Source organism: Streptomyces sp. AMJ-169, from assembly GCF_055597585.1.
Window position 1 is genome coordinate 56,298 of the sequence record NZ_JBVLTJ010000012.1, and the last position, 55,610, is coordinate 111,907.

Annotated in this window: 55 protein-coding genes, 2 tRNA genes and 1 pseudogene (2 of these 58 cut by a window edge); 18 read left to right on the forward strand and 40 right to left on the reverse strand. The window is 70.7% G+C overall.

The window, feature by feature from the left end:
• The 5 genes from ACYUD3_RS27395 to ACYUD3_RS27415 all read right to left on the reverse strand — a co-directional run.
• On the reverse strand, positions 1-995 hold the 5' portion of the coding sequence (locus ACYUD3_RS27395; protein WP_470975120.1) for a hypothetical protein. The gene continues 298 nt to the left of window position 1, outside the view; 995 of the gene's 1,293 nt are visible here — the first part of the coding sequence; its start codon is at positions 993-995; its stop codon lies beyond the left edge, outside the window.
• Complete coding sequence (locus ACYUD3_RS27400; protein ID WP_470975123.1) at positions 992-2,158, reverse strand: hypothetical protein; 1,167 nt, start codon at positions 2,156-2,158, stop codon at positions 992-994. The genes ACYUD3_RS27395 and ACYUD3_RS27400 overlap by 4 nt, the downstream gene beginning before the upstream one ends.
• On the reverse strand, positions 2,148-2,807 hold the full coding sequence (locus ACYUD3_RS27405) for an LPXTG cell wall anchor domain-containing protein (RefSeq protein WP_470975126.1): 660 nt from the start codon (positions 2,805-2,807) through the stop codon (positions 2,148-2,150). The genes ACYUD3_RS27400 and ACYUD3_RS27405 overlap by 11 nt, the downstream gene beginning before the upstream one ends.
• A 100-nt stretch (positions 2,808-2,907) precedes the next feature.
• A complete protein-coding gene (locus tag ACYUD3_RS27410; protein WP_470975129.1) occupies positions 2,908-3,396 on the reverse strand; it encodes an ATP-binding protein in 489 nt (162 codons plus the stop codon).
• Positions 3,397-3,603: 207 nt separating this feature from the next.
• Positions 3,604-3,981 (reverse strand): STAS domain-containing protein, encoded by a 378-nt coding sequence (locus ACYUD3_RS27415; protein ID WP_470975132.1) that lies wholly within the window; start codon positions 3,979-3,981, stop codon positions 3,604-3,606.
• Between the two features lie 303 nt (positions 3,982-4,284).
• Here ACYUD3_RS27415 and ACYUD3_RS27420 point away from each other — a divergent pair, with 303 nt between their 5' ends.
• A complete protein-coding gene (locus tag ACYUD3_RS27420; protein WP_470975135.1) occupies positions 4,285-5,148 on the forward strand; it encodes an RNA polymerase sigma factor SigF in 864 nt (287 codons plus the stop codon).
• Here the strand turns inward: ACYUD3_RS27420 and hutI are convergent.
• From hutI to hutU, 4 genes are read right to left on the reverse strand one after another with little or no spacing between them, the layout of a single operon-like run.
• A complete protein-coding gene (gene hutI / locus ACYUD3_RS27425; protein ID WP_470975138.1) occupies positions 5,132-6,382 on the reverse strand; it encodes an imidazolonepropionase in 1,251 nt (416 codons plus the stop codon). The two genes, ACYUD3_RS27420 and hutI, sit on opposite strands and share 17 nt — an antisense overlap.
• 29 nt (positions 6,383-6,411) lie before the next feature.
• A complete protein-coding gene (locus ACYUD3_RS27430) occupies positions 6,412-7,749 on the reverse strand; it encodes a formimidoylglutamate deiminase (protein ID WP_470975141.1) in 1,338 nt (445 codons plus the stop codon).
• Positions 7,746-8,948: an allantoate amidohydrolase gene (locus tag ACYUD3_RS27435; RefSeq protein WP_470975727.1), complete on the reverse strand. Its 1,203-nt coding sequence runs from the start codon at positions 8,946-8,948 to the stop codon at positions 7,746-7,748. The genes ACYUD3_RS27430 and ACYUD3_RS27435 overlap by 4 nt, the downstream gene beginning before the upstream one ends.
• A 50-nt stretch (positions 8,949-8,998) precedes the next feature.
• Positions 8,999-10,663 (reverse strand): urocanate hydratase, encoded by a 1,665-nt coding sequence (gene hutU, locus ACYUD3_RS27440; protein WP_470975144.1) that lies wholly within the window; start codon positions 10,661-10,663, stop codon positions 8,999-9,001.
• Between the two features lie 203 nt (positions 10,664-10,866).
• Between hutU and ACYUD3_RS27445 the strand changes: the two are divergent.
• The 5 genes and pseudogenes from ACYUD3_RS27445 to ACYUD3_RS27465 form a co-directional block, all read left to right on the forward strand.
• A pseudogene (locus tag ACYUD3_RS27445) lies at positions 10,867-12,159 on the forward strand (type III PLP-dependent enzyme domain-containing protein); the annotation flags it as partial.
• A 671-nt stretch (positions 12,160-12,830) separates the two neighbouring features.
• Positions 12,831-13,268 carry a hypothetical protein gene (locus ACYUD3_RS27450; RefSeq protein WP_470975147.1) on the forward strand — a complete coding sequence of 146 codons (438 nt, stop codon included), beginning with the start codon at positions 12,831-12,833 and terminating at the stop codon, positions 13,266-13,268.
• 913 nt (positions 13,269-14,181) lie between these two features.
• Positions 14,182-15,954, forward strand: coding sequence for a hypothetical protein (locus tag ACYUD3_RS27455; RefSeq protein ID WP_470975150.1), 1,773 nt, complete (start codon positions 14,182-14,184; stop codon positions 15,952-15,954).
• Positions 15,955-15,994: 40 nt separating this feature from the next.
• Complete coding sequence (locus ACYUD3_RS27460; RefSeq protein ID WP_470975153.1) at positions 15,995-16,501, forward strand: roadblock/LC7 domain-containing protein; 507 nt, start codon at positions 15,995-15,997, stop codon at positions 16,499-16,501.
• Between the two features lie 14 nt (positions 16,502-16,515).
• Positions 16,516-16,890 carry a roadblock/LC7 domain-containing protein gene (locus tag ACYUD3_RS27465; RefSeq protein WP_470975156.1) on the forward strand — a complete coding sequence of 125 codons (375 nt, stop codon included), beginning with the start codon at positions 16,516-16,518 and terminating at the stop codon, positions 16,888-16,890.
• Positions 16,891-17,413: 523 nt separating this feature from the next.
• Here ACYUD3_RS27465 and ACYUD3_RS27470 read toward each other — a convergent pair.
• A complete protein-coding gene (locus ACYUD3_RS27470) occupies positions 17,414-17,998 on the reverse strand; it encodes a hypothetical protein (RefSeq protein WP_470975158.1) in 585 nt (194 codons plus the stop codon).
• 983 nt (positions 17,999-18,981) lie between these two features.
• A complete protein-coding gene (locus tag ACYUD3_RS27475) occupies positions 18,982-19,824 on the reverse strand; it encodes a MurR/RpiR family transcriptional regulator (RefSeq protein WP_470975160.1) in 843 nt (280 codons plus the stop codon).
• A gap of 233 nt (positions 19,825-20,057) precedes the next feature.
• On the opposite strand from ACYUD3_RS27475, the gene ACYUD3_RS27480 reads away from it, so the two are divergent.
• The 3 genes from ACYUD3_RS27480 (at position 20,058) to ACYUD3_RS27490 (ending at position 22,254) form a co-directional block, all read left to right on the forward strand.
• Positions 20,058-20,735: a carbonic anhydrase gene (locus ACYUD3_RS27480; protein ID WP_470975163.1), complete on the forward strand. Its 678-nt coding sequence runs from the start codon at positions 20,058-20,060 to the stop codon at positions 20,733-20,735.
• A 66-nt stretch (positions 20,736-20,801) separates the two neighbouring features.
• Positions 20,802-21,788: an STAS domain-containing protein gene (locus ACYUD3_RS27485; RefSeq protein WP_470975166.1), complete on the forward strand. Its 987-nt coding sequence runs from the start codon at positions 20,802-20,804 to the stop codon at positions 21,786-21,788.
• Positions 21,789-21,822: 34 nt separating this feature from the next.
• On the forward strand, positions 21,823-22,254 hold the full coding sequence (locus ACYUD3_RS27490; RefSeq protein ID WP_470975168.1) for a hypothetical protein: 432 nt from the start codon (positions 21,823-21,825) through the stop codon (positions 22,252-22,254).
• Between the two features lie 409 nt (positions 22,255-22,663).
• Here ACYUD3_RS27490 and ACYUD3_RS27495 read toward each other — a convergent pair whose 3' ends face one another.
• Positions 22,664-24,052 (reverse strand): cystathionine beta-synthase, encoded by a 1,389-nt coding sequence (locus ACYUD3_RS27495; protein ID WP_470975171.1) that lies wholly within the window; start codon positions 24,050-24,052, stop codon positions 22,664-22,666.
• Positions 24,053-24,201: 149 nt separating this feature from the next.
• Between ACYUD3_RS27495 and ACYUD3_RS27500 the strand changes: the two genes are divergently transcribed.
• The 3 genes from ACYUD3_RS27500 to ACYUD3_RS27510 all read left to right on the forward strand — a co-directional run bounded on the left by ACYUD3_RS27500 (position 24,202) and on the right by ACYUD3_RS27510 (position 27,641).
• On the forward strand, positions 24,202-25,245 hold the full coding sequence (locus ACYUD3_RS27500; protein ID WP_470975174.1) for an SGNH/GDSL hydrolase family protein: 1,044 nt from the start codon (positions 24,202-24,204) through the stop codon (positions 25,243-25,245).
• Positions 25,246-25,346: 101 nt separating this feature from the next.
• Positions 25,347-26,564 (forward strand): acetyl-CoA C-acetyltransferase, encoded by a 1,218-nt coding sequence (locus tag ACYUD3_RS27505; protein ID WP_470975177.1) that lies wholly within the window; start codon positions 25,347-25,349, stop codon positions 26,562-26,564.
• Between the two features lie 294 nt (positions 26,565-26,858).
• On the forward strand, positions 26,859-27,641 hold the full coding sequence (locus ACYUD3_RS27510) for a hypothetical protein (protein ID WP_470975179.1): 783 nt from the start codon (positions 26,859-26,861) through the stop codon (positions 27,639-27,641).
• Between the two features lie 231 nt (positions 27,642-27,872).
• Here the strand turns inward: ACYUD3_RS27510 and ACYUD3_RS27515 are convergent, their stop codons facing one another.
• The 15 genes from ACYUD3_RS27515 to ACYUD3_RS27585 form a co-directional block, all read right to left on the reverse strand.
• Positions 27,873-28,184 (reverse strand): hypothetical protein, encoded by a 312-nt coding sequence (locus ACYUD3_RS27515; protein WP_470975182.1) that lies wholly within the window; start codon positions 28,182-28,184, stop codon positions 27,873-27,875.
• 175 nt (positions 28,185-28,359) lie between these two features.
• Entirely contained in the window at positions 28,360-29,610 is a 1,251-nt protein-coding gene (locus ACYUD3_RS27520; RefSeq protein WP_470975185.1) for a site-specific integrase, read from the reverse strand.
• Positions 29,610-29,798 (reverse strand): helix-turn-helix domain-containing protein, encoded by a 189-nt coding sequence (locus ACYUD3_RS27525; RefSeq protein ID WP_470975188.1) that lies wholly within the window; start codon positions 29,796-29,798, stop codon positions 29,610-29,612. The genes ACYUD3_RS27520 and ACYUD3_RS27525 overlap by 1 nt, the downstream gene beginning before the upstream one ends.
• Entirely contained in the window at positions 29,795-31,222 is a 1,428-nt protein-coding gene (repSA, locus tag ACYUD3_RS27530) for a replication initiator protein RepSA (protein WP_470975191.1), read from the reverse strand. The genes ACYUD3_RS27525 and repSA overlap by 4 nt, the downstream gene beginning before the upstream one ends.
• Complete coding sequence (locus tag ACYUD3_RS27535) at positions 31,219-31,416, reverse strand: hypothetical protein (protein WP_470975194.1); 198 nt, start codon at positions 31,414-31,416, stop codon at positions 31,219-31,221. Before ACYUD3_RS27535 ends, repSA begins: the two co-directional genes overlap by 4 nt.
• 211 nt (positions 31,417-31,627) lie before the next feature.
• Positions 31,628-31,804 (reverse strand): hypothetical protein, encoded by a 177-nt coding sequence (locus tag ACYUD3_RS27540; RefSeq protein ID WP_470975196.1) that lies wholly within the window; start codon positions 31,802-31,804, stop codon positions 31,628-31,630.
• Between the two features lie 91 nt (positions 31,805-31,895).
• The gene (locus ACYUD3_RS27545; RefSeq protein ID WP_470975200.1) at positions 31,896-32,210 is read right to left on the reverse strand and encodes a SpdD protein; all 315 of its coding nucleotides are present in this window, start codon (positions 32,208-32,210) and stop codon (positions 31,896-31,898) included.
• Positions 32,211-32,225: 15 nt separating this feature from the next.
• Positions 32,226-32,381 carry a hypothetical protein gene (locus tag ACYUD3_RS27550; RefSeq protein WP_470975202.1) on the reverse strand — a complete coding sequence of 52 codons (156 nt, stop codon included), beginning with the start codon at positions 32,379-32,381 and terminating at the stop codon, positions 32,226-32,228.
• Between the two features lie 13 nt (positions 32,382-32,394).
• Positions 32,395-32,580: a mobile element transfer protein gene (locus ACYUD3_RS27555; RefSeq protein ID WP_470975205.1), complete on the reverse strand. Its 186-nt coding sequence runs from the start codon at positions 32,578-32,580 to the stop codon at positions 32,395-32,397.
• Positions 32,581-32,590: 10 nt separating this feature from the next.
• Positions 32,591-32,761: a hypothetical protein gene (locus ACYUD3_RS27560; RefSeq protein ID WP_470975208.1), complete on the reverse strand. Its 171-nt coding sequence runs from the start codon at positions 32,759-32,761 to the stop codon at positions 32,591-32,593.
• A 17-nt stretch (positions 32,762-32,778) separates the two neighbouring features.
• On the reverse strand, positions 32,779-33,432 hold the full coding sequence (locus ACYUD3_RS27565; RefSeq protein ID WP_470975210.1) for a DUF2637 domain-containing protein: 654 nt from the start codon (positions 33,430-33,432) through the stop codon (positions 32,779-32,781).
• A gap of 73 nt (positions 33,433-33,505) precedes the next feature.
• Positions 33,506-33,697, reverse strand: a complete 192-nt coding sequence (locus ACYUD3_RS27570; RefSeq protein WP_470975213.1) for a hypothetical protein — start codon at positions 33,695-33,697, stop codon at positions 33,506-33,508.
• Positions 33,698-33,702: 5 nt separating this feature from the next.
• Positions 33,703-33,915 (reverse strand): hypothetical protein, encoded by a 213-nt coding sequence (locus ACYUD3_RS27575; protein ID WP_470975216.1) that lies wholly within the window; start codon positions 33,913-33,915, stop codon positions 33,703-33,705.
• A gap of 83 nt (positions 33,916-33,998) precedes the next feature.
• Entirely contained in the window at positions 33,999-35,345 is a 1,347-nt protein-coding gene (locus ACYUD3_RS27580) for an FtsK/SpoIIIE domain-containing protein (RefSeq protein ID WP_470975219.1), read from the reverse strand.
• 2 nt (positions 35,346-35,347) lie between these two features.
• Positions 35,348-35,680 (reverse strand): SCO3933 family regulatory protein, encoded by a 333-nt coding sequence (locus ACYUD3_RS27585; RefSeq protein WP_470975222.1) that lies wholly within the window; start codon positions 35,678-35,680, stop codon positions 35,348-35,350.
• A gap of 190 nt (positions 35,681-35,870) precedes the next feature.
• Here ACYUD3_RS27585 and ACYUD3_RS27590 point away from each other — a divergent pair, with 190 nt between their 5' ends.
• The gene (locus tag ACYUD3_RS27590; RefSeq protein ID WP_470975225.1) at positions 35,871-36,626 is read left to right on the forward strand and encodes a GntR family transcriptional regulator; all 756 of its coding nucleotides are present in this window, start codon (positions 35,871-35,873) and stop codon (positions 36,624-36,626) included.
• Between the two features lie 1,073 nt (positions 36,627-37,699).
• Positions 37,700-37,927: a DUF4287 domain-containing protein gene (locus tag ACYUD3_RS27595; RefSeq protein WP_470975228.1), complete on the forward strand. Its 228-nt coding sequence runs from the start codon at positions 37,700-37,702 to the stop codon at positions 37,925-37,927.
• Between the two features lie 86 nt (positions 37,928-38,013).
• On the opposite strand, the gene ACYUD3_RS27600 is transcribed toward ACYUD3_RS27595, so the two are convergent.
• The 3 genes from ACYUD3_RS27600 to ACYUD3_RS27610 form a co-directional block, all read right to left on the reverse strand.
• Complete coding sequence (locus ACYUD3_RS27600) at positions 38,014-38,904, reverse strand: Bax inhibitor-1/YccA family protein (RefSeq protein ID WP_470975231.1); 891 nt, start codon at positions 38,902-38,904, stop codon at positions 38,014-38,016.
• A 201-nt stretch (positions 38,905-39,105) separates the two neighbouring features.
• Entirely contained in the window at positions 39,106-40,272 is a 1,167-nt protein-coding gene (locus tag ACYUD3_RS27605) for a 4-hydroxybenzoate 3-monooxygenase (protein WP_470975234.1), read from the reverse strand.
• 192 nt (positions 40,273-40,464) lie between these two features.
• Positions 40,465-40,551, reverse strand: a tRNA-Leu gene (locus tag ACYUD3_RS27610).
• A 421-nt stretch (positions 40,552-40,972) separates the two neighbouring features.
• On the opposite strand from ACYUD3_RS27610, the gene ACYUD3_RS27615 reads away from it, so the two are divergent.
• Together ACYUD3_RS27615 and ACYUD3_RS27620 are read left to right on the forward strand one after the other, a co-directional pair.
• Positions 40,973-41,743 (forward strand): ABC transporter ATP-binding protein, encoded by a 771-nt coding sequence (locus tag ACYUD3_RS27615; protein ID WP_470975237.1) that lies wholly within the window; start codon positions 40,973-40,975, stop codon positions 41,741-41,743.
• A complete protein-coding gene (locus ACYUD3_RS27620; protein WP_470975239.1) occupies positions 41,743-44,271 on the forward strand; it encodes an ABC transporter permease in 2,529 nt (842 codons plus the stop codon). The genes ACYUD3_RS27615 and ACYUD3_RS27620 overlap by 1 nt, the downstream gene beginning before the upstream one ends.
• Before the next feature lie 83 nt (positions 44,272-44,354).
• Here the strand turns inward: ACYUD3_RS27620 and ACYUD3_RS27625 are convergent, their stop codons facing one another.
• Positions 44,355-45,650, reverse strand: a complete 1,296-nt coding sequence (locus ACYUD3_RS27625; RefSeq protein ID WP_470975242.1) for a class I SAM-dependent methyltransferase — start codon at positions 45,648-45,650, stop codon at positions 44,355-44,357.
• A 250-nt stretch (positions 45,651-45,900) separates the two neighbouring features.
• Positions 45,901-47,283, reverse strand: coding sequence for an NAD(P)/FAD-dependent oxidoreductase (locus ACYUD3_RS27630; protein ID WP_470975246.1), 1,383 nt, complete (start codon positions 47,281-47,283; stop codon positions 45,901-45,903).
• A gap of 496 nt (positions 47,284-47,779) precedes the next feature.
• Between ACYUD3_RS27630 and ACYUD3_RS27635 the strand changes: the two genes are divergently transcribed.
• Positions 47,780-47,908, forward strand: coding sequence for a hypothetical protein (locus ACYUD3_RS27635; protein WP_470975249.1), 129 nt, complete (start codon positions 47,780-47,782; stop codon positions 47,906-47,908).
• 86 nt (positions 47,909-47,994) lie between these two features.
• On the opposite strand, the gene ACYUD3_RS27640 is transcribed toward ACYUD3_RS27635, so the two are convergent.
• The 3 genes from ACYUD3_RS27640 to ACYUD3_RS27650 form a co-directional block, all read right to left on the reverse strand.
• Complete coding sequence (locus ACYUD3_RS27640) at positions 47,995-48,342, reverse strand: hypothetical protein (protein ID WP_470975252.1); 348 nt, start codon at positions 48,340-48,342, stop codon at positions 47,995-47,997.
• A gap of 28 nt (positions 48,343-48,370) precedes the next feature.
• A complete protein-coding gene (locus ACYUD3_RS27645; protein WP_470975255.1) occupies positions 48,371-49,282 on the reverse strand; it encodes a radical SAM/SPASM domain-containing protein in 912 nt (303 codons plus the stop codon).
• A gap of 623 nt (positions 49,283-49,905) precedes the next feature.
• Positions 49,906-49,989: transfer RNA gene (locus ACYUD3_RS27650), tRNA-Glu, on the reverse strand.
• Between the two features lie 331 nt (positions 49,990-50,320).
• Between ACYUD3_RS27650 and ACYUD3_RS27655 the strand changes: the two genes are divergently transcribed.
• Positions 50,321-51,520, forward strand: a complete 1,200-nt coding sequence (locus tag ACYUD3_RS27655; RefSeq protein ID WP_470975257.1) for a helix-turn-helix domain-containing protein — start codon at positions 50,321-50,323, stop codon at positions 51,518-51,520.
• 73 nt (positions 51,521-51,593) lie between these two features.
• Here the strand turns inward: ACYUD3_RS27655 and ACYUD3_RS27660 are convergent, their stop codons facing one another.
• From ACYUD3_RS27660 to ACYUD3_RS27680, 5 genes are all read right to left on the reverse strand, one after another.
• Entirely contained in the window at positions 51,594-52,535 is a 942-nt protein-coding gene (locus ACYUD3_RS27660; protein ID WP_470975260.1) for a Ppx/GppA phosphatase family protein, read from the reverse strand.
• Between the two features lie 134 nt (positions 52,536-52,669).
• Entirely contained in the window at positions 52,670-53,188 is a 519-nt protein-coding gene (locus ACYUD3_RS27665; RefSeq protein WP_470975263.1) for a DUF501 domain-containing protein, read from the reverse strand.
• A gap of 55 nt (positions 53,189-53,243) precedes the next feature.
• Positions 53,244-53,720, reverse strand: a complete 477-nt coding sequence (locus ACYUD3_RS27670) for an FtsB family cell division protein (protein ID WP_470975266.1) — start codon at positions 53,718-53,720, stop codon at positions 53,244-53,246.
• An 86-nt stretch (positions 53,721-53,806) separates the two neighbouring features.
• A complete protein-coding gene (gene eno / locus ACYUD3_RS27675; protein WP_470975269.1) occupies positions 53,807-55,093 on the reverse strand; it encodes a phosphopyruvate hydratase in 1,287 nt (428 codons plus the stop codon).
• 295 nt (positions 55,094-55,388) lie between these two features.
• Positions 55,389-55,610: the final stretch of a transglycosylase family protein gene (locus tag ACYUD3_RS27680; protein ID WP_470975272.1), read on the reverse strand. The gene runs 525 nt beyond the window's last position; the window shows 222 of its 747 coding nt (coding positions 526-747); the start codon falls outside the window, past its right edge; the stop codon is at positions 55,389-55,391.

A 55,610-nucleotide genomic window follows, 5' to 3' on the forward strand; every position in this document is an offset into this window, starting at 1 on the left:
GAGTCGCCTGTCGCGCCCGGTGTGTACGTGCCCTTCAGGTCCGGGATCTCTATCGGGTCGCCCGTTTTGATCGCGGAGGTGTTCAGGGGGCCGGTCACCGGGACCGTTCCCGTGTCCGCGCCGCCCAGCTTCACCTGCATCGACGGTTTGACCGAGCCCGCGGGGATGTCGGCGGGGCTGTTCATCACCGATTTCTTGAACTGCACGGTCAACGCATAACTGCCGTTCGATTTCGTCGCGTTGATCTGGACCGGGGAGGTCGCCTTTTTCTCACCCAGCGGGGACTGGCAGGTGTAGGGGACGTCCACGACCTTGCCGGTGAAGTCCGTCTGCTGGGGGGAACTGCTGCTGGCGCTGGGCGAGTTGCTCGCCGAGGGGGAGGCGCTGGGGGAGGTGCTTTCCGACGGGGATGGCGATGCCGACGGTGACGTCGTCGGCGTACCCGATGAACTCCCGCCCCCCGCCGTCACGTTCACCGTCGCCCCCGGCCGCACCGCCACCGTCGGCGCGCACTTCGTGTCCGTCCCGAACGCGTTCACCACATACGCGTCCGGCGTCAGCTTCACCGCGCCCGGTGCCGTGAGCTTCAGCGTGCCTTTCATGTCGGAGAGGACCATCGCCGCGCCCTTGGGGATCGCCGGGTTCTCCCGCGTCCCCAGCATCGCGACCGCCCCGCTCTGCGCCCCGGACACCTTCAAAGTCCCTGACGGCAGTACGGAGTTGGCGGGCAGGTCGATGATGTCGGGGTTCTTGGAGGCGGCCCGGGTGAACTTCCAGACGAGGTCGATCGTGTCGCCGACCTTGGCCGTCGCGGGCGCGGTGACGCCGACTTCGGTGGTGCCGTCGACGGGGTCGATGCCGGCGGGCGGGACGCAGTGGGTGGCGTACGAGACCTCGGCTGCCGCCGCCGGGGCAACTCCCAGTCCCAGCACGGCTGTTGCCCCGGCCGCCAGCACGGCCAAGGCCGCTCTCAGGGGGGTCGCTCTCACGCTCACGGGGTGCCCTTTCTGCCGACGGTCGGGTGGTCTTCGGGGGGTGCGGAGAGCGGTGCGGGGAGTGATGGGGGGTGCGGTGCGGGATCCGGCGGGGAGAGGCGCCCTTGGGTGTCGGGGGTGAACCACGGGAGGGCGAGCGGCTTGGTGGGAGCCGGGTCGGGTGCGCTGCCGCTGCCGGCGGACGCCCGGCCTCCCGGACCCGAAGACGGACCCGAAGACGGGCCCGGAAACGGACCCTGCGCCGGCCCCGGCCACGCGAGCCGGAAGCCGTCCCCGGACCGGCCGCCCCTCCTCGGCCGCACCCGCTCCACCACCCCCATCCCCACCCGGAACACCACCCCCGGAATCACCACGGCCGCCAGCCCCCAGAACAGCCCCACCCCCCAAGGCCGCCCCACCCCCCAGCCCTGCCGCGCCAGTTCGGCCGTGCCGTACCGCAACGTCACCGTGTACCGCCCGTGCGCCCCCGCGCTCAGCTCCACCGGCAGCTCCAGCCGCGCCTTCTGCCCGGGCGCGAGGGTCCCGGTCCACTGATGGTCGTCCCACTGCGGCGCGAACACCCCGTGGGACGTGCCGAGTTGGAAGACGGGGTCCTTCACGGCGGACGTCCCGGAGTTGCCGACCGTGACGACGAACGTCCGGCTCGCGGGCGCCCCGAACCAGGTCAACAGCCCGCTGGAACCCGTGAGTCGGGCGGGCGTGAGCGCCTTCAGCACGCCGCTCCCCGTCGCCGCCGGCAGCGGCTTCACCGCGAACCCGGCGATCTCCAGCCCCGCGTCCGCCTGCCGCGCCGCCCCGGTCGCCGTCGCCACGTGCACCACGCAGGGACACGGCACCGGCGGCCCGGCGACCGGCAGCCCACCGCTGAAGCGTCCCTCCGCGTCGGTCGTGACCGCCCGGCCGTCCGCGTTGGCACAGGAGTCGGTCCCGCCGAGCACCCCCCGCGCGGGACTCGCCTGCCCGCAGACCAGCAGCATCACGAGGGTCCGCGCGGGCCAGCCGCTCCCCGTCACGGTGAGCGAACTCCCTTGTGCGGCGGCCGAGTCGGAGAGCGAGACAGCGGGGCCGGCCGCCGTCGCCGGTGCCACCCAGAACACCGTCCAGAGCGCCGTCCAGAGCGCCAGGAGGACGGCGGTCAGGGCGGCGGTTCTCCTACCTGGCACGGCGGGTCAGCCAGAGGGTGCCCGCGGCGCCGGTGAGGAGGACCGTGCCGCCGAGGGTGGCGAGCGCGATCATCGAGTCCTCGGGGCCGGTCTTGGGCAGCTGCGCCGGAGTGCCGCCGGAGCCGCCAGTGCCGCCGGAGCCCCCGCCGCCCGCCGCCGTCACGTCCAACGTCAGTGACGGGCCAGGGGTGTTGGTCGGCGTGCACGTGGTCGTCGTCCCCAGCGCCAGGATCGTCAGCGTCCCGGCCGTGAACGTGACCTTCCCCGTCTTCTTCGGGGTGTACGTGCCGCTCAAGTCGCTGATTTTTATGGGGGTGTCGGCAGGGATGGCCGCCGCGTTCGGGGGGCCGCTGACACTGAGGGTGCCGGTGTCCGCGCCGCCCAGGACGATCGTCGCCTTGGGACTCATGGCGCCCTTGCCCAGTTCGACCGGGCTGGAGGAGACGCCCTGCTGCCAGGACATGGTGATGGTGTAACCGCCGCCGCCGGCAGTGCTTTTGATGTCGATCGGGGAGACGGCGCTCTTGGCGCCGATGGGTGTCTTGCAGGCGTAGTTGACGTTGACGACCGTGGCGCCGGCGACCGGTGCGGCGGCGAGCACCGCCGCGCCGGCCAGAGCCGCGGCCGAGGCGAGCTGCTGCTTCCTCACGGCCCCTCACTCCCAAGACTTCTGACGGCTCATCAGATGGGCCGTCAAAGTACGCCCCGGCGCGCGAGGAGGGAAGAGAACGCGCCAACGGCGTCAACTCCTACGCGGGAGCCCCCAGTTCCGCCCACACCGTCTTCCCGGGCAGCCCGGGACTGCGCAGAACTCCCCAGTCCAGACAGAGCCGTTGGACGATGAACATGCCGTGCCCCCCGGGCCGCCCCGCGCGGTGCGGCGTACGCGGCGCGGGCTGGCCGGTGCCCCGGTCCTCGACCTCGACGCGGATCACCTTCGCGGCGCAGGCGATCCGGATCTCGTGCGGGCCCCCCGCGTGCAGACAGGCGTTGGTGACCAGCTCCGACACCACGAGCAGGACGTCCTCGGCGGCGGCCCGCCGGTCCGCGCCGGCGGCGGGCAGCCAGCCCCAGTCGTAGAGGGCCTGCCGGGCGAAGTCGCGGGCCAGCGGTACGACGCCGCTCGCGCCGTCGAGGCCGAGCCGCCGGACCCCGGCGGGCTCTCCCCCGAAAGCGCCGGGGCTGTCACCGGGCTCCGGGCCGCGGTCGCTCGGCACAGGGGGCCGGGTGGTGCTCATCGGCGCTTCACCTCACCAGTTCGCCGGTTGCAGTCATCAGGGCGCCGGCGGCCGTACGCTGCGGGCCGCCCGCCGGGTCGCTCCCGCGCCCTGCCGTACGGGTGGTCCGCCGCGGCCGTTCACACACGTGCCGCCGACATGTTCACGAAGTCTCCTGCCCTGCGCGCCGGATGGAACACGCGCGCGAGGGGCGCAAGGCGGCGGGGTTCAGCCGTCGGGCTGGGAGAGGGCGGTGGCGAGCGAGTCGTGGACGGTGAAGACGGCCTCGGCGCCGGTGATCTCGAAGACGCGGGCGACGACCGGGGTCATGCCGGCGAGGTGGACGCCGCCGCCCGCGGCCTCGGCCTTGAGGCGGGCGCCGAGCAGCACGTTCAGTCCGGTGGAGTCGCAGAAGTCGAGCCGGGAGCAGTCGACGACGAGCCTGCTGAAGCCGTTGGCGAGGCAGTCGTCGAGGGGGGCGCGCAGCAGCTCGGCGGTGTGGTGATCCAGCTCACCCGCGGGTGTCACGACGGCGCTGGCGCCTTCCTCCCGCACCTCCACCAGCAGCCGGCCCGACTGTGTGCTGCCGGCCGTCCCGTGGTCCATGCCGTCATCTCTCCCGAGGTCGTCCGCCGTGTCCTGACGCTCTCGAACACTACGCCTTCGGTGCGGACCGCGACAGCCAAACAAGAGGGGATAACCGGACAAACGCCAACAAGATGGACTTGCGGTCGAGTTGGAGTTACCGATAGGGCTAGAAGGAGCCCCCGTCAAGGGGGTGTCGTCACGGATGGCCACAGAGCGTGGTCACCCCTTGGATGGCCTTGGAGGCGCCGCACCCCGCAGGACACGACCGACGAACGGCACCGGCAGCCGCACCCCCACCTGCCGAGAACGATGGAGGACAGCATGTCACCCCGGCTCGACGCGTCCCAGCCCACCACAGCGGCGTCGACACCCCCACCGGTACAGCTCGGTCTCCCGGAGATCCCCCCGTACGACACGATCGGCGCCGTCGACGCGCGCGCCCTGTCCAAGACCCTGTTCGCCCGCCTGGAGTCCCTCGAGGAGGGCACCCACGAGCACGCGTACGTCCGTAACACGCTCGTCGAGCTGAACCTGGCGCTCGTCAGGTTCGCCGCCTCCCGCTTCCGCTCCCGCAGCGAGCCCATGGAGGACATCGTCCAGGTCGGCACGATCGGGCTGATCAAGGCGATCGACCGGTTCGAGCTGGCGCGCGGGGTGGAGTTCCCCACCTTCGCGATGCCGACGATCATCGGCGAGATCAAACGCTTCTTCCGCGACACCTCCTGGTCCGTGCGCGTCCCGCGCCGCCTCCAGGAGCTCCGCCTCGACCTCGCGAAGGCGGGCGACGAGCTCTCCCAGCGCCTCGACCGCGCCCCCACGGTCGCCGAACTCGCCGGGAAACTCGGCATCCCCGCCGACGAGGTCCTGGAGGGCATGGTCGCCGCCAACGCGTACACCGCCTCCTCCCTCGACGCCCAGCCCGCCGAGGACGACACCGAGGGCGCCCTCGCGGACCGCATCGGCTACGAGGACCACGGCCTGGAGGGCATCGAGTACGTCGAGTCCCTCAAGCCCCTCATCGCCGGTCTCGCCCCCCGCGACCGGCTGATCCTCTCCCTGCGCTTCGTGACCGGGCTCACCCAGTCGGAGATCGGGGAGGAGCTGGGCATCTCGCAGATGCACGTGTCGCGGCTGCTGTCGCGGACGCTGGTGCGGCTGCGGGAGGGGCTCACCGTGGAGGAGTGAGCGGTACCCCGTTCTTCCACACCCCGCCCACCAGCGGCACCCCGGGCCGGTACGCGAGGTGGACGTGGCTCGGGGCGTCGAGGAGGACGAGGTCCGCGCGGGCGCCCGGGGCGATCCGCCCGACGTCGTCGCGCCGCAGCGCCGCCGCTCCCCCGGCGGTCGCCGCCCACACCGCCTCGTCCGGCGTCATCCCCATGTCCCGCACGGCGAGCGCGACACAGAACGGCACGGACGACGTGTACGACGACCCCGGGTTGCAGTCCGTGGAGAGGGCGACGGTGACGCCCGCGTCCAGCAGCCGGCGGGCGTCGGGCCACGGCGCGCGGGTGGAGAACTCGGCGCCGGGCAGCAGCGTCGCGACCGTGTTGCCGCTCGCCAGCGCGTCGACGTCGGCGTCGGTGAGGTGGGTGCAGTGGTCGGCGCTGGCCGCGTCGAGTTCGACGGCGAGCCGGACGCCGGGGCCGTGGGACAGCTGGTTGGCGTGGATGCGCGGGTGCAGCCCCTTCGCCTTGCCGGCGGTGAGGATCGCGCGGGCCTGGTCGCCGTCGAAGGCGCCCTTCTCGCAGAAGACGTCGATCCAGCGGGCGTGGGGGGCGCAGGCGTCGAGCATGGCGCCGGTGACGAGGTCCACGTAGGCGGCCGGGTCGTCGGCGTACTCGGGGGCGACGATGTGGGCGCCGAGGTAGGTGACCTCGTCGGTGTGGGCGGCGGCCAGGCGCAGGGCGCGGGCCTCGTCGGGGACCGTCAGGCCGTAGCCGGACTTGGTCTCGAAGGTGGTCGTGCCCTGGCGGAGGGCCTCGGCGAGGTGGCGGGTGAGGTTCGCCTCGAGCTGTTCGTCGGTGGCGGCGCGGGTGGCGGCGACGGTCGTGCGGATGCCGCCTGCGCTGTAGGGGCGGCCGGACATGCGGGCGTTGAACTCGGCGGTGCGGTCGCCCGCGAAGACCAGGTGGGAGTGGGAGTCGACGAAGCCGGGGAGGACGGCCCGGCCTTCGGCGTCGACCCGATTGTCAGTGGCGGGTGCTTTGCTTCTTTCACCGGTCCACACGACGCGGTCGCCTTGGATGACGACGGCCGCGTCGTGCAGGAGACCGAGTGGGCTGTCGTTCTTGAGGGATGTGCGGGAGGGGTCGTTGGTGACCAGAGTGCCGATGTTCGTGATGACGGTGGTGGTGCCGGTCGCGCTGTTCGCCGGGTTCGGGCTGCGGGGGCTGCTCGGGGTGCTGGGCGTGTTCATGGCGTCCTCGTGGATGGCGAAGGCGAAGGTCAGCGGAGGGCGGCGATCGCTCGTGCGAGCGCCTGCGGCACATCGGGGACAAGGGTATGGACCCCGTCCCGTACGACCTGCCGGCCGGCCACGACCGTGTGCCGCACATCTGCCGCCGACGCGGCGAATACGGCTGTCTCGGCGGCCAGCCGTGGCAGCGGGCCCGCTGTCCTGACCGAGTCGAGGGCGACGGTGGTGAAGTCGGCGAGGGCGCCCGGCGCGAGGCTTCCGGCGTCGCTCCAGCCGAGGGCGGCGTGGCCGTCGGCGGAGGCGGCGCGCAGGAGGGCGGCGGCCGTCCAGTGGCCCCGGGCGCGGGTGCGCAGCCGTTCGTCCAGCTCCATCGCGCGGGCCTCTTCGAGCAGGTCGATGACGGCGTGGCTGTCGGAGCCGAGGGAGAGCGGGGAGCCGGCCCGCTGGAGGGCGAGGGCCGGTCCGATGCCGTCGGCGAGGTCCCGTTCGGTCGTCGGGCACATGCAGGTGCCGGTGCCGGAGCGGCCGAGGAGGGCGATGTCCTCGTCGGTGAGGTGGGTGTTGTGGACGCCGGTGGTGCGGGGGCCGAGGACGCCGTGGTCGGCGAGGAGCCGGGTGGGGGTGCGGCCGTGGGCGGCGAGGCAGGCGTCGTTCTCGGCGGTCTGCTCGGAGAGGTGGACGTGGAGGGGGGCGGCGCGGCCGGCCGCCCATTGGGCGACGGTGCTCAACTGCCCGGCGGGGACGGCCCGTACGGAGTGGATGGCCGCGCCGACGCGGGCGTGGTCTCGTTCCTTGAGAAGTGAAGAGCGTGCGGCCCAGGTGTCGGCGTCGCCGTCGGAGAAGCGGAGCTGGTGGCGGTTGGGGGGTTCGCCGAAGCCGGCGGCGAGGTAGCAGGTGTCGAGGAGAGTGATCCGGATCCCGGCCTCGGCGGCTGCCGCGATCAGGGCTTCGCCCATCGCGTTGGGGTCGGCGTACGGGGTGCCGGCCGGGGTGTGGTGGACGTAGTGGAACTCGCCGACGGCCGTGATGCCGGCCAGGGCCATCTCGGCGTAGGTGGCGCGGGCGAGGGCGTGGTAGCTGTCGGGGTCGAGCTTGCCGGCGACGGAGTACATGACGTCGCGCCAGGTCCAGAAGGTGCCGGAGCCGACCTGGACGGTGCCGCGCAGGGCGCGGTGGAAGGCGTGGGAGTGGGCGTTGGCGAGCCCCGGGAGGGTGAGCCCCCGGAGCACCTCGGCGCCGGGCGGGGGCGCCTCGACGCCGGTCCGCACGGCGGTGATCCGTCCGTCGGCGACCTCAAGGAGGACCCCGGGTTCGACGACGGGGTCGAGCCAGGCCTGTTCCAACCAGTACGTCCGCGCGTTCGTCACCTGCGAACCAGCCCTTCCAGCACATCGGCGAGCGCCGTCACTCCGGCGACGCAATCGTCCTCCCGCGCGGACTCGGCGGGCGAGTGGGAGACGCCGGTCGGGTTGCGGACGAACAGCATCGCCGTGGGGACGTGCCCGGACAGGATCCCGGCGTCGTGCCCGGCGCCGGTGCCGAGGACGGGGACGGTGAGATCGGTGCCGGCCCCCAGGATCCGCCCGAGTTCGTCGCGCAGGGCGTGGTCGAACTCGACGACGGGCGTGAACGACTCGCGGACGACGTCCAGTTCGACGCCGTGCTGTGCGGCGTAGGCGTGGGCGGCCTGCTGGATGCCGTCGATCACCTGGTCGAGGGTGTCCTGTCCGGCGGCGCGCGAGTCGAGCCAGCCGCGCACCAGCGAGGGGATCGCGTTGACCCCGTTGGGCTCGACGGAGATCTTCCCGAACGTGGCGACGGCTCCGGCGAGTTCGGCCTCCCGGCGGGCGGCCAGGACGGTCTCGGCGTACGACAGCATGGGGTCGCGCCGGTCGGCGAGCCGGGTCGTGCCGGCGTGGTTGGCCTCGCCCCGGAAGTCGAACCGCCAGCGGCCGTGCGGCCAGATGGCGCTGGCGATGCCGACGGGGTCGCCGGAGAGGTCGAGGGCGCGGCCCTGCTCGACGTGGAGTTCGACGAACGCGCCGATGCGGGCGAGGCGTTCGGGGTCGGCGCCGATGGCGTCGGGGTCGTACCCGGCGGCTTCCATCGCGCGCGGCAGGGTGATGCCGTCGCCGTCGGTGAGCTGGTGGGCCTGGGCGCGGGTCAGCCGGCCGGAGGTGAGCCGGGAGCCGACGCAGGCGAGCCCGAAGCGGGCGCCTTCCTCGTCACCGAAGTTGACGAGGGCGAGGGGCCTGTCGAGGGGGACGCGGCGGGCGCGCAGCTCGTCGAGGGCGGCGAAGGAGGAGACGACGCCGAGGGGGCCGTCGTAGGCGCCGCCGTCGGGCACGGAGTCGAGGTGCGAGCCGGTGACGACGGCGTCACCGGCGGCGGGGTCGCCGAGCCAGGCCCACTGGTTGCCGTTGCGGTCGACTTCGTAGGTCATGCCCCGTGACTCGGCCTGCTCCTGGAACCAGGACCGGCACTCGGCGTCGGCGGGGGTCCAGGCGAACCGGCGGTAGCCGCGGGAGCCGGGGTGCCGGCCGACGGGCAGGAGCCGGCGCCACATCTCCTGGAAGGTGGGCGGGGTGAAGGTGGGCGCTATGGGGGCGGACCGGGTCACGCGTCCCCGCCCTCGCGCATCGGGACACGGACGCCGCGGTCCGTCGCGACGGTCTCGGCGATGTCGTAGCCGGCGTCCACGTGCCGGATCACACCCATCCCGGGGTCGTTGGTCAGGACGCGGCGGATCTTCTCGCCGGCGAGCTTGGTGCCGTCGGCGACGGTGACCTGGCCGGCGTGGATCGAGCGGCCCATGCCGACGCCGCCGCCGTGGTGGAGGGAGACCCAGGACGCGCCGGACGCCACGTTGACCATCGCGTTCAGCAGCGGCCAGTCGGCGATGGCGTCGGAGCCGTCGCGCATGGCCTCGGTCTCGCGGTAGGGGGAGGCGACGGAGCCGCAGTCGAGGTGGTCGCGGCCGATGGCCAGGGGCGCGGCCAGCTCGCCGCTCGCGACCATGTCGTTGAACCGCTCGCCCGCCTTGTCCCGCTCGCCGTAGCCCAGCCAGCAGATCCGGGCGGGCAGGCCCTGGAAGTGGACGCGCTCGCCGGCGAGCTTGATCCAGCGGGCCAGGGACTCGTTCTGGGGGAAGAGTTCCAGCATCGCCTTGTCGGTCTTGGCGATGTCGGAGGCCTCGCCGGAGAGGGCGGCCCAGCGGAAGGGGCCCTTGCCCTCGCAGAAGAGGGGGCGGATGTAGGCGGGGACGAAGCCGGGGAACGCGAACGCCCGCTCGTAGCCCGCGAGTTGGGCCTCGCCGCGGATGGAGTTGCCGTAGTCGAAGACCTCGGCGCCGGCGTCCTGGAAGCCGACCATGGCCTCGACGTGCCGGGCCATCGACTCCCGGGCCCGGGTCGTGAACCCGGCCGGGTCCTTGGCCGCCGCGTCCGCCATGTCCTCGAAGGCGACGCCGACGGGGAGGTACGACAGCGGGTCGTGGGCGGAGGTCTGGTCGGTGACGATGTCGATGGGGGCGCCCATCGCGAGCATCTGGGGCACCAGTTCGGCCGCGTTGCCCAGCAGGCCGATGGAGAGCGGGCGCCGGGCGTCGCGGGCCTCGGTCGCGAGGGCGAGGGCGTGCTCCAGGGAGTCGGCGCGGACGTCGAGGTAGCGGTGCTCGATGCGGCGCTCGATCGCGCGGGGGTCGCAGTCGATACAGAGGGCGACGCCGTCGTTCATGGTCACCGCGAGCGGCTGGGCGCCGCCCATCCCGCCGAGCCCGGCGGTGAGGGTGATGGTGCCGGCGAGGCTGCCGCCGAACTTCTTGGCGGCGACGGCGGCGAACGTCTCGTACGTGCCCTGGAGGATGCCCTGGGTGCCGATGTAGATCCAGGAACCGGCGGTCATCTGGCCGTACATGGTCAGGCCGAGGGCCTCCAGGCGGCGGAACTCCTCCCAGTTGGCCCAGTCGCCGACCAGGTTGGAGTTGGCGATGAGGACGCGCGGGGCCCACTCGTGGGTCTGCATGACGCCGACCGGGCGGCCGGACTGGACGAGCATGGTCTCGTCCTGCTTGAGCCCCTGGAGGGTGCGGACCATCGCGTCGAAGGAGCGCCAGTCGCGGGCGGCCTTGCCGGTGCCGCCGTAGACGACGAGCTTGTCGGGGTGTTCGGCGACCTCGGGGTCGAGGTTGTTCTGGAGCATGCGCAGGGCGGCTTCCTGCTGCCACCCCAGGGTGCTGAGCTGCGTGCCGCGGGGGGCTCGGACGGGCCGGGGTCCTGACATGGGCTGCCTCCTGGGGGCGCGGACACGCGTATGGGCTTGCGCACTGTCTTGCGTACGGTCTGGCATATGGGCTTGTTATTCACATCCTGGTCTCGTGAATAGAAGTAGTCAATACGGAACCGGTCAACTCCTCGGGGAACCGACACGCGGGCCGCACGGGTGTTTGGCTTGTATGAGGGGCAGCGCCGCCCGCGCGAGGGGGCATGCTCCGACCAGACGGCGACCCACGGGGGCTGATTGTGCGGCGGACGGCGAGTGACGGATGCGGCGGCGGACGGGCGGCGCGCCGGGACGACGCGGTACGGGCGGCCGTAGAACAGGGCCTGCTCGGACCGGACTCGCCGGTCGTGGGGCTCCTGGACGTCGTCGGCATCAGGGAGGCGGCGGCGCGGCTGAAGACCGCGTTCGACGACGTCGTACCCCCCGGCACCCCCGTCCTGCACGCCTTCGCGGTCAAGGCCGCCCCCCTCGTGCCGGTGCTGCGGCTGCTGCGGGACGCCGGGATCGGCGCGGAGGTCGCCTCCCCCGGGGAGCTGGCGCTGGCGCGGGCGGCCGGGGTGGGGTACGAGGCCGTCGTGTTCGACTCGCCCGCGAAGACCCCGGCGGAGCTGCGGGAGGCGCTGGAGCTGGGGATCGCCGTCAACGCGGACAGTCCGCAGGAGCTGGCGCGTATCGACGCGCTGGCGCCGACCGGATCTCCCGTCGGGATACGGGTGAATCCGCAGGTGGGGGCGGGGGCGATCGAGGCGCTGTCGACGGCCACGGCGACCTCGAAGTTCGGGGTGGCGCTGCGGGACGAGGGCGCGCGGGAGTGGGTGCTCGGGGCGTACGCGCGGCGCCCGTGGCTGAACCGGCTGCATGTGCACACCGGCTCGCAGGGGGTGCCGCTGACGCTGCTCGCGCGGGGGGTCGCGGAGGTGTACACGCTGGCCGAGGAGATCAACCGGCGGGCCGGGCGCCGGCAGGTCGACACCGTCGACATCGGCGGCGGGCTCCCGGTGAACTTCGCCTCCGAGGAGACCGCGCCGACGTTCCAGCAGTACGCCCAGCTGCTGCGGGAGGCCGTGCCGGGGCTGTTCGGCGGGCGGTACGGCCTGGTCACCGAGTTCGGGCGGGCGCTGCTGGCCGAGCAGGGGCTGATCGTGGCGCGCGTCGAGTACGCCAAGAGCGCGGGCGGGCGGCGGATCGCGGTGACCCATGCGGGGGTGCAGGTGGCGACACGGACCGTGTACGCCCCGAAGCAGTGGCCGCTGCGGATCGCCGCGTACGACGGGAAGGGGCGGGCCAAGAGCGGGCCGGAGGTGATCCAGGACGTGGCGGGGCCGGCTTGTTTCGCGGGGGATCTGCTGGCGGTGGGGAGGGGGTTGCCGTTGCTGGAGCAGGGGGATTTTGTGGGGGTGCTGGATACGGGGGCGTATTACTTCGCGCATCACTATGCGTATAACTCGTTGGGGCGGCCTGGGGTTTATGGGTTTGTGGGGGAAGGGTTCGGGGGCGGCTCGGGTGAGGCGGGGGGTGTCTTCGAGGGTGGCTCGGGGAGTGAGCTTGAGGGCGGGGTAGGGAGCGGTTCCGGGGGGTCGGGGGGCGGGGCCCGGGGTGATGTGGGCGGCGGCTCGGCGGATGGCTTCGGGGGTGGGGCGGGGGATGCCTTCGCGGGCGGCTCAGAGGGCGCCTTCGGGGGCGGCTCGGCGGATGGCTTCGCGGGTGGTTCGGAGGGCGGGCCAGGGGGCGGGGCAGGGAGCGGTTCCGGGGGTGGCTCGGGGAGCGGGTCCGGGGACCGGGCGGGGAGCGGGGCCCGGGGTGATGTGGGGGGCGGCGAGGCCGGAGGGGTCGTCTTCGCTGTTGTGCGGGAGGCTCAGTCGGTGGCGGAGATCGTGGCCGAGGCCGGTGGGGCGCATGTCGACTCGCTCACCACCCTGCGCGCTTCCGAGCGCCCTTGACGTACGCCTCCGTGACGGGGGTCAACTGCCGTACGCCCGTGGGGGTGTGCGGCAGTTGTCGTTTCGCCGGGTTCCGTCAACTCCCTTGAGAATCCGGCCAGTCGACCGACGTTACTAGTCCGGTGGCATGTTCCGATGGAAAATGCCAGAAGCACCACCCGCCCACCGTACGGTGCGTAGTGTCTTCCTCACTCAGCCGAAATCCGTAGCCGAGAGGGGAGCCCGGGGTGCCCGGAATCGACGAGTGTCTGCTGGAGGCCATGCGCCTGCCCGGTGCCCGGGGGGCCGCGCTGGTCGACTGGACCAGTGGGCTGGCTCTGGGGACGGTCGGGGAGTTTCCCGGCGGGGACCATGAGGCGGCGGCGGCCGAGGCGGCGGAGGTCGCCCGACTGGCGGCGGAACAGCGGGCGTTCGCGCCGGAGGGGTCCTTCTCGGAGGGGCCCACAGAGTCTCTTGAGGGCGGCACCCTCCCGGACGCCGGCACCGAACCTCCGGTCGAGGACCTGATCATCAGCAACCGCGACAGCTATCACCTCCTGCGCTTCATCCGGACCCCTTTCGACAGCGGAGTCTTCCTGCACGTCTGGCTGGGCCGCCGCGAGGGGAATCTGGCATTGGCGCGGATCAGGCTTGGGGAGATGGCGGGGCGGTTGGTGCTGGGATGAGGGGGATGTGTGGCATAGGCGGGGTGGGGTGTGGGTGGGGTGGGGGCGCCGGCGAGTGGGCGGGGGCGTGGGGGGCGGCGGGGGTTGGGGAGCGTGCGGGGGTTGGGGAGCGTGCGGGTATGCGGGGGTGGGGTGGCAGGGGGCCGGCGGGCGCGAGTGAGCACATGGGTATTGGTGAACGCGTGAGCGTGAGCGGGCCGGTGGGCAGAGGGGCGGCTGGCGCGAGCGGGCGCGCGGGCGTTTGCGGGCGCGCGGGCGTTTGCGGGCGCGCGGGCGTTTGCGGGCGCGCGGGCGTTTGCGGGCTGACGGGCACAAGAAGCTGGGCGGGAAGGGGACCGGGGGGCGCGGGCGAGTGGGCGGGCACTGACGGGAGGGCGGGCGGCGGGCTGGCGGGCGCAAGCGAGCGCGCGGGCAGCAGTGAACGCGCGGGCGAGTCTGCGGGCTCGAGGAGGCTGGCGGGCGCGAGCGGGTGGGCTGGTGTCGGTGAACGCGCGGGCATGAGCGTGGGCGCGGGCGAGTCTGCGGGCTCGAGAAAGCCGGCGGGCGCGAGCGGGTGGGCTGGTGTCGGTGAACGCGCGGACATAAGCGTGGGCGCGGGCGAGTCTGCGGGCGCGAGGAAGCCGACGGGCAGCGGTCTGGCCGGCGCGAGTGGACACGCGGGCATCTGGGGGCGGGCTCGTAGAAGGGCGGCGGGCGCAAACGGACACGCGGGCATCTGGGGGCGGGCTCGCGAAAGGGCCGCGGGCGCAAACGAACGCGCGGGCTTGAGCGGGCGGGTCGGCAACTGGCTCGTAGGCGCGAGCGAACCTGCGGGTCCTGGTGAACGCGCGAGTGCGTATGGGTGGGCGGGCGCGTGAGAGCGGCTGTTGCGGCGTTGCCCTCGCGGCAGCGGGAACCCGGGGGTGGGCTGGCGGTGCTTGCCGCTGAGCGGGCCAGTGGGGTGCTGGTGCGGGAGTGCGGTTCGCTCTATCTGGAGCAGGGGCAAGTGGTCGGCGCGGAGAGTCCGTTGGCGCCCGGCATCGACGTACTCCTGCTGGCGGGCGGTCTGTTGGACCTCGCCGGGTGGCAGGAGGCCGTCGACCGTTCCGATGAACAGCGGGGCGTCGTACGGCAGTTGGCGGACTCGGGGCGGGTGCCGCGTGGGGCGCTGGAGATCTGTGGGCTGGGGGCGCTCTTCGACGCCGCGTACTTCGCGCTGGCGCCGAGCAATACGCCCGCCCGTTTCCGGGCGGGCGCCGGGCACCGGCTCGGCGGTCTGCGTCCCGTGTCCGTACCGGCCCTGGAACGCGAGACCCTGCGCCGCCGCGCCCTGCTGCACCGCCTGTGGCCGGACGGCCGTACGGACGGAGCGCCATTACGCCGCACCGGACGGACCCTCGACCATCAACTCCCCTCGCGGCAGCGGGCGGTACTCGCCCAGGTGGACGGCGTGCGGACGGCCTCGGACATCTCACGGCGGCTGGGGCGGCGGGCGTTCCTGACCCTGGTGGACGTACGGCGACTGGCGGCGGCGGGGTTCGTGGCACCGATAGCACCTGAGTTTCCGGCGGGGGTGGCGGGGCGGGAGTTCAGGGGGGTTGGGGCGGGGGGTGTGTTGCAGGGGGTTGGTGGGGGTGCGTGGGTAGGTAGGGGGGCCGGGGCGGGGAGTGGCGGCGCGGGTGGTGGCGGAGGTGCCGGAGCAAGTAGCGGTGCGGGCGGCGGAGTTGGCGGGGGCGGCGGCAGCGGTGTGGGAGCAGGTACCGGTGCGGTCAGCGGAGCCGGCGGGGGAACCGGCATCGGCGGGGGCAAGCGCACCGGCGCCGACACAAACGCTGGCTCAAGCACAGGCAGCGGCCCCGCTGCACACACCGGAGTTGGCTCGGGCAAGGGCACCGGCTCAAGCACAAGCAGCGGCGCCGCCACGAGTCCCGGTATCGGCGCGAACACCGGCTCAAGTGCAGGCAGCGGTGCCGCCGCAAGCACCCGAGTTGCCGCGAGCAAGGGCACCGGCATCGCCATAAGCCCCGGCACCGGCCCTGGCGCGGATGGCGACAGCGGCGTGGGGACAAGTACCGGTGCGGTCAGCGGAGTTGACGCAGGCGTCGGCGTCGGCCCAAACGCAAGCAGCGGTGCCGCCGCAGGGGCAGGAGTTGGCGCGGGTGGGGGCAGTGGCGCTGGCGCGGGCATCGTCACGAGCCCCGGTGCCCGCGCAGGGGCAGGCACCGTCACAAGTCCGGGCACCAGCTCAAGCAGCGGCGCCGCTGCACACACCGGAGTTGGCTCGGGCAGGGGCACCGGCGGCGATGCAGGCATCGTCTCAGCCCCCGCCATCGGCGTTGCCGCCGTCGGAGATCCGGGCATCGGCGCGCATCCCGGAGCCGACGGGCACCCCGGCATCGGTATCGCCCCAAACCCCGGCGCCGGCCTTGCCGCAGGCGTCGCCCCAACTCCCGTCCCCGGCACCGGCGTAGGCGCCGCCCCCGGCCCAACCACCGGCACCAGCACCAGCCCCGGCGCCGACGCACCCCCCAGCAGCACCACGAACCCCACCCCCGGCATCAGCGCGGCCCCCGAAACCGACCCGAACCCCGGCACCCCCACTCCCCCCATCACCCCCGCCCCCACACCAACCACCCCCCAACCACCCCACCCCCACCCCGACATCCCCCTGCTGAAAAGGCTCAGAGATGCGCTGGAGGCCCTTTGAGCGGCAGCGGCGGCGTCCGCTTGGCGAGAGGAGAGAGCTGATGGCGATCGGAGTACTTGCCGAAGCCGAACTGACCGATGAGTTACGGCGGTTGCGGGCCCGGATGCCCCAGCTGACCGGAGCGCTCGCGGCGAGCGTGGACGGGCTGGTGCTCGCCCATGACATGCCCGGCGCCGAACCCGAGGGAGTCGCCGCGCTGACCGCCGCCGGGCTCGGGGTCGCCGTCCGCATGGCCGACGCCACCGGTCAGGGCGAGCTGCGTGAGCTGCTCGTACGCGGTGTGTACGGGTACGTCGCCACGTACGCGGCCGGCGAGTCGGCCGTCCTCACGCTGCTCGCCCAGGACCGGGTGAACGTCGGCCGGCTGCATCTCGAAGGGCGTCGAGTGGCCGCCCTGGTGGGCGAGTTGGTCGACGCCGCCGCCAAAGAGGCCCGGCACGACCGGGAGACGGCGCAGCCCGTGACGCCGCCGGCGCCGTTGCCGCCGCTGAGAACCCGACCGACCCGCGCGCAGCACTCCAACGCGCGTACACCGAAAGAGAACTGAGAGGAATTCCAGTCATGGCCAACACAGAGACCGCGCTGAAGGAAGCGCTCGCGTCGATCGAGGGGGCGACCGGGGTCGCGCTCGTCGACTACACCAGCGGGATGGCGCTCGGCACGTTGGGCGGCAGCAAGAGTTTTGACCTCACGGTGGCCGCCGCGGGCAACACGGATGTGATCCGGGCGAAGCTGCGGACGATGGAGCACCTGGGCCTGAAGGGCCAGATCGAGGACATCCTGATCACGCTCTCCGACCAGTACCACCTGATCCGGCTCCTCACCGGGCGCGGCGGCAACGGGCTGTTCCTGTACCTGGTCCTGGACTCCAAGCGGGCCAACTTGGCGATGGCCCGGCATCAGTTGAAGCGGATCGAGGAGGAACTGGAGGTCTGAGCCCACCCGTCCGACGGACCGACCGACCGGCTCTGCGGTGGGGCAGGGCTGGGGTGGGGTGGGGGTGGGGGTGGTTACGGGGAGAGCGAGGGGCAGGAAGGCAGGGGGCAGGAGATCAAGGGGCAAGGGGAACTGAAGGGGGCTTAGCGGGCTAGAGAGCAAGGGGAGTTGACGGGGGCGTGAGTGAAGGGTGCTGGTGTCCGGGGAGACGCCGGTATCTGGGGCTGAACACCCGCCCCGCCCGGCTCCCCTCCCCTGCTCCCCCTCTCACCCTCACGCTCAGAGCACCTGACGCGGACCGGCCCTCAAGCAACCCGGCTCGGATCGCCTGACCAGGAACAGCCGGCGTAGACCAGCTGACGCAACCCAGCCAGCTCAGGGCAACCCGGCTCGGACCAACTGCCCCAGGCCAACTGACGCAGACCAGCCGCTTCTTAGGCCCGCCACCTCAGGCGCCTGCCTCAGACCATCCGCCTCGTGGGCCCGCCAGCTCAGACCCCCACCCCAACCTGGACCATCCGCCCTAGGCCCCCTCCGACCCCCTCCTCCGCCCCCCACCCAACCCCGCATCCCCCGCCCCAACCCCCGTCCCCCGATACCCCTTGACCCCCTTGCCCGCCGGCCGCCCCCCGAAGTGGTCCAGCCAGTCCACCCGGACCCACAGCAGCGCCCCCTCCTCCCGCTCGCGCCGTCCGAGCCACGACGCCTTCCAGCGCAGGCCCGTCGCGCAGCCGGCGAGGAGCAGGCCGAGGGTGGCGGGGGCGGCGAAGGAGCTGAGCAGTGCGGCGGCGAAGGCCAGCAGCAGCCACCAGCGGTGTCCCCGGCGCCAGTTCCGCAGGGTGACGGCACGGTCCTGGAGGACGTCGTACTTACCGGCGCGCGCGGCGGCCCGGGCGAGCGTACGGTACCGTCCGCGCCGGATCCGGCCGACGGCGAACGCGCCGACGATGAACAGCGCGGCCCCGGCGAGCACTCCGATCCGCCGCCCGGTGAACCCCGGTACCAGCACCCCGATCCCGGCCGCGAACACCCCGCACCACCAGAGCGGCGCGGCCCCCGCCCGTACGACGACCGCCACCCGAGCCAGCCCCTGTCCACCGCGCGCCATACTTCCCGCCTCCGCATCGCCATTCCCGCCGGTCCGGCAAGCTAGCGACCCAACGTGAGACGAGCCTGAGAAGGGCTCCGCCGGGGGCGAGGGGGCAGGGAGACCGACGGGACGGGAGGACTGACGGAACGGAAGAGCGGCGGGACAGGGAGGACGAGAGAACCGGCGGGACGGAGAGACCGGCAGGACAGGGAGACCAGCGGGACAGGACAAACTGGCGGGATCAGACAGTCGCCGGACACAAGAGCCTCGGCACCCGCTCCAGCGCCGGCCAGAAGGCGGACGGAACGCCGACAAGGCTGGGAGGCCGGGGGCAGAGAGGCCGACAGATCCGGGAGGCGGAGGACCGGAAGAGCGGGAGGGCGGGAGGGCCGGCGGAGCCGGAGGGGCCGGAGGGGCCGGAGGGGCCGGAGGGGCCGGAGGGCCGAAAGCCCAGCGGAAACCGGAACAGAGGGAAGAGCCGGAGAGACCGAGGGCCGGAAGCCCAGCGAAGCCAGAAGAGCGGAAAGAGCGGGAAGAGCCGGAGAAGCTGGAAGGGCATAAGACCAACGGAGCCGGAAGAGTTGAAGCAGCCGCGGAAAGCTGGGAGCAACCGACGCGGCCGGGACAGACCGGCGGGCCCATGAGAATCCCGCCCCCAGACAGAACCGGCAGCCCTCCCCAAGTCCCCCCGCACACCACCCCCGACCCACCGAGCATGCCCCGCGCCGATGACACGCCCTCACCCCGACGGCCCACCCCCGACGCCCGGACCCGGCCAACGCCACGCCGGCGCGACCACACCAAACGGCCCGGAGCAAACCCCGCAACCGCAACCACCCCAGGGGCGCGGGGCTGTATCAATGTGCGGCTCCGCCGCGTGGGCGCGACCAGCTACAACCCACCCGCACCCCGAACCCCACCGCACCCCCACCCCCTACCGCTCCCGCCACCCCCCACCCCAAAAAGCCCCCTCCCCCAAACCCCCCTCCCCCCAACCCCCCTCACTCCACAAACAACCCCCGAGCCACAGCCCCCACATCAAACTCCTCCAACCGAGCCTGAGCATCAGGCAAGTCATCGCACATCGCCTCCAACAACGCCCGCCCCAACAACATCGGCGCGCAAGCGGTGTCGAAGGCCAACCCCGTCCCCACCCCCGCAGGCAACAACAGATCCGACCACCGAGCGACCGGCGCGAACGCGGAATCCGCGACCGTCACCACCCGCAACCCCGCCCCCTTCGCATACTCCAACGCATCCACCACCTCCCGAGGATGCCGAGGCAACGCGAAACACAGCAACGCACTAGCCCCCGCCCGCACACTCGCATCGATCCGATCCTGAAGCAGCGTCCCCCCCTCATCCAGCAACCGCACATCCGGATGCACCTTCGCCGCGAAGTACGAGAACCCGTACGCCTGGGAAGCAGCCGCCCGCAGGCCAAGGACCGGCAGCGGACGCGAAGCGGCCAGCAGCCGCCCCGCCCTCCGCACCGGCTCCGGATCCGCCAACGCCTCCGCCAACTGCCGCAGATTCTCGATCTCCGCCTCCACCGCCTGCTGATAGGCGTTGTAGGCGACGGCGGCCGGCGGCCGCTCCGCAGGAGCCACCTCGCGCAGATGACGGCGCAGCGCGGGGTAGCCGTCGAAGCCTAGGGCGACGGCGAACCGGGTCACCGACGGCTGGCTCACCCCCGCCAGCTCCGCCAGCTCCACGCTCGACAGGAACGGCACATCGGCCGCGCGCCGCACCATGCTGTGGGCGATGCGCCGCTGGGTCGGCGTCAGCCGGTGCCCCTCGAAGAGCGCCTGGAGACGGGCGGCCGGTCCGTCGGACACGCTCACGTCGGGGTCCCCCTCACGGTTATTCACAGTTCATCGATGGTGCATGTTGTTATACAGGCGCGCGCCGCCCACGGGAATCCGGCCCCACCCGGGCGCCCCTCCCAAAGAGCCGTCGATGATCTGAACACGATTGTGTCAAGTACCCCGAAAAGCCACCCAGGGTGACGAGACGGATGCGTAACGTAAATCAACCCTCCACCAGGGCCCCTCAAGCACAACCCTGAGGAAGCGTCATGCCCTCGAACCGCCGGGCCTTTCTGACGGCCACCACCGTCGGCGCCCTGGCCGCCGCCCCCGCCTCGGCCGCCACCCGCGTCGTACGCCAGCCCCGCCCCGGCCCGCCGGCGACCGCGCCCGCCGCCCTCGACGAACTCCTCGCCGGCAACCGCCGCTACGCGGAGGGCAGATCGCGCCATCCGCACGAGGACCGGGGGCTGCGCCGTACGCTGGCCGCCGCGCAGCACCCGTACGCGATCGTGCTGGGCTGCGTCGACTCCCGCGTCCCGCCCGAGCTGGTCTTCGACCAGGGCCTCGGCGACCTGCTGTGCATAAGGACGGCGGGCCAGGTGCTGGACGAGGCCGTGCTCGGGTCGGTCCAGTACGGCGTCGTCGAACTCGGCATCCCGCTGGTGCTGGTCCTCGGGCACGAGCGGTGCGGGGCGATCGCGGCGACCCTGGAGCACATCCGCACCGGCGCGGACGTCCCCGGCCACCTCGAACTCCTCGTCGAGGAGATCTCCCCCGCCGCGCACCGCACCCGCGCGCACCCCGGGGACTGGGCCGAGCACACGATGACCGCGCACACCCGCTGGGTACGGGACGCGATCCGCGCGGACCCGGCGTTCACATCCGCCCAGGTGACGGCGGCCCGCTTCGACCTCGACACCGGCCTGGTGTCCCTCCTGACGTGAGCGCCACGAACACCGCGCACGCCCCACAGACGAACACCGCGCACGCCCCACAGAAGAAACACCCCCTTGAAAACACCGCTGAAAACCCGCCTCCACACCCTCACCCCCCTCACCCTCGCCGCCACCACCCTCCCCCTCTCCCTCCACCCCACCACCAGCACCCCCCGCCTCCTCACCGACGCCCTCCTCCTGGCTCTCGCCCTCACCCTCGCCGCCCTCTCCTGCGTCCCCGCCCCCGTCCTGGCCGGCTTCACGCTGGGCACCGCCGCCGTCGTCACCCTCCAGCAACTCCCGTACGCCCTGGGCACCCCGCTCCCCCACAGCGGCCGGCCGACGCTCATCGCGGCGCGGGCGGCGGAGAGCTTCGCGACGGCCCCGCACTGGCCCACCCTCTGCTTATCGGCCGGTACGACCGCCCTCCTGCTGGCCCTGGCCCGCTGGAAACCGCCCCTCGCCCTCGTCCCGGCGGCGGCGATCCTCGTGGCAGGACCCCACCCCGCCCTCGCCGGCGTCCTCCTGGCAGCCGCCGTCCACATGACCGAGCCCGCCACCGTACGGGCCCTGCTGCGCGCCACCCCCGGCGACGCGGCCGTCCTCGTCCTCACAGCGGCGGCGACAATCACCCTGGACCTCGTACGCGCCCTCCTCCTGGGGCTCGCGGTCTCGCTGCTGCTGGCGCTGCGCGCGAGGGCGCACCGGACCCGTCTCACGCCGGCGGCGGCCGACGAACTCCCCGGCACCGCCACGGTCACCTACCGGTTCGACGGCCCCCTCCTGTTCGCGGCGGCGCACCGCTTCCGCAGGGACCTCGCCGAGGTGGACGGCGTCGGCGCGCTGGACCTGCGGCTGTCGGGGGTGACGGCGGTGGACGCGACCGGGGCGCTGGCCCTGAAGGACGCGGTGGGCGAGCTGCGCGGCCGGGGCATCGAGGTCCGGCTGAGCGAGGTGGGCCGCCCTCACCGGCACGCCCTGGAGTCCCTGGGCGTCCTTCCGGCACCCCCCTCCCCGGACAGGGGGGCTATCCCCAGTGCGGCCGGGGCACCCGCTCCCTAGCCTGGAGGGGCCGCGAGCGGATGAGGAGACCGGGATGACCACGGGGCATGACACCGAACTGAAGAAGGAACTCGACGCGACGCTGCACGCCCGCAGGGAGCTGGGCGAGGAGTACGACGCGGCGCTGGTCGAGTCGTTCCTGGAGAAGGTCGACCGCAGCATCGACGGCGCGGTCGAGCGCAAGGTCCGCCGCTCCTTCGCCGAACAGCAGATGGCGGTGGCCCGCGACGCGCGCGACCCGAAGGCGACGGACACCTGGGGCGAGCGGTTCGGCTTCGGCATCGTCTCCCTGGTCCTCGCGATCCCCCTCTCCGCGATCGGCGTCAGCAACGCGGGCCTGCCGGGGCTGATCTTCACCTGGGCCGGCATCGTCGGCGTCAACGGCGTCCACGCCTTCCGCTCGACCCCCGGCCTGCTGGAGCACTTCCGCGACCGGCGGGAGAAGAAGGACCGCTGGGAAGCCTAGGGATACGACGACGCCGGGCCCGTCCTTGGAGGACGGGCCCGGCGTCGTACCGGGAAGCTTGCGCGGGGACCGCCGCACCCCCTGTGACGGGGGGCGGGACGACGGCGGTCCCCGCGAGGGACGCGGGCCGGCGGAGCCGGGTCTGCGCGTCCGTGGCGTCGGTGGAGGTCCGGGAGCCGCTCCGGAGGTCCGTGACGCCGTTCGGTTTGCCGGCTTGGGAGGGGAGCCGCTCCCGCCCTCGCCGACAACCACCAATCTGCCGGACGCGTGTTAAGCGTGTGCTGCGCGGACGTGACACGCTCGTACCACTTCCGCGAACCTCACCCCTGAGCCGGGCGAACGGAAGTTTCCCGTCAGAGGGCGCGATTCACCGCACGTTCACCGGCAGTTGGCGCCCGCCGCCGTCAACTCACTTGCCGCCCTTGGCGAGGAACGCCAGCAGGTCCTGGCGGCTGACGACCCCGGTCGGCTTGCCCTCGACGAGGACGATCGCGGCGTCCGCCGTGCCGAGCACCGACATCAGGTCCCCGACCGGCTCCCCGGAGCCGACCTGCGGCAGCGGCGCCGACATGTGCTTCTCCAGCGGGTCGCCGAGCGAGGCGCGCCCGTTGAACAGGGCGTCCAGCAGCTCGCGTTCGACGACCGAGCCGACGACCTCGGCGGCCATCACGTCCGGGTGCCCGGCGCCCGGCTTGACGACCGGCATCTGCGAGACGCCGTACTCGCGCAGCACCTCGATGGCCTGGCCGACGGTCTCCTCGGGGTGCATGTGCACGAGGGACGGGATCGCGCCGTGCGCCTTGTCGCTGAGCACGTCGGCGACGCGGGCGCTGGGCCCCTCGTCCTCCAGGAAGCCGTAGTCGGCCATCCACTCGTCGTTGAAGATCTTCGACAGGTACCCGCGCCCGCTGTCCGGCAGCAGCACGACGACCACGTCGTCCGGGCCGAGCCGCTCGGCGACCCGCAGCGCGGCGACGACGGCCATCCCGCAGGAGCCGCCGACCAGCAGCCCCTCCTCCTTGGCGAGGCGGCGGGTCATCTGGAAGGAGTCCTTGTCGGAGACCGCGACGATCTCGTCGGCGACCGTGCGGTCGTAGGCGGTGGGCCAGAAGTCCTCGCCGACGCCCTCGACGAGGTAGGGCCGCCCGGAGCCGCCGGAGTACACGGACCCCTCCGGGTCGGCGCCGATGACCTGGACGCGCCCCTCGCTGGCGTCCTTCAGGTACCGGCCGGTCCCGGAGATCGTCCCGCCGGTGCCGACGCCCGCGACGAAGTGCGTGATCCGCCCCTCGGTCTGCGCCCACAGCTCGGGGCCCGTGGAGTGGTAGTGCGAGAGGGGGTTGTGGGGGTTGGAGTACTGGTCCGGCTTCCACGCCCCCGGCGTCTCACGGACCAGCCGGTCGGAGACGTTGTAGTAGGAGTCGGGGTGCTCGGGGTCGACGGCGGTCGGGCAGACGACGACCTCGGCGCCGTACGCGCGCAGCACGTTGATCTTGTCGGTGCTCACCTTGTCGGGGCACACGAAGATGCACTTGTACCCCTTCTGCTGGGCCACGATCGCGAGCCCGACCCCGGTGTTGCCGCTGGTCGGCTCGACGATGGTGCCGCCGGGCCGGAGCTCCCCGCTCTTCTCGGCCGCCTCGATCATCCGCAGGGCGATGCGGTCCTTCACGGAGCCGCCCGGGTTGAAGTACTCCACCTTGGCCAGGACGGTCGCCTGGATGCCCTTGGTCACGCTGTTGAGCCTCAGCAGCGGGGTGTTGCCGACGAGGCTGATCATCGAGTCGTGGAATTGCACCGTTGTCTCCGGTTGCTTGCCAAAAAGCGGTCGTAATGGTTCAGCCAGCCTACGGCCCGCCGGAACCGTTCACTCCCTGGTGAGATTGGGCGGCGGTGCGTACGGGGCAAGGAGTGGGTGTACGGCGACGAGGGAGGTGGCGGCGAGGTATGACCAGCATGTCGAGGGCCCGGGTGGCCCGGCGGATCGCGGCGGGCGCGGCTTACGGCGGTGGCGGGATCGGGCTGGCCGGGGCGGCGGCCGTCGGGCTGCTGCTGGCGGAGGCGCAGTGGGCGCGCCGGCATGTGGAGAGCAACGGCGAGACGCGGGTGCCGCACGCGGACGGGCTGTACGGGGCCGCGTACGCCGCCGACGGGCAGAGCGCGCTGCATCTGGTGCTGCTCGGGGACTCCACGGCCGCCGGGCAGGGGGTGCACCGGGCGAGCCAGACGCCGGGCGCGCTGCTGGCCTCGGGGCTCGCGGCGGTCGCGGAGCGTCCGGTGCGGATGCGCAATGTCGCGCTTCCCGGCGCCCGCTCCGACGACCTCGACCGGCAGGTCGCCCTGGTCCTCGGCTCGGCCGAACAGGTGCCGGACATCTGCGTGATCATCGTCGGCGCCAACGACGTCACCCACCACATGCCGGCCACCCGCTCGGTGCGCCATCTCTCGGCGGCGGTGCGGCGGCTGCGGACGGCCGGCGCCGAGGTGGTCGTGGGCACCTGTCCCGACCTCGGGACGATCGAGCCGGTCGGGCAGCCGCTGCGCTGGCTGGCGCGGCGGGCGTCGCGGCAGCTGGCGGCGGCGCAGACGATCGGGGCGGTGGAGCAGGGCGGGCGGACGGTCTCGCTGGGCGATCTGCTGGGCCCGGAGTTCGAGGCGCATCCGCGTGAGCTGTTCGGGCCCGACCAGTACCACCCGTCGGTGGAGGGGTACGCGACCGCCGCGATGGCCGTGCTGCCGACGCTGTGCGCGGCGCTGGGGCTGTGGCCGGCGCAGGAGGAGCGGCCCGACGTCTCGCGGCGGGAGGGGTTCCTGCCGGTGGCGCGGGCGGCGGCGGAGGCGGCGGCCGAGGCGGGTACGGAGGTCACGGCGGCGATGGCGGCGGGGTCGCGGGGGCCGTGGGCGCTGCTGAAGCGCAGGCGGCGGCGGGCGGCGGAGGCGGCTTCCCCCGATCTGTTCCCGTCACCCCCTGTCCGGAAAGCAAGCGCTTAGAAAGGTGTGGCCAGGGGCACACCTCCAGCATCGTGACCCAGGCCATACGGCCGGGTAACTTCCAAGCAGCGCCCACATCGTCGTAGCCCTCTGGAGCCGTGATGCCCGAAGCCGTGATCGTCTCGACCGCCCGTTCCCCCATCGGCCGTGCCGTGAAAGGTTCGCTGAAGGATCTGCGGCCGGACGACCTGACCGCGACGATCATCCAGGCGGCGCTCGCCAAGGTGCCCGAGCTGGACCCCCGGGACATCGACGACCTGATGCTGGGCTGCGGGCTGCCCGGCGGGGAGCAGGGGCACAACCTCGGCCGGATCGTCGCCGTGCAGATGGGCATGGACCACCTGCCGGGCTGCACGGTCACCCGCTACTGCTCCTCCTCCCTCCAGACCTCCCGCATGGCCCTGCACGCCATCAAGGCCGGCGAGGGCGACGTGTTCATCTCGGCCGGCGTCGAGACGGTGTCCCGGTACGTCAACGGCAGCTCGGACATCGCGACCGCCCGCAACCCCTTCTTCGCGGACGCCGAGGCCCGTACGGCGGCGGTGGCCGAGTCGGCCGGCTCGGACTGGCACGACCCGCGCGAGGACGGCCTCGTCCCCGACCCGTACATCGCGATGGGCCAGACCGCCGAGAACCTGGCCCGCGCCAAGGGCGTGACCCGCGCGGACATGGACGAGTTCGGCGTCCGCTCGCAGAACCTCGCCGAGGAAGCCATCAAGAAGGGGTTCTGGGAGCGCGAGATCACGCCGGTGACGCTGCCGGACGGGACGGTCGTGTCCAAGGACGACGGCCCGCGCGCCGGGGTCACCCTGGAGGGCGTCGCCGGGCTGAAGCCGGTGTTCCGCCCCGACGGGCTGGTCACGGCCGGCAACTGCTGCCCGCTGAACGACGGCGCCGCCGCCCTTGTCATCATGTCCGACACCAAGGCCGCCGAGCTGGGCCTGACCCCGCTCGCCCGGATCGTCTCCACCGGTGTCTCCGGCCTCTCCCCCGAGATCATGGGCCTGGGCCCGGTCGAGGCGTCGCAGCAGGCGCTGCGCCGGGCGGGGCTCACCATCGGCGACATCGACCTGGTCGAGATCAACGAGGCGTTCGCCGCGCAGGTCATCCCCTCCTACCGGGACCTCGGCATCGACATCGACAGGCTGAACGTCAACGGCGGCGCGATCGCCGTCGGCCACCCCTTCGGCATGACCGGCGCCCGCATCACCACCACCCTCATCAACTCCCTCCAGTTCCACGACAAGCAGTTCGGCCTGGAGACGATGTGCGTGGGCGGCGGCCAGGGCATGGCGATGGTCGTCGAGCGCCTGAGCTAGCCCTTTCGCACGCCCCTTGGCGAGCCCTGTGTGACCGACGGGACACCTGAGGTCACCCCACGGCCCGGAGTACGGGAACCACCCGAACTCCGGGCCGATTTGTGATCCAATCTCCCCCAGGATGTGACCTATCTCCCTAGAGTGCGGGATTCCGCAGCTCAGGGCCGTTCCACCAGGTACCCCCGGGCCCAAAGTCCTGTCCGTTTCGTGACGTTACGCACTGACAGTGGGAGAGTTCGCCCGCCAAGCTGAGGTAGGAAGTCGGGGGTCGACTTTTGAACCGGGAGTACGTCAGTGAGCGCCATGCCGATCGCCCTGCTGGTCACCACGGCCGCCACCGGCGCCGTGGGCGTCGCCGTCCTGCGCACCCTGCTGGCCCTGCGCCGCCAGGTGCGGGAGCTGAGCACCCAGCTCGCCGAGAACCACTCCGCCCTGGCCCACGGCCTGGTCCCGGCCGCCCGCGCGGCCACGGACACCGACGAGATACGCGCGGCGGTCGCCGAGGCGCTGGCGGAGGAGCGGGAGCGGGAGCTGGCCGAGGCGCGCGCCTTCTGGGCCGCCCAGGAGTCCCGTGACGTCTCCGACGCCCCCTCCCTGCTGGGCCTGCCCGACAGCGAGCTGTTCCTGCCCCGGCAGAGCGACTTCGTGGGCCTGGAGCCGGTGACGGAGTCCCCCGCCGAGTCCGACGACTTCGCCGGCGACTCCCCCGAACTCGCCGCCGCCCGCCGCCGCCACCCCTCCCACCCGGACTTCGTCCCCCTGGGCTCCCCGGCGACGGCCGACCACGAGCGCACGGTGACAACGCTGGAAGACCTGGCGGCAACCCGCACCGAACTGACAGACGTCCGCCCCGGCCCCCTAGGCACCCTCGACGTCTACGTCTTCGCCGACGGCACCACCCTGTGCATGACCCCGGGCCACCGAGAAACAGCGGAACGCCTGGCGGCAGCTTTGACGGAGGGCAACGCGCCGGTGCTGCTGGGGGGTTCGGGGATATCGGGGGCGTACACGCTGACGTTCGAGTGCGGCGAGGAGAAGGTGTACATCTTGGCGGACCGGGTGATAGCGAGCTTGTAGGGGGCTGAGCGGGGAGTTGGGGGGCTTTGCGACTGGGGGCGGGGGCCTGCTTTTTAGGGGCGCGGGGAACTGCGCACTGGGGGCGCGGGGAACGGCGCACTAGGGGCGCGGGGAACTGCGCATCTTTTAGGGGCGCGGGGAACTGCGCAAGGGGGTCAAGGGGCGCAGCCCCTTAAGGGGCGCGGGGAACGGCGCGACCAGCCACGACCCACCCGCAGCCGCCACCAAAGCTCAAACCCCCGCCCTCTTCCGCGCCTCCTCCACCATCTGCACAGCCTTCTCGACCTCCTCCGAACTCCCCAGCACCACCGCCAGATCATGCGCGGCAACACCGATCTGATCGGCGACGGCGAACATCCCGGCGTCCGGCATCACCCGCGCCTCACTCCCCGGCTCCTCGACAGCCTGCGCCCACTGGGCCAACTCCTGCGCCAGCCGCAACGCTTCAGCGGCGGCCCCCCGCTGGAGCCGACTCTGAGGCGCCGCCCTCAAACGGTCCGCGAACAAATCAACCGCGCGCAACAACGGCGTCGTATCCACCACGCGGCGAGACTACGCCACGCGGCCCCCCGAACCCGGCACACCCCGGACTGTTGCCAACAGGGAAAAGAACGACACCAGTAGCTCTCTCCGCCCGCAAGGGTTAGGCCACAGGTCAGAGGGCCCGTACCAACTCGGTAGGGGCCCTCTTGGCATTGCTGAGTGACTAACTGCGTGACTACCGCTCTGGAGGCGGCGACGTCCTGAAGATCTCGTTCATGGCGGTCGCCCCTGTCTGGATGACCGGGCGGATCTGCTTCCGGTACACAGCTTCGGTCACGGCGGTACTGGAGTGGCCGACCAGTCGGGAGATCTCTTCGAGGGGGATGCCCTTGTCCGAGAGGATCGAGACGAATGACGTCCGGGTCTCCCGAGTCGTCCAGTCCTCCGGCACAAGGGGATGGGAGTTCTCCTGAATGAAGACGCCGGACTCCGTCTCGTGCACGGGGGCGTAGGGCTCGATCTCAGGCAGCAACTCCGCCGCGCGAGCGATGACCCTGCGGAACTCCCGCCGGACGTTTTGCCCGGACAGTTGCGCGCCGACATCCGACGTGAAGACCAGACCGCTCTCCTTCCACTTGTCACCAGCCGCAACGCGTTGCCTTCCCTGACGCTCCCGCTGAACTTTCAGAGCGTCGATGGCCCGACCAGGCAGCGCCAGGGTACGGCGAGACTTCCGGGTCTTGGTGTCGCCGGAGCGACGGACGGAGCGCCAAACCGCGACGTACGGCGGGATCGGAGGATCGGCCTCAGGGTCCCCTACGAGGTCGACGTGATCCCAGCGGAGCGGGCGCATCTCCTCTGTACGTCCGCCGGTCAGGAGCGACACCACGAAGTAGGCGTAGAGCGGGGACTCTTCCGCCGCTTTCAGCACCGCTTCCGCCTGAACCAGGGTGAGGGACTTCGACGGTCTTCCTGGACGGCCGGCGGGGACGGAGCAGAGTTCCACGACGTTGCGCTTCACCTTGTCCCGTGCCATGGCGCGCTTGACCGAGCGGTTCAGGCACGAGTGGACCACTCTCAGAGAGCGGGTGCTCAGCGCCTTCGACTTGGCCGCCAGCCACTTGTCGATGTCTTCGGCGCCGAGGTCCCGGAGCTTGCTGGCACCCAGCGCGGGGATGACGTGGTTCTTGCACAGGCTCTTGTTCGTTCTGACCGTCTCGGCGTCCAAGCCGTTGAGCCCGTACTCAAGCCAGTCCGTCACCGCGTCCTTGACGGTGTAGCCGGTCGGCGCGATCGCAAGGCCGTCCTCGTAGTCCCGCAGCACCTCCTTCAGCTTCTCTTTGGCGGCGGTCTTGGTCTTGCCGCTCGCTCGTTTCACGTTCCGCTTGCCGTTCGGATGGAAGCCCAGACTGGCCGTCGCGATCCAGCGTTGGCGCTTGGCATCCCAGTGAAGGCCGCCGTCACCGCGACTCCGACGCGTCGCCATCAGGAAGCCTCTTCGAGCCGGGTGCGGATGTAGTCCTCTACCGCGCTTTCGGGGATACGGCGGGCGCGACCCTCTGTGAAGGAGACGAGTCGCTTGGTCCGAATCAGGTCGTAGACCTTGGACTTGCCGAGCTGGAGCCGCACCATGACGTCCGGCACGGTGAGCAGTACGGAGGATGAGGCCGTCATGAGTCCACGCCCCAACCGTCGTCGTCGGGTTGCGTCGTTCGGTGTTCGCGGGCGGTTTCGCGGTTGTGCTGGATGTCGCGGCGGATGGTGGCGGCGAGCCAGGATTCGCCGGGGGTGTGGCCGTGGCCGGCGTAGGTCCAGTGGGCGAGGGTGAGGGTGGTGGTTTCCTCGGTGTCGGGGTCGGGGAGGCCGAGGGCGGCGCGTTGTTGGGCGGCGCGGTAGTCGGCGCGGGTCTGGCGGAGGGCGCCGAGGGTGGTGGAGTAGCGGCGGGACTTGGTGGAGAAGTGGCCCCGGAAGCCGAGCATGTGGGCCCAGTCGCGGAGCTTGCGGTCGGGGTAGAGGGGGTGGAGGTCGAGGCAGGCGGCAATCAGGCGGGCGGGGTGGTCGGGGACGCCGAGGAGGGTCAGGGCTTCTTTGCTGCCGATGCGGCGGTCCACGGTGCCGGTCGTCTCGGCGGCTTTGGTGGCGTACTTGGCGACGTAGGAGGCCACGGCGGCTTCGGTGATCTCTTCGCCGTGGCCGAAGGCTCCGATGGGCTGGACGTCGAGTTGGGTGCCCCAGCGCAGGGTGCGGGCCGGTTGCGTGATGGCCGGCTGGTCGGGGTCGGGCTGGTGGCGGGCCGGGGGGACGTCGACCGTGATGCGGGCGGCGGCGGCCTGGATGGCGTCGGTGAGGAGGTCGAGGGTGGCCCACGGAGGCGGGGGCGAGTCGGGGCCCTGAGGTCCGTCGAAGCGGATCACGGCGTGGAAGTGGACGGCGCCGCGTTTCTGGTATTCGGCGACCTTGCCGAAGGAGACCCGTGCTTGGGTGTGTGCTTCCTTCTGGGTGAGGCCGGCGCGGCGGGCGATCTGGCGTCGGAGGTAGATCGTGAAGTAGCGCCACAGTTCGGAGGCGTGGTTGTTCCACAGCACGGCGCCCGCGTAGTCGTAGGTGCCCGGGTTGAGGGGGGTGCCGAGTTCGGGTGCGTCCTCGGGGTGGCGGGTGCCGCAGCGGCAGCGGTGTTTGCCGGGGCGGTTGTGGACGGGGCCGAAGCTCGGGGCGGTGAGGGTGGCGAAGACGCGGGGGTGGTCGCGGATGGTGTGCGGGGTGCCTTTGGCGGGGTCGCCGACGAGTCCGGCGCGGATGAGGTGGTAGGTGTCGCCGGCGTAGGTCCATGCGCAGGAGGGGCAGCGGGAGGCGCGGCGGTTGCCGCAGGAGACGCGCAGGATGCCGCCGGGTTCGGTGTCGGTGGAGTAGGAGTGCAGCACCTGTCCGGTCACGGTGTCGCGGGTCGTGGTCGAACCCTGGAGGCGGATGGGGTCGGAGCATCCGCCGGTGCTGTGGATCTGGTCCTTGATGCGGTCGAAGCCGGGGGACCCGGCCAGCCTCAGTACGTCGGTGAGGGTGGCCGGGTCCAGGCCCGCCGCAGTGGCGGTGTGGGTCAACGGGTGCCCCCGTTGCGGTGGGCGGGACCGTGGTGCGCGGCGTAGTCGTCGACGAGTGCCTTGACCTGGTCGTCGCCGGTCGCCGTCGCGGAGGTTCCGCAGCGGCAGACAGCGGTGGCGGTGGCCGGGGCGTAGGGGGTGGGCTTGCTGACGTGCAGGCCGGGGGTGTCCGGCGTCGGGGTGAGATCAGCCACGATGTTCACCGCCCCCAGCGCCGGGTTCGCGGGGTGTTGGCGTCGTTGCAGGACGGGCCGGAGAGGTCCTTGGACGGGTTGTCCTTGGGCAGGCTCATCTTCCGGTCGCCGTCGTAGGCGTTGTGGACCTTGACGATCTACCTGAAGTGCTCGTAGTCGTCGAGACCTTCCGCGTCGAAACGGCCCATGTCACGGCTCCAGCGGCGGGGGATCACGCGTTCACCTCCTGCTTGCGCACGGGGCGGGCGGTGCCGGTGCCCTTGCAGGTGGGGCAGGTGACGCGGAGCAGAACGCGGGAGCCGTCGTGGTGGGTGCCGGTCGTGATGCTGGCGGCGGCGAAGCCGTCGCAGTCACGGCAGACGCGCGTGGCCGGGGCGTGCTGGGGCATGATGAGGCTTCCCTTTCGGGTCCGATGGATCTGGAAGTGGTTGCAGGCGCCGGGGCGGCGGTCTTTGCCGAGAGAGCCGCCCCGGGGCCGTTTAGCGGTTGTTGTTCAGGTCCTTGATCAGCAGGCGCAGGACGACCGCGACCAGGGCGACCGTGACGCCGGTGATGGCGACCGCAAGCAGCAGCGAGACCAGGACCGCGCCGACGACGAGAACCACGGCGCCACCGCCGGCCGCGAGGGCGAGCGCGCTGCCGGGGGTGAGCTGGACGACCGGCCGGTTCGAGACGGGGGCGACCGGGACCGGCGCGGGGGCCGGGGGCTGGACGGGCACGGGGACGTGGACCGTCGGGGCGGGAAGCGTGGCGGGCGGGGCCATGTCCTGGGGCGGGTACTTCGGCGTGAGCACGAGGTGGGTTCCCTTCTACTTGAGGACGGAGCCGAGAACGGGGGCGAGGAAGCTTCCGGCGACGAGGTAGCCGCCGATCAGGAGGGCGGCGATCAGCCACCACGGCGGGCGGGCGATCTTGATCCCGAGCCATCCGACGACCAGCAGGGCGAACCAAAGTGGCACGTCCATGTCAATCTCCCTTTCAGACCTTGCAGCGGTGGGTACGGGCGGCGAGTTCGGCGGCGGCTCGGGTGTCGTAGGTGACGCAGTAGCCGCACCGGGGGGCGGTGCAGGCGCCGATGTGGCGCTTGCGGCCCCGGGCGTCGTTGTAGGTGGCGACCTCCACGGGTCCGATGCGGATCACGTCGTAGAAGCGGTTCGGCCGCATGTCGGTCCTCCTAGTTGGTGAAGTCGCTGGCGTGGTCGGTCAGCCATTGCTGAACCTCGGGGCGTTCGTCGTCGGTGGCCTGGTTGAGCGCGGCCTCTCCGAGGGCGAAACCGTCGACCAGGCGGTTGTCGCGGGTGAGTTCGGCGGAACGTTCCAGGGCCGCGCGGATGGACGGTCGCATCGGGATCTCCTTGTCTGTCAGGCGAGTTGGGCGGCGATCGCGCCGGCGAGGTCCTCGGGGACCCCGAGGCGGGCGCGGAGAGTGGCGGTGTCGATGTCGGTACCGGTGCGGGCGCGGTGGTCGGCGGCGACCTTGCGGGCGTGTTCGACCAGCGCCAGAGGCACCGCAGGAACGGGCGACGGGGGAAGAGCCGGGGCGGGTTCCGCTGCCGGGATCAACTCGGGCTCCGGCTCGGGAGCGGGCTCGGACTCCGAGGGCGCCGGCGCGACCGGGGGCCGGTCCACGACCACGGCCGGAGCCGGAGCCTCAGCGGGGGTCGGGGAGTGGGCGAGCAGAGTGCCGCCGAGGAAGGCCAGCGCGGGCCAGCCGGCTACGAGGATGCGCAGCCAGGCCGGAACGTCGTCGAGATCGAGGAGACCGGCGGTGGCGATGTTCGCACCGAGCGAGGCGACCAGGGCGACCAGGAACCAGAACCATGCCATCTTCGACGGGGCGGTCCGCAGCCGGCGCCACACAGCGACCAGAAGCAGGTCGACACTCACTGGATAGGCCCAGGCCTTCCAACCGCTCTGCCCGGCGGCTTCGGCGAGGTCGTGCAGGTGGGCGAAGGACAGCGCACCGGCAATCACGGCCTGCACCAGAACGGGGTCGACACGTAACGAGCGGGACACGGTCTTCACCTCCCTTCGCGGGGGATCAAGCCGAGACCGGGAGCCGATGTCTGGGCGCCCGGTCCCGGGGCGGTCAGTCGGCGTCGGGCTTCTCGCCGGTGCCCCAGCAGGTCAGGCACAGGGCGCCCTGTCGGTCATCGGTGGCGCGGCCTTTGCGGGCGCCGACGCGGACGGTTTCGGTGGTCTCGCCGGTGCCGTCGCAGTCCGGGCACTTCTCGGGCTCGGGAACGAGGGGCTTACTGCGGGCGGTCTTCCGCGCGGCCATGACGATCACCGGCCCTGTCGGGGGTAGCCGTGGCCCTTGGGCGGGTAGTCCGTGCTCCTGCTGAGGGTGCAGCCGTGGACGACGATGCTCACGAACTCCTGGTCCGGGTTGTCGCTCAGCGTGAGGTACTGGCGGGCGTCCTGGATCAGGGCTCCCGTCAACCAGAGGTCTCGGAAGACGGGAGCCTCACGGCGTTCACGGCGGCTGGAGTGCGACATGTGATCTTCCCTCTCTGCTTTCGGCATGGCTGGGGTAGGGACGTGGCGCGAAGCGGTCACGCCGGCCGTGGCGGAACGGGGTGTTACTCGGTGACCGGGCGGGGCTTGACCAGCGACGGGCCGGTCACCGGCGCGGGGGCGTGGGCGGGAACATGGGGCCGGAACGGTTCGAGGAACGGCAGGTCCGGGACCAGGTGGGCGAACTCCCGGCAGACCGCCACGACCTCATCGCGGCTGGTGTCCGGGGTGCGGATCTTCGACCAGCCACCGGAGGAGTCCGCCGCGACAGCGGTCCCGGGGCGGTTCATCGGGATCAGGCTCGCCGCCGGAACCGCGTCCGGAGCGATGTCCGCCAAGCCCATCTCGGCGGTCTGCTTGTCGTTGACACGGTGCACCACACGGCCGGTGAGCTGGGCACGAAGCATCGTCGCGCCCTTGCCCAGATCCGAGCCGAAGCGCTGCCCGCAGATCTCCAGGTGGATGCCGATAGCACGGGCCATCTGCGCCAGCCGGATCAACGCGGTCACGATCTGCTCCCGGCGTTCCTCATCCTTCTTCGAGGAGATCAGGAACAGCTCCGCCACCTCATCCACCAGCACGATCACCGGCACCGGGCGCACCTCATCAGGCAGTTCCCACAGATCGGAGACGGCGTACCGGCTCAGCAGGTCGAAGCGGTCTTCCATCTCCGCGACCAGGGCGCTCAGCAGGGAAGCGGCACTGTCGGGGTTGGTGACCAGCGCCGACAGGCGGGGCGCGAAGGCGGACTGTTCCACCCCGCGCTTGCAGTCGACACCGACCAGGGCCACCGGCAGTTGCGCCAGCCCTTTGATCAGATTGCGCTGATACATCGACTTGCCGGAGTGGTTGGCACCCAGGGTGAGCGCCATCGGAACCTTGCGGTAGTCCCGCTCGAACGCGGTCCCGTCCTCGCGCACCGCGACCGGAACGGCCATGCCGTGCGGGCGGGCCTGACGCGGCATCCGCACCCAGCGCAACACGTCGTAGCCGGTCATCCGCAGCTCCACGAAACCGGGCTTCACCTCCACCACGGTCACCGAGTGGACACCCCACGCGTGCCGCAGCCGCTCCGAGGACGCCATCACGTCGGCGGGCTCCAGGCCGGCGGGAAGCCGCAGCGTCACCCGCAGCCCGGTCGACGTCCCCCGCACCCGACGGACCCTCGGCGGAACCGGCTGAACCTCACGGCGGACCACGCTGCGGGTCATGAACGCCCGCAGACCCGACGGCTGCACCGTCAGCCCACACACATCCATCGTGGAGCGGTACGAGACCGTGAAACGCCCCCAGGCCATCGGCATCCCGACCAGCGACCAGTACACGCGCGGCGCACGGTACTTCGCGTAGCCGAGACCGCCGACCCCCGAGGCCGCAGCCCCGACCTCTAACCAGGTCGCCAGATCCGACATGATCAGGCCCCCAGCGGGGTGACCGCGACCGCGCGGAACGAGATCCCGTGCCGCTTCTGGCCGTTGAACTCGTTCTCCCAGTCACGCGCCTTCAGCCCGGTCACGGCCACCGGCATACCCGGCGCCAGACCCTGGGGGTAACCCGTCTCCGGGATCGTCACCTGGTAGAGGTTGCCCTCACCCTCATCCGAGACCAGCAGGCCCACCGTCGACAGACCCGCACCGCTCTGACTGTCCACCGCGCGCTCACCGGTCCGCTTGTTCGCCATCTTCGGCTCCGGCGCGGTCGCCACGAACACCACGGCGGTCGAAAGATCAATCTTGAACGACGGCATGAGCACATCCCTCGTTTTGCGAGGCCGCCTTGCGCGTCCTCTCTAGACACCTATAGATAAGCACGTCTCTAGAGATGTCGTCAAGAGAGATGTCTAGAGACGTTGGATGACTCACGGCGGCTACATGCAACGGGCAACGCATCTGGGGATGCCCTAGGGTGGGGTGTCTAGAGAAGAGGGAGAACTCCGAATGGCCACCACCGACGACCGTCGGCCGAAGTACCAACGGATCGCGGACTCTCTACGTGAGGCGATCCAGTCGGGTGAGTACGGTCCCGGTGATCGGCTTCCGGGGGAGAACGACCTGATGGCCGCGCATGGCGTGGCCCGCATGACAGCACGTCAGGCATTGAGCGTGCTCAAGGATGAAGGCGTTGCCGAGTCCCGTAAGGGCGCCGGCGTGTTTGTCCGGGCCTTCCGTCCGTTGAGGCGACGGGGAATCCAGCGGCTTGCCCAGGAGCAATGGGGCAGTGGCCGGTCCATCTGGTCTGCCGACATCGAGAACCGCACGCTTGTGGTGGACCACGTGACGGTGTCGGAGGAGACCGCGCCAGAACGAATCGCGCAGGTCTTGGACCTAGTGGACGAGGACACCGTCTGCGTGCGGCGCCGGCGGTTCGTCTTGGACGGGAAGCCTGTTCTTCTCGCGACGAGCTACCTCCCCTCGTCGGTGGTCGCAGGATCGGCGATCACTCAGGAGGACACGGGGCCCGGCGGAACTTACGCCCGTCTCGCCGAACTCGGTTACAAGCCAGTGCACTTCCGTGAAGAGATCCGCTCACGTATGCCCACGAAGGATGAGGCGGCGCAGTTGAGCATCTCCGCAGGCACGCCGGTCATTCTTGTCTGCCGGACCGCGTTCGCAGACGAGGGGCGCCCCGTGGAGATCAACGAAATGACGCTTGACGCTGCCTCATACATCCTGGAATACGACTTTGACGCCTGATCAACTGATCCAGGGCGCCACGGAGGCGTGACCAGCGCCAAGGCCAGCATCAGCCAAGGCTGTTACAGGTTTCTCTACCTCATCAAGTCCCCGCCCGTTCGGGCGGGGAAGGGGGGAGAGGGAGGGGACCCCTGCGGGGGGATTCCCGGGCGGACGGTCGAACGGGAAACCCTCTTGCCACCACGACCCCCGCGCACACCACAGCACACACCCACAGCAGTCACCCCCGCGCACACCCCTTGAGGCAGCCGGCCGGTTCCACGGGCCGGGGCCCCGGCAGGCGGAAAGGGCGGGGGCTCTTGCCCTCACGGGCATCCGGCGCGCTGGCCACTCGGCTTTTCCAGCCGTCGCTACGTGATCACACCCCGCAGGCCCGTACTACGGGCCTGCGCGGGCTCGGGACTCGGGGCTCTGCTCCTGCCTCCGGCCCGCGCCGCCCCGGCCCCGGCCCCGCGCCACCAAGTTGCCCCGGGGTAATCCCGCTTCACGCTTTGGCCCGCCAGAAACGTTGCGCCGGACCGAGACCTGTACCCCACCCCACCACCGACCAGACCCAACCCTCACACCGACCCCGCACCCCCTGGAACACGCCACGATCAGCAAGGAACGGGCTGAAGTCGACGAAGACCAGGCCGACGAACCCGACGCAGCACGCAGGGATCAGGTGAGCGGAGGGTGAGGTGGAGGGGGGCCGGGACGGCCGGCTCCGAGACTTTAAGGTCTGTCGACCTGTGGGGCCCCTCCGAGAGCAAGAAAGGGGGCCGAGTGCCTGCTTCGCACGGTGAGGGCAACTAGCCCTCTCCATTGGTACAAGTGTAATAGCCCCCTTTCATGCTCTCGCCCCACAGATCAACAGACCTCAAACTCTCTCCACCGGCCTCTCGGGCAGGTGCAGGTGCGTGACTAACTGCGTGACAACGACCGCAGACACCAGCGGACAACCGCGACCGTCAACGGACCACCGGGCCAAGCCAGAGCCGCACTTGCTCCAGATCGAGGGCCCACCTCTGTTGCCAACAGGCAAACCCTCAGGCACGGTGACTCAAAGGACCGGCTCACACCCGGAGGCGCCGATGTCCCGAGTCTTCTCCGAGGAGACCCATCGCAACCTGCTCGCCCGCATCCCCCACTGCACCGGTCGTGAAGTCGCCGACTGGCTGCGCACCGTGGACGAAGGCCCCGCCCTCCGCTTCGCGGAGAAGGTCAGCTGGCTACGCCACGAACACAACCTCGCCTACGGCCACGCCAAGGCGCTGATCCACGAGTACGACCTGAGGAGGGCGGCGCGCAAACTCGGATAGCCGCGCGGCAACTCCCGTGAGCGCACAGGGGAAGGGCCCCGCGGCACGAAGCCGCGGGGCCCTTCTCTCGAAGCAAGCGGGCAGGACTAGTCGTCGCCGCCCTGGAGGATCGCGAGGAGCCGCAGGAACTCCATGTAGATCCAGACCAGCGTCATCGTGAGCCCGAAGGCCGCCAGCCACGCCTCCTCACGGGGCGCGCCGTACGTGATGCCGTCCTCGACCTGCTTGAAGTCCAGCGCGAGGAAGCACGCGCCGAGCAGGATGCCGATGATGCCGAAGACGATGCCGAGGCCACCGCTGCGGAAGCCGAGCCCGTCACCGCCGCCGAAGACGGAGAACAGCATGTTGACGGCCATCAGCAGGACGAAGCCGAGGGCCGCGGCCATGACGAAGCCGTAGAAGCGCCGGTTGACCCGGATCCAGCCCGCCTTGTAGGCGACGAGCACACCCGCGGACACCGCCATCGTGCCGAGCACGGCCTGGACGACGACGCCGTCGGAGATGTACGTCGACACCGTCGAGGAGATGACCCCGAGGAAGACGCCCTCGAACGCCGCGTACGCCAGGATCAGCGCGGGCGACGGACGGCTCTTGAACGACTGGATCAGGCCGAGCACCATCGCGACGAGCGCGGCGCCGACACCGATGCCGTACGACTTGCCGAGGTTGGCGGGGTCGACCGGCAGCAGGAGCCAGGAGAGGACCGCGGTGACGACGACCGTGCCGAGCGTCATCGCGGTGCGCGAGACGACGTCGTCGATCGTCATCGCACCGGAGGCGGCCGGGGCCTGCGGCGGGGCGCCGTACTGCTGCTGGGCGTAGGGGTTGGTCGCGTACGGGTTGCCGGCCTGCTGGGCGTACGGGTTCGCCTGCGTGGCGACGGCGGGTCCCCCGGCCTGCGGCGCGGCGTTGAAGCCGGCGTAGCCGTTGTCGCGGCTGAAGCCCCGTCGCGAGAAGACCGGGTTTCTGCTCCTCATTTCACTCCTCCATGGCCACCTCGCGTGGCCTTGGCGTCAAGGGTAATGGAACGGCAAAAGAATGGCCCTAGTGCTTGAGGAGGATCTTTCCTCGCCGTGGTTGCGCCAACACGCTACGCGGCTCCTTGATTCCCTGGGGCCCCGGGTGGCATTCATGACCAAGTCGCGACACGTCCGGAACCGGCCGGAGATCAAGAGCGGTCAGTACGGGAACCCCGTGTACCCCTCGGCGAGCTCCTGTTCGGCGGCGCGCGAGGTGGCGATCCGCTCCAGCCGGGCGCGCTGGACGCGGCCGTCGAAGGGGTCACCGCCCTGGTGCAGCATGACCGTCATGTCGTACGAGAACCGCTCCGCCTGCCAGACGCGGCTCAGGCAGCGCTCCGAATAGGTGTCGAGGAGTTCGTCCGATCCGGTGTCCCTCGCGTGCGTGAGGGCGCGGGCGAGGGTGACGACGTCGCCGACGGCCAGGTTGAGGCCCTTGGCGCCGGTCGGGGGGACGATGTGGGCGGCGTCGCCGGCGAGGAAGAGGCGGCCGTGGCGCATGGGTTCGTGGACGAAGGAGCGCATGGGGGTGACCGACTTCTGGGTGATCGGCCCGCGCGCGAGCCGCCAGTCGTCGTCGGTCTCCAGGCGGCGCTCCAGTTCGGCCCAGACCGCGTCGTCGCTCCAGTCGCCGGGGTCGGTGCCGGCGGGGACCTGGAGGTAGAGGCGGGAGACCGTCGGGGAGCGCATCGACAGCAGGGCGAAGCCGCGTTCGTGGCGGGCGTAGACCAGTTCGTCGTGCGAGGGCGCGACGTCGGCGAGGACGCCGAGCCAGGCGTAGGGGTAGGTCCGTTCGAAGACGCGGACCAGTTCCTCGGGGACCGCCTTGCGGGCGACGCCCCAGAAGCCGTCGCAGCCGACGACGTACGCGCACTCCAGGACGCGTTCGGCGCCCTCGTGCCGGTACCGGATCCGCGGCCGTTCGCCGTCGGCCCCTTCGACGGCGAGCGCCTCGGCCCCGAAGAGCAGCGGGCCGCCGTCCTTCAGCTGGAGGGCGATGAGGTCCTTGCAGACCTCGGTCTGGGCGTAGACGGTGACGGACCGTCCGCCGGTGAGGGCGGGGAAGTCGACGCGGTGGCGGCGCCGGTCGTGGCGCAGCTCGATCCCGTCGTGCCGTATCCCCTCCCGCTCCATCCGCGCGCCGGCCCCCGCCGCCCGCAGCACATCGGCGGTCCCCTGCTCCAGGATCCCGGCGCGCTGGCGGTGTTCGACGTAGTCGCGGTCATGGCTCTCCAGCACGACGGAGTCGATCCCGGCGGTGTGCAGCAGCCGCGCGAGGAGGAGCCCGGCGGGTCCGGCGCCGATGATGCCGACGGTGGTGCGCATCGGGGGGTCCTTTCCTCCGGTTAACGGGGTGTTCGATCGGTTACGGGGTTTGTTCGCGTGGTGAAATTTTCTTCACTCTTCTCCGGGCATGAGTCTGCCCCCGCACCCAGCCGTCGTCAACAGGCTGGGCAGGGGGGACGAGAGGTACTACAACGGGACCAGGGGGGCGACTTGACCGCCTGTGAGGTGCGGTGGTGCCCAGAGCCGGACTTGAACCGGCACGCCCGCGTCGGGGCAGCGAGGTTTAAGCTCGCCGTGTCTGCATTCCACCATCTGGGCTGGCCAAGGGGCTCCGCGTCGTCGCGCTCCGAGCCTATCGGGGCACGCTTCCTCAACATCGGCCGGGTGAACCGATGTTGTCTTATTTTATTGATACCTGAGGGAGCATCAGCCCCCGGAACTGGCCGTCCGCACTTGCCAATAGCCTTACGTGCGATCACCGCTCGTGCACATGGAATGACGGAATTTCACCGCCGAAACGAGGGTGACTCCCCTGCTTTGCTCCCGCCCACGTACGGATGTGCCTCTGTCAGGGTCCGACGTCATCCCCAGGTATGACAAGACGGTCACCCGTCCCTCTGGGGTCTGTTGCTGAAACCAGAACTGAGGCGGACTCGAACCGATCGGGGTGCCCGGGACGATGAAGGGGTACAGCCGGCCCCGGAACAGGGGTCGCCGACCTCTCTCCAGGAGCGATCCCGTGACCACCAGTCCTCTCGCCGACCGGGCCACCGCCGTGGCCGCCCGGGCCACGGACCTGTCGAAGACCTACGGACAGGGTGAGACCAAGGTGGTCGCCCTGGACCGGGTCTCCGTCGACTTCCACCAGGCCCGCTTCACCGCGATCATGGGCCCTTCGGGTTCCGGCAAGTCCACGCTGATGCACTGCGTCGCAGGGCTCGACACCTTCACCTCGGGATCGGTCCGCATCGGCGACACCGAGCTGGGCTCCCTGAAGGACAAGCAGCTCACCAAGCTCCGCCGGGACAAGATCGGCTTCATCTTCCAGGCGTTCAACCTGCTGCCGACCCTGACCGCCCTGGAGAACATCACCCTCCCGATGGACATAGCGGGCCGCAAGCCCGACAAGGCGTGGGTGGACCGGGTGATCGACATGATCGGCCTCTCCGGCCGGCTCAGCCACCGCCCCGCCCAGCTCTCCGGCGGCCAGCAGCAACGCGTCGCCGTGGCGAGGGCCCTGGCCGCCCGCCCGGAGATCATCTTCGGTGACGAGCCCACCGGAAACCTCGACTCCCGCTCCGGCGCCGAGGTCCTCGGCTTCCTGCGCAACTCGGTGCGCGAGCTGGGCCAGACCGTCGTCATGGTCACCCATGACCCCGTCGCCGCCGGCTACGCGGACCGCGTCATCTTCCTCGCCGACGGCCGCGTCGTCGACGAGATGTACGACCCCTCCGCCGACTCGGTCCTGGACCGCATGAAGGCGTTCGACGCGAAGGGCCGTACCAGCTGATGTTCCGCACCGCGCTGCGCAACGTCCTCGCGCACAAGGCCAGACTCCTCATGACCGTCCTCGCGGTCATGCTGGGCGTCGCCTTCGTCTCCGGGACCCTCGTCTTCACCAACACCCTCTCCAGCGCCCTGGAGAACAGCTCCGCCAAGGGCTACGACCATGTGGACGTCGCCGTCCGCCCCAAGAGCCAGGCCGCCGAGGGCAACGCGGTCGGCAAGACGCCCGACCTCAGCGAGGCGACGCTTCAGAAGGCCCGGTCCCTGAAGGAGACCGGCTCCGCGATCGGCGTCGTCAGCGGCTTCACCGCCGTCGCCGACAGGAACGGCCATCTCCTGGGTGACGGCTTCGCCTCCCAGGGCGGCAACTACTGGGGCACCAAGGACGTCCGCTACCCCCTGACCTCCGGCCGCGCCCCGCACGGCGCGGACGAGGTCGCCATGGACGCGGACACCGCCAAGCGCGCCGGGTACGCGGTCGGCGACACCGTCCGCCTCTCCGTCGACGGCCCCGTCCTCACCCCGAAAATCACCGGCATCTTCACCACCGACGACGGCAACGTCAGCGCCGGCGGCAGCCTCACCCTCTTCGACACGGCCACCGCGCAGCAGCTGTTCCACAAGGCCGGCGGCTACGACGAGATCGACGTCCAGGCCGCCCCCGGCGTCTCCCAGACCGCCCTCAAGCAGGCCCTCGACCACGCCCTCCCGGCGGGCGAGGCCGAGACCACCACCGGCGCCCGGCTCGCCGCCGACCAGGCCGACCGGATCTCCAGCCAGATGAGCGGCCTGAAGTCGGGCCTGCTGGTCTTCGCCGGGATCGCGCTCTTCGTCGGCACGTTCATCATCGCGAACACCTTCACGATGCTCGTCGCGCAGCGCACCAAGGAACTCGCGCTGCTGCGCGCGGTCGGCGCCTCGCGCCGGCAGGTCACGCGGTCGGTGCTGATCGAGGCGTTCGTGGTCGGCGCGGTCGCGGGCGTGACCGGCCTCGGCGTCGGCGTCGGCATCGGCGCGGGCCTGCGGACCCTCCTGAACCAGACCGGCGCCTCCCTGCCCGACGGCCCGCTGATCGTCTCCGGTGGCACGGTCGCCGCCGCGCTCGCCGTCGGCGTCGTCATCACGATGCTCGCCGCCTGGCTGCCCGGCCGCCGCGCGGCGCGCATCCCGCCGGTCGCGGCGATGAACAGCGTCCACGCCAAGGAGACGACGAAGTCCCTGGTCGTGCGCAACACCCTGGGCGCGCTGTTCGCGGGCGCGGGCGCGGCGACGGTCCTGTACGCGACGACGCTCAAGGGCTCCGACGGCCAGACGCCCATGGGCATCGGCGCGGTCCTGCTGATCATCGGCGTGTTCGTGCTGACCCCGCTGCTGTCCCGGCCGCTGATCGCGGCGGCGGCCCCGCTGCTCAAGGTCTTCGGCATCTCCGGCAAGCTGGCCCGCCAGAACGCGGTCCGCAACCCCCGCCGCACGGCGGCCACGGCGTCGGCGCTGATGATCGGGCTGACGCTGATCACCGGTATGACGGTCATGGCCGGCAGCCTCCAGAACGCGATCGAGAAGATGGCGTCGGCGTCGATCCGCGCGGACTACGTCGTCTCGATGGCGAACGGCAACTCCCTCTCCCCGGACGTGGAGTCGAAGCTCAGGACGGCGACCGGCGTGACGGCGACGAGCCCGCTGCGCAACGCCCCCGCGCGGATCGACGGCAAGACGGAGTACCTGACCGGGGTGGACGGCAAGACCGTCGGCCAGTTGCTGGACCCGAAGGTCGACGAGGGCCGCTTCGAGGTCTCCGGCGACCGGCTGGTCGTCGACAAGGACACCGCCAAGTCCCGCGGCTGGCAGGCCGGTTCACAGTTCACCGTGTACTACGAGGACGGCAAGTCCCAGCGGATGACGGTCGCGGGGGTGTACGAGGGCAACGAGTTCGTGAGCGGTGTCCTGCTGGACAAGTCCGCGCTGGCCGCGCACCAGAGCGACCCGACGGACATGCGGGTGCTGGTGAAGACCAAGGCGGGCGTCTCCGCCTCCGTGAAGGACGACCTGGAGCGGGCCCTGGGCTCGAACCCGGGCATCCGGGTCCAGAGCAAGCAGGACATCTCCGACGGCATCGCCCAGCTGTTCACGGTCCTGCTGAACATGCTGTACGGCCTGCTCGCGATGGCGGTCATCGTCGCGGTCCTCGGTGTCATCAACACCCTGGCCATGTCGGTCTTCGAGCGCTCCCAGGAGATCGGCATGCTCCGCGCGATCGGCCTGGACAAGCGCGCGGTGAAGCGCATGGTCCGCCTGGAGTCGCTGGTCATCTCCCTGTTCGGCGGCGTCCTCGGCATCGGCCTGGGCATCTTCTTCGGCTGGGCGGCCGGCGAGCTGATCGGCAGCAGCCTGGCGACGTACGAACTCGTCCTCCCCTGGGGCCGGATCGTCCTGTTCCTCGCGCTCGCGGGGACCGTGGGCGTCCTGGCCGCGCTGTGGCCGGCGCGGCGGGCGGCGAAGCTGAACATGCTGGGGGCGATCAAGGCGGAGTAGCCCCCGCCCGCGAGAGAGAAGGCCCGCAAGAGAGAAGGGCCCGGCATCCATGGGGGATGCCGGGCCCTTCGCCGTAGGGGTGCCTACCCCTGCCAGACCCGCGTCCGCAGCGGCAGTCCCGAGGAGCCGCTCTCCGGGGCGCGGACCGCCAGCACCTGGTTGACGCCGATGCGGTTGCGCTCGAAGGCCAGCGCGGAGGCGGCCATGTACAGGCGCCAGACGCGGGCCCGGCCGGGGGTGGTGAGCTGGAGGGCCCGGTCCCAGGCCGACTCCAGGTTCTTCACCCACTGGCGCAGGGTCAGCGCGTAGTGCTCGCGGATCGACTCGACGTCGCGCACCTCGAAGCCGGCCCGCTCCAGCTGGGTGACGGTGGTGCCGACGGGGGCGAGTTCGCCGTCGGGGAAGACGTACGCGTCGATGAACGCGTCCACGTGGTACTTCTCCTCGTCCGCGCGGGGGCGGCGGGCGATCTGGTGGTTCAGGAGCCGGCCGCCGGGGGCGAGGAGTTCATACAGCCGGGCCGCGTACTCCAAGTAGCGTTCCGCGCCCACGTGTTCGGCCATGCCGACGGACGAGATCGCGTCGTACGGGCCGTCGGGGACGTCCCGGTAGTCCTGCACCCTGATCTCCACCCGGTCCGCCAGGCCGGCGTCGGCGACGCGTTTGCGGGCGTACGCGGCCTGTTCCTGGGAGAGGGTCACGCCGACGACCTGGGCGTCGTAGGTCTGCGCCGCGTGCAGGGCGAGGCTGCCCCAGCCGCAGCCGACGTCGAGGAGGCGGGCGCCGGGGCGCAGGCCGAGTTTGCGGCAGATCAGGTCGAGCTTGTCGCGCTGGGCGCTCTCCAGGGTGCCCTGCTCCTCCCAGTAGGCGCAGGAGTACACCATCGACGGGCCGAGGACGAGGGAGTAGAAGTCGTTGCCGACGTCGTAGTGATGGCTGATCGCCTGCCGGTCGGTGCGGCGGGTGTGCAAATGCCGGGTGCGGCGGGTCTCCTCGCGGGGCGGGGCCGGCGGGATGGGCGGCCCGGCGAGCCGGAACAGGCCGCGGACGGCGCCGCGGAACTCCGGGTCGGCGAGCGCGGTGCGCAGCGAGGGCGCGTTCTCCCCGCGTTCCCAGATGAACCCCGAGAGCCGTTCCAGTACCTCGTACAGATCCCCCTCGATCTCCAGATCCCCGGCGACCCAGGCCCTGGCGAGCCCCAACTCCCCCGGTTTGAACAGCAGTCGGCGCAAGGCACGCCGGTTGCGTACGACCACCACGGGCGCGTCGGGGGGTCCCGCCTCTGACCCGTCCCACGCGCGCACCCGTACGGGCACCCCGCCCGCACTTCCCGCCACCCTCCCCAGCAACCCCACCAGCCGCGAAGCGACACCACCCATGGGCCAAACCTCCGTGAAAACGAATCCCGGAACGTCCACCACCCACGTAAACACCAAGCGGCCCGAACACTAGTCCCCGCCGCGCATCACAGCTGAGCAAAACCCGTCCGGGTCACTCAGCCCGTTGGGGGTCCCCCCTGCTCGAAGAGCTTGGGGGAGTTTGAGGACAAGGCCCGTTCAGGGCCGACGGAAACGCCGAAGGACCCCCCGCACCACGGATCGCGGGAGGCCCTTCAGTTCGTTCAGCTGTTCAGGAAGCCTTGACTTCGCTCTTCGGCTGAGCCGCCGCAGGCGCGGGCGCGGGCTTGGCCGCCTCGTAGAACTCCTCGCGAGGAGTCTCCAGCGCGCCCAGCGACACGACCTCGCGCTTGAGGAACATCCCCAGCGTCCAGTCGGCGAAGACCCGGATCTTGCGGTTCCAGGTCGGCATGGCCATGCCGTGGTAGCCACGGTGCATGTACCAGGCCAGCCGCCCCTTGACCTTGATCTTCATCTTGCCCATGACGATCATCGCGACGCCCTTGTGGAGCCCGAGACCGGCCACGGCACCCTTGTTGGCGTGCGAGTAGTCCTTCTGCGGGAAGCCCCGCATACCGGAGACCACGTTGTCGCCGAGCACCTTCGCCTGCCGCAGCGCGTGCTGCGCGTTCGGCGGGCACCAGGCGTTCTCGTTGCCCGCCTTGCGGCCGACGAGGTCGGGCACCTGGGCGTTGTCACCGGCGGCCCAGATGTAGTCGGTGCCCTGGACCTGGAGCTTCTCGGAGGTGTCGACGTGACCGCGCGGCCCCAGCGGCAGGCCGTAGCGCGCGAGGACGGGGTTCGGCTTGACGCCGGCCGTCCAGACGATCGTGTGGGAGTCGACCTCGAGGCCGTTCTTCAGTACGACGTGGCCGTCGACGCAGGAGTCCATCGAGGTGGAGAGGTAGATCTCCACGCCGCGGCTCTCCAGGTGCTCCTTGCCGTACTGGCCGAGCTTGGGGCCGACCTCGGGGAGGATCTTGTCGGCGGCGTCGACGAGGACGAAGCGCATGTCCTCGCGGGAGACGTTCTTGTAGTACTTGGCCGCGTCCCGGGCCAGGTCCTCGACCTCACCGATCGTCTCGGCGCCCGCGAATCCGCCACCGATGAAGACGAAGGTCAGCGCCTTGCGGCGGATCTCCTCGTCGGTGGTGGAGTCGGCCTTGTCGAGCTGCTCCAGCACGTGGTTGCGCAGGCCGATGGCCTCCTCGATGCCCTTCATGCCGATGCCCTGTTCGGCGAGGCCGGGGATCGGGAAGGTGCGGGAGACGGCGCCGAGCGCGATCACGAGGTAGTCGAACGGCAGCTCGTACGCCTCGCCGACCAGCGGCGCGACCGTGGCGACCTTGCGGTCCTGGTCGATGGTGGTGACCCGGCCGGTGAGCACCTCCGCCTTCGGCAGCACACGTCGCAGCGGGACGACGACGTGGCGCGGGGAGATGTTGCCGGCGGCGGTTTCGGGGAGGAAGGGCTGGTAGGTCATGTACGACCGGGGGTCGACGACCGTGACGGTCGCCTCGCCGTAGCGCATCTTCTTGAGGATGCGCCGAGCCGCGTACAGGCCTACGTACCCACCGCCTACTACGAGGATCCTGGGACGCTCCGTGGTGCTCATGGCATCGAGTATCCACCTGTCTCAGGGGGGTGGCTCGTGCGCCCCTTCACAAGCTTCGGAAGGGCCTGTGTTATCCTCCGCCGCCCAAGTGATCCATTTCATGCGGACCCCCGGGAACCGGCTCCCCCCTCACACCGTTGTCAATGCCGCGTGAGCTGCGGATCACGCCCCGAACCCCACCTCGGACCGCCCGCCGTGACACCTCCCCGTCACACCATCGATACGTCCGCGTCCCCCCGTTTTGAACATGTTCATACGGCACTTGACCCCCCGAAAGGGCCAACCGGACCCTCTCCCCGGCCCGACAGGACCCAATTCCTTGTGAAGAACTTCACGAACTTTTCCGCGGGGGTGTCGGGGAGGGGTGCTCCGGCGATCTCGGGGCGCGCTCAAACGTCGCCTGAACTGCTCAAGGGCGGCTGAGCGAGAGGTTACGCGATGGACCAGCCGATCCCGTCGGCCTCGGCCTGGTCGACGACAAAGGGGGCACCGACGAGTGACCGCTCAGCCCCCGCCGCCCGACCCGGCCGTCGCCCTCGAACGCGGAAGGTGGCCACTACCCGCCCTCGCGGCCCTGGTCGGCGTGATCGGCCTCGCCGTGAGCCTTTGGCAGGCGGCAAGGTGACACGGGAACCTCAGCCCCGAAACCAGTTCGGCCCCGGTCACCGTGTCAGGAGACATGGTGACCGGGGCCGTTTCGGTTTTTCCTGATCAGCGCGAAGCCGCTTCAGGGGTGCTCTGCTCGCGCAGCTCTGCCAGGCGCCGCTGGTACAGCGTGCCGGCCGCGTGCAGGCCCCGGGCCTCACTCGGGGTGGACTGCTCGATCAGGCGATGCGCGGCAGCCTTGAGATGCGCCGACCACGCCAGCACGTGCTGCTGCGCGGTCCGGCCGCATTCCTTCGGTTCACCAGGAAGACACAGCGGAAGATCCGGGCCGAGTTTGTTCGCCGCGTGCCGGACGTAGCGAGCGATCGTGAGCCATTCTTCGTCCGTCCGCTGTACGGCGGTGCTGGCACTCTCCCAGCCCCACGGCCCGAAGTCGTCCCCATGATCGTCCATGCGCGCGCTCCTGATCGTCGCAGCGAACCTAAACCGGTGCGCCCATGGTAGGAGGCGCGCCTGCCGCACCGTCCACCTCTCGCGGATCACAGTGACCCACGGACGGGACGCACGGACCGCAAGGCCCGCACATGGGAAGGAACTGCGGAGGAGTGCAGCTCTCCACGACGGTCCCGCCGTGAGCCGCGGAGATCTCGGCACGTGCCTGCGCGGTGCGCGCCCCGTTCCAGATCTCCGCCAGCGAGGCGTCACGCAGGTTGCCCAGAGTGATGACCCGCCCGAGGACGCACGGCCAGACGTCGCCGTCGGGGCCGATCGCGCATTGCCCACGCGCGCAGTGCCCGCAGAGATCCGCCACGTCGGGCATTGCCCCTTCGCTCGCGCGCCCGAAAGCCCGCATACGGTCCGCGCCGACGTGCCCGACGCCGAGTGCCGTAAGGTCGGTGACCGCTTCGCGGGCTCGCTGCTCGGGCTGTACGGCGACGACCCCGCCCCGAATCGGGATGCCGAGCCGCACCGCCTTCTCGATGTTGGCCCGCGTCCGTTTGTGGGAGCCCCGGAGCTTGGTCACGGCGTCGTGCTCGGCGGAGTCGTCCGAGTAGTACGACGTGGCGAGTTGAACCCGGCATTCGCGGAACGTGTCCCACAGCTCATCCTTGACGTGGGTCAGGTTCGAGAACACCTCGATGTGCAGTCCCCGCCCGTAGGCGTGCCGGATCAGCTCCGGCAGGTTCGGGTACAGCGTGGGTTCGCCCCCGATGAACTGGACGTCGATCACTCCCAACTCGGGGAGCTGGTCGATCGCGTCCACCCACTCGGCGACCGACATGGACCCGTGGGTTCCCTGCGGAGACGAGTCGGCGTAGCAGTGGCCGCACCGTTCGTTGCAGAACCCTGTGACCTCCAGGTAGGTGAACCTGAGTAGCCTGGGATTGCTCATGTGCTTTCCCTTCAGACGGGGTGGTGGATGAGTGCAGGAGCCGGCGGGGAAGCTGCTACTTCCCCGCCGGTCACGGACGCCGCTACCTCACGCGGCGAGCAGGGCGCCGGTCAGGTCGGTGGCGGTCTCGCCGCCTTCCTCGGTGGTCTCGTCCTCGGTGGTCTCGAGGGCTTCGGTCTCGGGCTCGCTGTACTCGGACACTGCGTTTCCTCTCTCACCTGCCCCGACCCCTGTTGAGTCGGGGTACTTGCCTGCCCGAGAGGGGAGCCGCAGCAGCGGCTGTTTCCGGCAGGGACTGAGCTTCAGAACTCCGGGACTTCTCAGCGGGGGCCGACGACGATCCGGGTCACGAACCAGGGCGCCGCGTACCGCTCTCACACAGGTACAGAGCAGCCGGGGGCACGTCCCATTCGAACCCACCACCGGGCGGCCGGACGTAGGCTCGCCCTTCCCTTCGGCGGTACTGAGGCAGCTTCCTCACGTCTTCCCAGTTCGGGTCCACGGCCATCAGAGTGCCCGTCCGCGCGCCGTCCGTGACCAACTTCCCGACGTGTTCAGCGGTGACCGTCACGCGCCCTCCGAGCACTCGCCGGCGGAGCAGTTCTCGAAGGGGCAAGGGAGGATGGCCGGCACCGGGAGTTCGAACTCACCGGTCTCGGCGTTGAGAGCGCCGCCGTACTCCGCACGCCACTGCGTGAGAGAGGCCGCGGGGCGTTTCCCGGAGACGTTCAGGAGCCGGACAAGCGTGGGCTCGCCCAGGGCGTTCACACGGGTGATGGCGGCGGACGGCCTGAACTTGCCGGTGGGGTAAGGCTGTTGGGAAAGCTCTGTACTGTTGACCATCGCCGTCAACCCTTCGGCGGTTGGTGACCATGCCCCCGGGCGTTCGCGCGCCGCGGGGGTGCTTGCGTCTTGCGTCTCACCACCCTTCCGCCATGGGCTCGGCGGTACCACAGCAGATACACCGCACTTGGCCCGCAGGTTGACCGCGCCCGGTACTCTCACCTGGGAGGGCGTCAAGCCGGACGGAGCACGGACATGGCGGGCAGGCGGACGCAGCTGGCCAAACGCCGTAAGGCATGCGGCTATAGCCAAGAAATCTTCGCCCAAGCGATGGCGGTAGCCACCAGCACGGTGCAGCGTTGGGAAAGCGGGGAGATCGACCCTCAGGCTCATCAGCGCCCCAAGATGGCGAAGCTTCTAGAAGTCACGTCAGGCGATCTGGATAATTTGCTTGCCTTCAATGAAGGTCCTAAAAACCCCGCTGCCCTCCAAATCTCCACCGCCTCACCGGATGACGAGTGGGAGGCTTGGGAATTGGCACGCCGAGTGCAGGCGAGCGACGTAGGCCAAGGAACCCTCTCACGACTAGAGCGAGAATTCGACGAAGCGGCTAAGGCTTACCCGACAACTTCACCGCAAGACTTGCTCCATAAAGCAAGACGTCATCTCGGATACATCAAAGACCTGCTTGACGCGAAAAAAACCCTTACCGAACATCGTCGGCTCTTGATCGTTGGCGCATGGTTCTCACTCTTTGCAGCCACTCTTCATATCGACCTCAAGGAAAACTCCGCCGCAGTGGCAAGGCTGCAAACTGCGGCAGCACTGGGGAGAGAGTCAGAGTTTCCGGAGATTGAAGCATGGTGCTTCGAAACGGATGCTTGGCGCGTCTTGACCGACGGAGACTACGAGCGGGCGATTGGACTTTCCCGAATAGCGCAATCGATCGCACCAGCGGGAACCTCAGTACTCATCCAAGCGACAGCACAAGAGGGGCGAGCGCAAGCCCGCTTGCACAACAGCGCAGAGACCTACTCGGTGATTAATCGAGTTCAACAGCTCTCGACTTCCCTAAGTTCTCCTATCCGCCCCAAAGAACATCACTATCAATATGACCCCGCAAAGGCAATTTCATACACGGCAACTACTCTAGCCTGGCTTGGCGACTCAGCCGCAGAATCATACGCGCGCGAAGTGATTACCCGCCTAAGTCCTTCTGCCGATTTCTCAAAGTGGCCTCGCCGTGTCGCTTCGGCGAATATTGACCTAGCGTTGGTGCTTTTGAACCAGAATCGCCTTGACGAAGCGTGCGAGGCAGTGCAGAAAGCCATATTGAGTGGCCGAGTTGTTCCGTCGAACCACTGGCGGGCACTAGAAGTCGTCAGCGCCGTAGAACGCCGGTCCCTGCCTGAGGCAAAGGACCTCCGCGAAGCCTACGAAGGATTGAAGCCTTAAGCGGCTCAACGCCCCAGGGGTCTACAGCGAGCGGCCCCGGTACCTCTCTCGGTACCGGGGCCTTCCCCTGCCCTTAAGCGATCGACCAGCCGATTCCGTCCAAAATGTCATGTTCGCTCACCACAATCTCCTCCGCCCCCACCCGTTCCATGATCGCGGCGAGGACGAGGGCGCCCGCGGCGATGACGTCCACGCGGCCGGGGTGGAGTGAGGGGATCGCCGTGCGTTCGGTGTGGGTGGAGCGCAGCAGGCGGTCGGAGATCTCTCGGACCTTCGTATAGGAGACGCGGGAGTGGTGGATGCGGGCGGAGTCGTAGGCGGGGAGGTCCTGGGCGATCGCGGAGATCGTCGTGACCGAGCCGGCCAGGCCCACCAGGGTGCGCGCCTCCGTCAGCGGGACCGTCCGCGCCGCGAGGTCCAGCGCCGCCTCGATGTCCGCCCGCATGGCCGCGATCTGCGCCTCCGCCGGCGGGTCCGCCGCCTCGCCGGACGTCATCAGGTGGCGCTCGGTCATCCGTACGCAGCCGACGTCCACGGACCGCGCGGCGCGGACGGCCGTGTCGCCGACCACGAACTCCGTGGAGCCGCCGCCGATGTCGATCACGAGATACGGCTTGGCGAGGTCGTCGCGGCCCGTCAGTTCCTTCGTCGCCCCCGTGAAGGAGAACTCCGCCTCCATGTCCCCGGAGATGACCTCCGGCTCCACGCCGAGGATCTCCAGCACGCCCCGTACGAACTCGTCGCGGTTCTCGGCGTCGCGGGACGCGGAGGTCGCCACGAAACGGAGGCGTTCGGCGCCGTGCTCCTTGATGACCGCGGCGTACTCGCGGCACGCGGCGAAGGTGCGCTGCAAGGCCTCCGGTGCCAGCCGGCCGGTGCGGTCGACGCCCTGGCCGAGGCGGACGATCGTCATCCGGCGGTCCAGGTCGGTCAGCTCCCCCGTCACCGGATCGGCGTCCGCGACCAGCAGGCGGATGGAGTTGGTACCGCAGTCGATGGCGGCGACGCGCGTCATAAGGGGTCCTCTCGACAGGTCAGCGGATCAACAGGTCACGGACGTCTCTTCGCCCGCCCCGGTCACGGCCGGGACGCGCCCGCCCGGTCACGTACGGGACGCACTCGCCCCGGCCACACGCGGAACGCGCCCGCTCACGCGCAGGGCGTCACGCAGCTGCCCTTGCTCCACCACTCCGGGAGCAGCGCCAGCGCCTCGTCGCCCAGCGGGTTCACCCCGGGGCCCGCCGCCAGCGCGTGGGCGACCAGGACGTGCAGGCACTTCACCCGGTCCGGCATACCGCCCGCGCTGGGGAAGTTCTTCAGCTCCTCGATCTCGTCCCGGCGCCGGATGTAGTCCTCGTGCGCCGCGCGGTACGCGGACGCCAACTCCTCGTCCTGGCCGAGCCGTTCGGTCATCTCCTTCATCAGCCCGCTCGCCTCCAGCGTGCCGATGGCCGAGTTGGCCTTGGGGCACGTCAGGTAGTAGAGGGTCGGGAAGGGGGTGCCGTCGGGGAGGCGGGGGGCCGTCTCGACCACGTCCGGCTGACCGCAGGGGCAGCGGTGGGAGATGGCCCGCAGCCCGCGCGGGGGGCGGCCCAGCTGCTGCTCGAAAGCGGCGACGTCCGCCTCGGTGGGCTCCGTGCGCGGGGTGGTTGGGGGAGGCGTCTGCATGGCCGTACGTGAATCTCTCTGCTGTTGGTCTTCGGGGTCCGGGAGTCTACGACGCTCAGCGCAGCGCCGCGTCCGCCTTGTCCACGCCGTCCCAGACGTTCGCGTACCAGGGCCGGTCCGCCGTGGCCGTCTGCGCCCGCGCCTGCTTCGCCGCGTCGGGATCGATCATGACGTACCCGGTCTCGCCGGGCATCACATAGTGCAGCCGCAGCCGGATCTGCTGTTCCGCGTAGGCGTCGTCCTGCCAGCGCGCCTTGAGGTCGCGCAGCTGCTCGACCCGTTCGCGGGCCTGCTGCTGCTTGCGCTGGAGGTCGGCGATCTCGGCCCGCTGGGAGACGTACTGCCGCATCGGGTAGGCCAGCGCGACGATCAGCGTGCACAGCACCAGCGCCAGGAGGGCCGCTCGGCCGGTCAGGCGGGAGCGGTGCTGCTGGCGCTTGTTCTGGGAGCGGTAGACGCGGGCCGCGGTCTGTTCGCCCAGGGCGCGGAGTCTGGTCGCGGTGGAGAACCGGTCCTTGTCCTTGACGGCCATCTGCCGCGCCTCCCGTTCATACGTGCGTACGTCCCCGCACACGGTACGGGACCGGGTACGGGGACGTACGAGTGACTGGCTGAGGCTTAGCCCTTGAAGCGGGGGAAGGCAGAGCGCCCGGCGTACACCGCGGCGTCGTCGAGGATCTCCTCGATGCGCAGCAGCTGGTTGTACTTGGCGACGCGCTCGGAGCGGGCCGGGGCGCCGGTCTTGATCTGGCCGCAGTTGGTGGCGACGGCGAGGTCGGCGATGGTGACGTCCTCGGTCTCGCCGGAGCGGTGGGACATCATGCACTTGAAGCCGTTGCGCTGGGCCAGCTCGACGGCGTCCAGGGTCTCGGTCAGCGAGCCGATCTGGTTGACCTTGACCAGGAGGGCGTTGGCGGTGCCCTCCTCGATGCCGCGGGCGAGGCGCTCGGGGTTGGTGACGAAGAGGTCGTCGCCGACGATCTGGACCTTGTCGCCCAGCTTGTCGGTGAGGACCTTCCAGCCGGCCCAGTCGTCCTCGAACAGCGGGTCCTCGATGGAGACCAGCGGGTAGGAGGCGACGAGCTCCTCGTAGTACTCGGTCATCTCGGCGGCCGAGCGGGACTTGCCCTCGAACTCGTACTTGCCGTCCTTGTAGAACTCGGAGGCGGCGACGTCGAGCGCGAGCGCGATCTGCTCGCCGGGGACGTAGCCGGCCTGCTTGACCGCCTCGAGGATGAGGTCGAGGGCGGCGCGGTTGGAGTCCAGGTTGGGGGCGAAGCCGCCCTCGTCGCCGAGGCCGGTGGACAGGCCCTTGGACTTCAGGACGGACTTGAGGGTGTGGTAGACCTCGGTGCCCCAGCGCAGCGCCTCGGAGAAGGACTCGGCGCCGATCGGCGCGATCATGAACTCCTGGATGTCCACGTTGGAGTCGGCGTGCGAGCCGCCGTTCAGGATGTTCATCATCGGAACGGGCAGCAGGTGCGCGTTCGGGCCGCCGAGGTAGCGGAACAGCGGCAGGTCGCTGGCCTCGGAGGCGGCGTGCGCGACGGCCAGGGAGACGCCGAGGATCGCGTTGGCGCCGAGGGAGCCCTTGTTGTCCGTGGCGTCCAGGTCGAACATCGCCTGGTCGATCAGGCGCTGCTCGGTGGCGTCGTAGCCGACGAGCTCCGGGCCGATCTGCTCGATGACCGCGAGGACGGCCTTCTCGACGCCCTTGCCCTGGTAGCGGTTGGGGTCACCGTCACGCAGCTCGATGGCCTCGAAGGCACCCGTGGAGGCGCCGGACGGAACGGCGGCACGACCCGTGCTGCCGTCGTCGAGGCCGACCTCGACCTCGACCGTGGGGTTGCCTCGGGAGTCCAGGATTTCCCGGGCTACGACGACGTCGATGGACGGCACGTGCATCTCCTTCTTGGGATGTGACGCTGGTGGTGCGGGGCCGCGCGGGCCTTGCGACTAGAGCCTAACCGGCGCGGACGCTTCGGCCAGCCGACCGACCGGCCACGTTCGGAACCGACCGTACCTATTGTTCAAGGTCGGAACAAAGGGGGAGTGACCGGAAGGCGAACAAAAAATCCGTCCCGGTGCGTACGGGGGAACACGCACCGGGACGGAAGACCCGTGGGGACGGGGGGGTGACCCTCACGGTGTCTCTACTGTGAGGTCCACGGCTGTGAGGGTGCTGTGGTTCAGCTGAGTCTTACTTCAGGTGCAGCTGCTGCCCGGGGTAGATGAGGTCGGCGTCCTCGACGATGTCCTTGTTCAGCTGGAACAGCTTCTGCCAGCCGCCGGCGACCTTGTGCTTGGCCGCGATGGAGCTGAGGGTGTCACCCTTGACGACCTTGTACTCGCCGTCGCCCTTCTTGACCTTCGTACCGGCCGGCGTGGTGACCGTCTTGGCGGCGGCCGGGCGGTCGGTCGA

Bases quoted from the DNA above. Each gene is read 5' to 3' on its own strand.
- ACYUD3_RS27640 (WP_470975252.1), bottom strand. From the start codon at position 48,342: ATGGACGATCATGGGGACGACTTCGGGCCGTGGGGCTGGGAGAGTGCC.
- ACYUD3_RS27470 (WP_470975158.1), bottom strand. From the start codon at position 17,998: ATGGCGCGCGGTGGACAGGGGCTGGCTCGGGTGGCGGTCGTCGTACGG.
- ACYUD3_RS27540 (WP_470975196.1), bottom strand. From the start codon at position 31,804: ATGCCCCAGCACGCCCCGGCCACGCGCGTCTGCCGTGACTGCGACGGC.
- ACYUD3_RS27465 (WP_470975156.1), top strand. From the start codon at position 16,516: ATGGCCAACACAGAGACCGCGCTGAAGGAAGCGCTCGCGTCGATCGAG.
- eno (WP_470975269.1), bottom strand. From the start codon at position 55,093: ATGCACGTGCCGTCCATCGACGTCGTCGTAGCCCGGGAAATCCTGGAC.
- ACYUD3_RS27625 (WP_470975242.1), bottom strand. From the start codon at position 45,650: ATGGGTGGTGTCGCTTCGCGGCTGGTGGGGTTGCTGGGGAGGGTGGCG.
- ACYUD3_RS27595 (WP_470975228.1), top strand. From the start codon at position 37,700: ATGTCCCGAGTCTTCTCCGAGGAGACCCATCGCAACCTGCTCGCCCGC.
- ACYUD3_RS27580 (WP_470975219.1), bottom strand. From the start codon at position 35,345: ATGTCGGATCTGGCGACCTGGTTAGAGGTCGGGGCTGCGGCCTCGGGG.
- ACYUD3_RS27500 (WP_470975174.1), top strand. From the start codon at position 24,202: ATGACCAGCATGTCGAGGGCCCGGGTGGCCCGGCGGATCGCGGCGGGC.
- ACYUD3_RS27630 (WP_470975246.1), bottom strand. From the start codon at position 47,283: ATGAGCACCACGGAGCGTCCCAGGATCCTCGTAGTAGGCGGTGGGTAC.
- ACYUD3_RS27570 (WP_470975213.1), bottom strand. From the start codon at position 33,697: ATGGCCGCGCGGAAGACCGCCCGCAGTAAGCCCCTCGTTCCCGAGCCC.
- hutI (WP_470975138.1), bottom strand. From the start codon at position 6,382: ATGAACACGCCCAGCACCCCGAGCAGCCCCCGCAGCCCGAACCCGGCG.
- ACYUD3_RS27520 (WP_470975185.1), bottom strand. From the start codon at position 29,610: ATGGCGACGCGTCGGAGTCGCGGTGACGGCGGCCTTCACTGGGATGCC.
- ACYUD3_RS27560 (WP_470975208.1), bottom strand. From the start codon at position 32,761: ATGCGACCGTCCATCCGCGCGGCCCTGGAACGTTCCGCCGAACTCACC.
- ACYUD3_RS27600 (WP_470975231.1), bottom strand. From the start codon at position 38,904: ATGAGGAGCAGAAACCCGGTCTTCTCGCGACGGGGCTTCAGCCGCGAC.
- ACYUD3_RS27590 (WP_470975225.1), top strand. From the start codon at position 35,871: ATGGCCACCACCGACGACCGTCGGCCGAAGTACCAACGGATCGCGGAC.
- ACYUD3_RS27645 (WP_470975255.1), bottom strand. From the start codon at position 49,282: ATGAGCAATCCCAGGCTACTCAGGTTCACCTACCTGGAGGTCACAGGG.
- ACYUD3_RS27480 (WP_470975163.1), top strand. From the start codon at position 20,058: ATGCCCTCGAACCGCCGGGCCTTTCTGACGGCCACCACCGTCGGCGCC.
- hutU (WP_470975144.1), bottom strand. From the start codon at position 10,663: ATGTCAGGACCCCGGCCCGTCCGAGCCCCCCGCGGCACGCAGCTCAGC.
- ACYUD3_RS27435 (WP_470975727.1), bottom strand. From the start codon at position 8,948: ATGTGGCGCCGGCTCCTGCCCGTCGGCCGGCACCCCGGCTCCCGCGGC.
- ACYUD3_RS27550 (WP_470975202.1), bottom strand. From the start codon at position 32,381: ATGGACGTGCCACTTTGGTTCGCCCTGCTGGTCGTCGGATGGCTCGGG.
- ACYUD3_RS27605 (WP_470975234.1), bottom strand. From the start codon at position 40,272: ATGCGCACCACCGTCGGCATCATCGGCGCCGGACCCGCCGGGCTCCTC.
- ACYUD3_RS27585 (WP_470975222.1), bottom strand. From the start codon at position 35,680: ATGCCGTCGTTCAAGATTGATCTTTCGACCGCCGTGGTGTTCGTGGCG.
- ACYUD3_RS27415 (WP_470975132.1), bottom strand. From the start codon at position 3,981: ATGGACCACGGGACGGCCGGCAGCACACAGTCGGGCCGGCTGCTGGTG.
- ACYUD3_RS27420 (WP_470975135.1), top strand. From the start codon at position 4,285: ATGTCACCCCGGCTCGACGCGTCCCAGCCCACCACAGCGGCGTCGACA.
- ACYUD3_RS27555 (WP_470975205.1), bottom strand. From the start codon at position 32,580: ATGCGGCCGAACCGCTTCTACGACGTGATCCGCATCGGACCCGTGGAG.
- ACYUD3_RS27505 (WP_470975177.1), top strand. From the start codon at position 25,347: ATGCCCGAAGCCGTGATCGTCTCGACCGCCCGTTCCCCCATCGGCCGT.
- ACYUD3_RS27575 (WP_470975216.1), bottom strand. From the start codon at position 33,915: ATGTCGCACTCCAGCCGCCGTGAACGCCGTGAGGCTCCCGTCTTCCGA.
- ACYUD3_RS27525 (WP_470975188.1), bottom strand. From the start codon at position 29,798: ATGACGGCCTCATCCTCCGTACTGCTCACCGTGCCGGACGTCATGGTG.
- ACYUD3_RS27490 (WP_470975168.1), top strand. From the start codon at position 21,823: ATGACCACGGGGCATGACACCGAACTGAAGAAGGAACTCGACGCGACG.
- ACYUD3_RS27670 (WP_470975266.1), bottom strand. From the start codon at position 53,720: ATGGCCGTCAAGGACAAGGACCGGTTCTCCACCGCGACCAGACTCCGC.
- ACYUD3_RS27620 (WP_470975239.1), top strand. From the start codon at position 41,743: ATGTTCCGCACCGCGCTGCGCAACGTCCTCGCGCACAAGGCCAGACTC.
- ACYUD3_RS27665 (WP_470975263.1), bottom strand. From the start codon at position 53,188: ATGCAGACGCCTCCCCCAACCACCCCGCGCACGGAGCCCACCGAGGCG.
- ACYUD3_RS27655 (WP_470975257.1), top strand. From the start codon at position 50,321: ATGGCGGGCAGGCGGACGCAGCTGGCCAAACGCCGTAAGGCATGCGGC.
- ACYUD3_RS27410 (WP_470975129.1), bottom strand. From the start codon at position 3,396: ATGAGCACCACCCGGCCCCCTGTGCCGAGCGACCGCGGCCCGGAGCCC.
- ACYUD3_RS27460 (WP_470975153.1), top strand. From the start codon at position 15,995: ATGGCGATCGGAGTACTTGCCGAAGCCGAACTGACCGATGAGTTACGG.
- ACYUD3_RS27660 (WP_470975260.1), bottom strand. From the start codon at position 52,535: ATGACGCGCGTCGCCGCCATCGACTGCGGTACCAACTCCATCCGCCTG.